The organism is Streptomyces sp. NPDC001393, assembly GCF_053597455.1.
Genome location: NZ_JBSFIH010000009.1, coordinates 166,682 through 208,856 on the forward strand (window position 1 = coordinate 166,682; position 42,175 = coordinate 208,856).

Annotated in this window: 44 protein-coding genes and 5 pseudogenes (1 of these 49 only partly in view); 24 read left to right on the top strand and 25 right to left on the bottom strand. The window is 71.8% G+C overall.

Going from position 1 to position 42,175, the window contains the following annotated elements; genetic code table 11:
• Window positions 1–567: the end of an NPCBM/NEW2 domain-containing protein gene (locus ACWC2T_RS13735; RefSeq protein WP_450670551.1), read on the top strand. The gene continues 1,464 nt to the left of window position 1, outside the view; only the last 567 of its 2,031 coding nucleotides appear in the window; the start codon falls outside the window, past its left edge; it ends in the stop codon at window positions 565–567.
• A gap of 117 nt (window positions 568–684) precedes the next feature.
• On the opposite strand, the gene ACWC2T_RS13740 is transcribed toward ACWC2T_RS13735, so the two are convergent.
• Window positions 685–1,635, bottom strand: coding sequence for an ROK family protein (locus ACWC2T_RS13740; RefSeq protein WP_450670552.1), 951 nt, complete (start codon window positions 1,633–1,635; stop codon window positions 685–687).
• A 218-nt stretch (window positions 1,636–1,853) separates the two neighbouring features.
• On the opposite strand from ACWC2T_RS13740, the gene ACWC2T_RS13745 reads away from it, so the two are divergent.
• Together ACWC2T_RS13745 and ACWC2T_RS13750 are read left to right on the top strand one after the other, a co-directional pair.
• Window positions 1,854–2,903 carry a LacI family DNA-binding transcriptional regulator gene (locus ACWC2T_RS13745; RefSeq protein ID WP_450670553.1) on the top strand — a complete coding sequence of 350 codons (1,050 nt, stop codon included), beginning with the start codon at window positions 1,854–1,856 and terminating at the stop codon, window positions 2,901–2,903.
• A gap of 7 nt (window positions 2,904–2,910) precedes the next feature.
• The gene (locus ACWC2T_RS13750; RefSeq protein WP_450670554.1) at window positions 2,911–3,690 is read left to right on the top strand and encodes a hypothetical protein; all 780 of its coding nucleotides are present in this window, start codon (window positions 2,911–2,913) and stop codon (window positions 3,688–3,690) included.
• On the opposite strand, the gene ACWC2T_RS13755 is transcribed toward ACWC2T_RS13750, so the two are convergent.
• The 7 genes from ACWC2T_RS13755 to ACWC2T_RS13785 all read right to left on the bottom strand — a co-directional run bounded on the left by ACWC2T_RS13755 (window position 3,636) and on the right by ACWC2T_RS13785 (window position 10,240).
• Window positions 3,636–5,489, bottom strand: coding sequence for a protein kinase domain-containing protein (locus ACWC2T_RS13755; protein ID WP_450670555.1), 1,854 nt, complete (start codon window positions 5,487–5,489; stop codon window positions 3,636–3,638). The genes ACWC2T_RS13750 and ACWC2T_RS13755 overlap by 55 nt on opposite strands.
• 113 nt (window positions 5,490–5,602) lie before the next feature.
• Window positions 5,603–6,907, bottom strand: a complete 1,305-nt coding sequence (locus tag ACWC2T_RS13760; protein WP_450670556.1) for a DUF6986 family protein — start codon at window positions 6,905–6,907, stop codon at window positions 5,603–5,605.
• 182 nt (window positions 6,908–7,089) lie between these two features.
• Window positions 7,090–8,052: an electron transfer flavoprotein subunit alpha/FixB family protein gene (locus tag ACWC2T_RS13765; RefSeq protein ID WP_450670557.1), complete on the bottom strand. Its 963-nt coding sequence runs from the start codon at window positions 8,050–8,052 to the stop codon at window positions 7,090–7,092.
• A gap of 53 nt (window positions 8,053–8,105) precedes the next feature.
• Entirely contained in the window at window positions 8,106–8,891 is a 786-nt protein-coding gene (locus tag ACWC2T_RS13770; protein WP_450670558.1) for an electron transfer flavoprotein subunit beta/FixA family protein, read from the bottom strand.
• A 217-nt stretch (window positions 8,892–9,108) separates the two neighbouring features.
• On the bottom strand, window positions 9,109–9,618 hold the full coding sequence (locus ACWC2T_RS13775; protein WP_450670559.1) for a flavin reductase family protein: 510 nt from the start codon (window positions 9,616–9,618) through the stop codon (window positions 9,109–9,111).
• A gap of 44 nt (window positions 9,619–9,662) precedes the next feature.
• Window positions 9,663–9,743 (bottom strand): putative leader peptide, encoded by an 81-nt coding sequence (locus ACWC2T_RS13780; RefSeq protein ID WP_351617915.1) that lies wholly within the window; start codon window positions 9,741–9,743, stop codon window positions 9,663–9,665.
• An 83-nt stretch (window positions 9,744–9,826) separates the two neighbouring features.
• Complete coding sequence (locus tag ACWC2T_RS13785) at window positions 9,827–10,240, bottom strand: TlpA family protein disulfide reductase (protein WP_450670599.1); 414 nt, start codon at window positions 10,238–10,240, stop codon at window positions 9,827–9,829.
• Between the two features lie 75 nt (window positions 10,241–10,315).
• Between ACWC2T_RS13785 and ACWC2T_RS13790 the strand changes: the two genes are divergently transcribed.
• Window positions 10,316–10,732, top strand: coding sequence for a DUF4395 domain-containing protein (locus ACWC2T_RS13790; protein WP_450670560.1), 417 nt, complete (start codon window positions 10,316–10,318; stop codon window positions 10,730–10,732).
• A gap of 186 nt (window positions 10,733–10,918) precedes the next feature.
• Window positions 10,919–11,647: a lysophospholipid acyltransferase family protein gene (locus tag ACWC2T_RS13795; RefSeq protein WP_450670561.1), complete on the top strand. Its 729-nt coding sequence runs from the start codon at window positions 10,919–10,921 to the stop codon at window positions 11,645–11,647.
• A gap of 355 nt (window positions 11,648–12,002) precedes the next feature.
• On the opposite strand, the gene ACWC2T_RS13800 is transcribed toward ACWC2T_RS13795, so the two are convergent.
• From ACWC2T_RS13800 to ACWC2T_RS13815, 4 genes are all read right to left on the bottom strand, one after another.
• The gene (locus ACWC2T_RS13800) at window positions 12,003–12,596 is read right to left on the bottom strand and encodes a transglutaminase domain-containing protein (protein ID WP_450670562.1); all 594 of its coding nucleotides are present in this window, start codon (window positions 12,594–12,596) and stop codon (window positions 12,003–12,005) included.
• An 83-nt stretch (window positions 12,597–12,679) separates the two neighbouring features.
• Window positions 12,680–13,750, bottom strand: coding sequence for a threonine aldolase family protein (locus ACWC2T_RS13805; RefSeq protein WP_450670563.1), 1,071 nt, complete (start codon window positions 13,748–13,750; stop codon window positions 12,680–12,682).
• On the bottom strand, window positions 13,747–14,496 hold the full coding sequence (locus tag ACWC2T_RS13810; RefSeq protein WP_450670564.1) for an SDR family NAD(P)-dependent oxidoreductase: 750 nt from the start codon (window positions 14,494–14,496) through the stop codon (window positions 13,747–13,749). The genes ACWC2T_RS13805 and ACWC2T_RS13810 overlap by 4 nt, the downstream gene beginning before the upstream one ends.
• Before the next feature lie 41 nt (window positions 14,497–14,537).
• A complete protein-coding gene (locus ACWC2T_RS13815; protein ID WP_450670565.1) occupies window positions 14,538–15,935 on the bottom strand; it encodes a DUF6421 family protein in 1,398 nt (465 codons plus the stop codon).
• 392 nt (window positions 15,936–16,327) lie between these two features.
• Here ACWC2T_RS13815 and ACWC2T_RS13820 point away from each other — a divergent pair, with 392 nt between their 5' ends.
• Window positions 16,328–17,047 carry a glycerophosphodiester phosphodiesterase gene (locus ACWC2T_RS13820; RefSeq protein ID WP_450670566.1) on the top strand — a complete coding sequence of 240 codons (720 nt, stop codon included), beginning with the start codon at window positions 16,328–16,330 and terminating at the stop codon, window positions 17,045–17,047.
• A 3-nt stretch (window positions 17,048–17,050) separates the two neighbouring features.
• Here the strand turns inward: ACWC2T_RS13820 and ACWC2T_RS13825 are convergent, their stop codons facing one another.
• Window positions 17,051–17,590 carry a GNAT family N-acetyltransferase gene (locus tag ACWC2T_RS13825; protein WP_450670567.1) on the bottom strand — a complete coding sequence of 180 codons (540 nt, stop codon included), beginning with the start codon at window positions 17,588–17,590 and terminating at the stop codon, window positions 17,051–17,053.
• A gap of 70 nt (window positions 17,591–17,660) precedes the next feature.
• On the opposite strand from ACWC2T_RS13825, the gene ACWC2T_RS13830 reads away from it, so the two are divergent.
• The gene (locus tag ACWC2T_RS13830; RefSeq protein ID WP_450670568.1) at window positions 17,661–18,053 is read left to right on the top strand and encodes a VOC family protein; all 393 of its coding nucleotides are present in this window, start codon (window positions 17,661–17,663) and stop codon (window positions 18,051–18,053) included.
• A gap of 369 nt (window positions 18,054–18,422) precedes the next feature.
• Here the strand turns inward: ACWC2T_RS13830 and ACWC2T_RS13835 are convergent.
• Window positions 18,423–18,518, bottom strand: a pseudogene (locus ACWC2T_RS13835) (class I SAM-dependent methyltransferase); the annotation flags it as partial.
• Between the two features lie 65 nt (window positions 18,519–18,583).
• Here ACWC2T_RS13835 and ACWC2T_RS13840 point away from each other — a divergent pair.
• Window positions 18,584–18,721, top strand: a pseudogene (locus tag ACWC2T_RS13840) (class I SAM-dependent methyltransferase); the annotation flags it as partial.
• Window positions 18,722–18,861: 140 nt separating this feature from the next.
• Window positions 18,862–19,626 (top strand): VOC family protein, encoded by a 765-nt coding sequence (locus ACWC2T_RS13845; protein WP_450670569.1) that lies wholly within the window; start codon window positions 18,862–18,864, stop codon window positions 19,624–19,626.
• A 35-nt stretch (window positions 19,627–19,661) separates the two neighbouring features.
• Here ACWC2T_RS13845 and ACWC2T_RS13850 read toward each other — a convergent pair whose 3' ends face one another.
• Entirely contained in the window at window positions 19,662–20,333 is a 672-nt protein-coding gene (locus tag ACWC2T_RS13850; protein WP_450670570.1) for a MarR family winged helix-turn-helix transcriptional regulator, read from the bottom strand.
• Entirely contained in the window at window positions 20,330–22,015 is a 1,686-nt protein-coding gene (locus ACWC2T_RS13855; protein WP_450670571.1) for an FUSC family protein, read from the bottom strand. The genes ACWC2T_RS13850 and ACWC2T_RS13855 overlap by 4 nt, the downstream gene beginning before the upstream one ends.
• Before the next feature lie 164 nt (window positions 22,016–22,179).
• Here ACWC2T_RS13855 and ACWC2T_RS13860 point away from each other — a divergent pair, with 164 nt between their 5' ends.
• From ACWC2T_RS13860 to ACWC2T_RS13875, 4 genes are all read left to right on the top strand, one after another.
• Window positions 22,180–22,737 (top strand): DUF5134 domain-containing protein, encoded by a 558-nt coding sequence (locus ACWC2T_RS13860; RefSeq protein WP_450670572.1) that lies wholly within the window; start codon window positions 22,180–22,182, stop codon window positions 22,735–22,737.
• Window positions 22,738–22,824: 87 nt separating this feature from the next.
• Complete coding sequence (locus ACWC2T_RS13865) at window positions 22,825–23,760, top strand: M56 family metallopeptidase (protein WP_450670573.1); 936 nt, start codon at window positions 22,825–22,827, stop codon at window positions 23,758–23,760.
• Between the two features lie 254 nt (window positions 23,761–24,014).
• The gene (locus ACWC2T_RS13870; RefSeq protein ID WP_450670574.1) at window positions 24,015–24,704 is read left to right on the top strand and encodes an HAD family hydrolase; all 690 of its coding nucleotides are present in this window, start codon (window positions 24,015–24,017) and stop codon (window positions 24,702–24,704) included.
• A 179-nt stretch (window positions 24,705–24,883) separates the two neighbouring features.
• On the top strand, window positions 24,884–25,552 hold the full coding sequence (locus ACWC2T_RS13875; protein ID WP_450670575.1) for a TetR/AcrR family transcriptional regulator: 669 nt from the start codon (window positions 24,884–24,886) through the stop codon (window positions 25,550–25,552).
• Between the two features lie 33 nt (window positions 25,553–25,585).
• Here ACWC2T_RS13875 and ACWC2T_RS13880 read toward each other — a convergent pair whose 3' ends face one another.
• A complete protein-coding gene (locus ACWC2T_RS13880) occupies window positions 25,586–26,185 on the bottom strand; it encodes a DUF6214 family protein (RefSeq protein WP_450670600.1) in 600 nt (199 codons plus the stop codon).
• Window positions 26,186–26,391: 206 nt separating this feature from the next.
• Between ACWC2T_RS13880 and ACWC2T_RS13885 the strand changes: the two genes are divergently transcribed.
• Together ACWC2T_RS13885 and ACWC2T_RS13890 are read left to right on the top strand one after the other, a co-directional pair.
• Window positions 26,392–27,729 (top strand): FAD-dependent oxidoreductase, encoded by a 1,338-nt coding sequence (locus ACWC2T_RS13885; protein ID WP_450670576.1) that lies wholly within the window; start codon window positions 26,392–26,394, stop codon window positions 27,727–27,729.
• A gap of 142 nt (window positions 27,730–27,871) precedes the next feature.
• Window positions 27,872–29,266 (top strand): nucleobase:cation symporter-2 family protein, encoded by a 1,395-nt coding sequence (locus ACWC2T_RS13890; RefSeq protein ID WP_450670577.1) that lies wholly within the window; start codon window positions 27,872–27,874, stop codon window positions 29,264–29,266.
• On the opposite strand, the pseudogene ACWC2T_RS13895 reads toward ACWC2T_RS13890, so the two are convergent.
• A pseudogene (locus ACWC2T_RS13895) lies at window positions 29,183–29,380 on the bottom strand (transcriptional regulator); the annotation flags it as partial. The gene ACWC2T_RS13890 and the pseudogene ACWC2T_RS13895 overlap by 84 nt on opposite strands.
• Between ACWC2T_RS13895 and ACWC2T_RS13900 the strand changes: the two are divergent.
• On the top strand, window positions 29,380–30,420 hold the full coding sequence (locus tag ACWC2T_RS13900; protein WP_450670578.1) for a bifunctional ornithine acetyltransferase/N-acetylglutamate synthase: 1,041 nt from the start codon (window positions 29,380–29,382) through the stop codon (window positions 30,418–30,420). The pseudogene ACWC2T_RS13895 and the gene ACWC2T_RS13900 sit on opposite strands and share 1 nt — an antisense overlap.
• Window positions 30,421–30,580: 160 nt before the next feature.
• Window positions 30,581–30,907 carry an arginase family protein gene (locus ACWC2T_RS13905; protein ID WP_450670601.1) on the top strand — a complete coding sequence of 109 codons (327 nt, stop codon included), beginning with the start codon at window positions 30,581–30,583 and terminating at the stop codon, window positions 30,905–30,907.
• Window positions 30,908–31,227: 320 nt separating this feature from the next.
• On the opposite strand, the gene ACWC2T_RS13910 is transcribed toward ACWC2T_RS13905, so the two are convergent.
• Window positions 31,228–32,127 carry a LysR family transcriptional regulator gene (locus ACWC2T_RS13910; protein ID WP_450670579.1) on the bottom strand — a complete coding sequence of 300 codons (900 nt, stop codon included), beginning with the start codon at window positions 32,125–32,127 and terminating at the stop codon, window positions 31,228–31,230.
• A gap of 114 nt (window positions 32,128–32,241) precedes the next feature.
• Here ACWC2T_RS13910 and ACWC2T_RS13915 point away from each other — a divergent pair, with 114 nt between their 5' ends.
• From ACWC2T_RS13915 to ACWC2T_RS13935, 5 genes are all read left to right on the top strand, one after another.
• A complete protein-coding gene (locus tag ACWC2T_RS13915) occupies window positions 32,242–32,682 on the top strand; it encodes a YybH family protein (protein WP_450670602.1) in 441 nt (146 codons plus the stop codon).
• A 65-nt stretch (window positions 32,683–32,747) separates the two neighbouring features.
• Window positions 32,748–33,311 carry a YceI family protein gene (locus tag ACWC2T_RS13920; protein WP_450670580.1) on the top strand — a complete coding sequence of 188 codons (564 nt, stop codon included), beginning with the start codon at window positions 32,748–32,750 and terminating at the stop codon, window positions 33,309–33,311.
• A gap of 41 nt (window positions 33,312–33,352) precedes the next feature.
• Window positions 33,353–33,700: a hypothetical protein gene (locus ACWC2T_RS13925; RefSeq protein ID WP_450670604.1), complete on the top strand. Its 348-nt coding sequence runs from the start codon at window positions 33,353–33,355 to the stop codon at window positions 33,698–33,700.
• The gene (locus tag ACWC2T_RS13930) at window positions 33,652–33,840 is read left to right on the top strand and encodes a multicopper oxidase domain-containing protein (protein WP_450670603.1); all 189 of its coding nucleotides are present in this window, start codon (window positions 33,652–33,654) and stop codon (window positions 33,838–33,840) included. Before ACWC2T_RS13925 ends, ACWC2T_RS13930 begins: the two co-directional genes overlap by 49 nt.
• A 64-nt stretch (window positions 33,841–33,904) precedes the next feature.
• Window positions 33,905–34,345 (top strand): YybH family protein, encoded by a 441-nt coding sequence (locus ACWC2T_RS13935; RefSeq protein ID WP_450670581.1) that lies wholly within the window; start codon window positions 33,905–33,907, stop codon window positions 34,343–34,345.
• Window positions 34,346–34,692: 347 nt separating this feature from the next.
• Here the strand turns inward: ACWC2T_RS13935 and ACWC2T_RS13940 are convergent.
• A pseudogene (locus ACWC2T_RS13940) lies at window positions 34,693–34,848 on the bottom strand (ISL3 family transposase); the annotation flags it as partial.
• Window positions 34,849–35,223: 375 nt separating this feature from the next.
• On the opposite strand from ACWC2T_RS13940, the gene ACWC2T_RS13945 reads away from it, so the two are divergent.
• A complete protein-coding gene (locus ACWC2T_RS13945) occupies window positions 35,224–35,922 on the top strand; it encodes an SDR family oxidoreductase (protein ID WP_450670582.1) in 699 nt (232 codons plus the stop codon).
• Here ACWC2T_RS13945 and ACWC2T_RS13950 read toward each other — a convergent pair.
• From ACWC2T_RS13950 to ACWC2T_RS13965, 4 genes are all read right to left on the bottom strand, one after another.
• The gene (locus ACWC2T_RS13950) at window positions 35,862–36,353 is read right to left on the bottom strand and encodes an alpha-hydroxy-acid oxidizing protein (RefSeq protein WP_450670583.1); all 492 of its coding nucleotides are present in this window, start codon (window positions 36,351–36,353) and stop codon (window positions 35,862–35,864) included. The genes ACWC2T_RS13945 and ACWC2T_RS13950 overlap by 61 nt on opposite strands.
• Window positions 36,354–36,459: 106 nt before the next feature.
• Entirely contained in the window at window positions 36,460–37,524 is a 1,065-nt protein-coding gene (locus tag ACWC2T_RS13955) for a quinone oxidoreductase family protein (RefSeq protein ID WP_450670584.1), read from the bottom strand.
• A 175-nt stretch (window positions 37,525–37,699) separates the two neighbouring features.
• Window positions 37,700–38,317, bottom strand: coding sequence for a hypothetical protein (locus ACWC2T_RS13960; RefSeq protein WP_450670585.1), 618 nt, complete (start codon window positions 38,315–38,317; stop codon window positions 37,700–37,702).
• Window positions 38,318–38,885: 568 nt separating this feature from the next.
• Window positions 38,886–39,461: a hypothetical protein gene (locus ACWC2T_RS13965; protein WP_450670586.1), complete on the bottom strand. Its 576-nt coding sequence runs from the start codon at window positions 39,459–39,461 to the stop codon at window positions 38,886–38,888.
• Between the two features lie 307 nt (window positions 39,462–39,768).
• On the opposite strand from ACWC2T_RS13965, the pseudogene ACWC2T_RS13970 reads away from it, so the two are divergent.
• Window positions 39,769–40,065 (top strand): annotated as a pseudogene (locus ACWC2T_RS13970) (oxidoreductase); the annotation flags it as partial.
• Window positions 40,066–40,235: 170 nt separating this feature from the next.
• Here ACWC2T_RS13970 and ACWC2T_RS13975 read toward each other — a convergent pair.
• Window positions 40,236–42,175 (bottom strand): cation-translocating P-type ATPase (locus ACWC2T_RS13975; protein ID WP_450670587.1); only part of this gene is annotated, 1,940 nt, incomplete at its 5' end.

The following is a 42,175-nucleotide window of genomic DNA, read 5'->3' on the forward strand; positions in this document are numbered from 1 at the left end:
GTCACCGCGCCGGCCGGAACACCGACCGGCTCCTACGGCCTCACCCTCCAGGCGGGTTACCTCGCACCGGGCGGACAACGCGTCACCATCACCCTGCCGTTGACCGCGTCCGTCGTCGTCCGGCCGCCCACCGGGACGTCGTACCTCAGCGACCTGCCGTGGCTGTCGGCGACCAACGGCTGGGGGCCGGTGGAACGCGACACCAGCAACGGGGAGAGCGACGCGGGCGACGGCCACCCGATCACCATCGGCGGCACCGTGTACGCCAAGGGCCTCGGCGCCCACGCCCCGAGCGACGTCTCCTTCTACACCGGCAAGGCCTGCGACAGGGTCACCGCGGACGTCGGCGTCGACGACGAGAAGGGCACGAAGGGCACCGTCACCTTCGAGATCTGGGCCGACGGCACGAAGGTCGCCTCGACCGGCGTCCTGACCAACGCGATGCCCGCCCAGCCGCTCACCGCCGACATCACCGGCGCCCAGGTGATCGACCTGGTGGTCACCGACGCGGGAGACGGCAACGACTCCGACCACGCGGACTGGGCCGACGCCAGGCTGACGTGCTGAGGGCGCCCACCCACCAGGGCAGTTGAGACCGTACGCGACTGCGGGTGCGCGGAGGCTGCTCGCGCAGTTCCCCGCGCCCCCCTCGGGACGCTCGTAGCCGCCCCCCCGACCGCAGGCTCAGACCCCCGCCGTGGCGTCCGGCCGCCGCGCCAGCGCTGCCGCCGCCGCGCCGACCAGCCCGGCGTCCGTGCCCATCTGCGCGGGGACGACCGTCAGTCGCTGGACGAAGGAGAGGGTCGCGTAGTCGGTGAGTGCCTTGCGCAGCGGGGTGAGGAGGATGTCGCCCGCCTTGCCGACGCCGCCGCCGATCACGGCGATGTCGATCTCGACCAGCGTGGCGGTGGCCGCGATCCCGGCGGCCAGCGCCTGTGCCGCACGCTCGAAGGAGCCCACGGCGACCGGATCGCCCTCACGGGCGGCGGCCGCCACGGCGGCGGCCGAGGTGTCGCCGTCGGGGCCGGGACGCCAGCCCTCCTCCAGCGCGCGGCGGGCGATGTTCGGCCCGCTCGCGATCCGCTCCACACAGCCCCGCGAGCCGCACGGGCACGGGTCGCCGTCGAGGTCGACGCTGATGTGACCGATGTGCCCGGCGTTGCCGGTCGGCCCGGGGTGCAGCCGGCCGCCCAGGACCAGGCCGCCCCCGACGCCGGTCGACACCACCATGCACAGCGCGTTGTCGTGGCCGCGGGCGGCGCCCTGCCAGTGCTCGGCCGCCGTGATCGCGACGCCGTCGCCGATCAGCTCCACCGGGAGCCCGCCGGTGGCCGCGCGCACCCGCTCGACCAGGGGGAAGTCCCGCCAGCCCGGCACGTTCACCGGACTGACCGTGCCCGCCGAGGCGTCCACGGGGCCGGCGCTGCCGATGCCGAGGGCGCCGGCGCGTTCCCACAGCGGCGAACCGGCGAGGTCGTCGAGCACCTCCTCGACGGCCCGCATGACCGTTTCGCCGTCCTGCTGGGCGGGAGTGGCGCGCTGGGCTCGGGCCAGTATCCGTCCGTGGCCGTCCACGAGACCGCCGGCGATCTTGGTACCGCCGATGTCCAGGGCCGCCACGAGGTCGGTGTGCATCAGAGTCAGACTCCCCGTTGAAGCTCGCAAACCAAGGAAAGCAGGCCGGTCAAGCGGTGGGGGCGCAGGCCGACAGACAGCGTTGGACAGTGTCTCTCGCATCTGACAACGTTGTCCAGGCTCTATGCTCGACGCCACATCCTCATACAAACCGAGGATCGACGCACCATCCCGTTGACAAGTCCGGCAAGTCGTACGACAGGACAGGACACCGCATCGTGCCCGACACCACCCGCCGCACAGACAGCCTTTCCGGCACCCGTTACGGCAACCGCCCCACCATGAAGGACGTGGCGGCGCGGGCCGGGGTCGGCCTGAAGACGGTCTCCCGGGTGGTCAACGGCGAGCCCGGCGTCACCCCGGACACCGAACGCCGGGTGCAGGAGGCGATCGACGCGCTGGGCTTCCGCCGCAACGACAGCGCCCGGGTGCTGCGCAAGGGCCGTACGGCGAGCATCGGACTCGTCCTGGAGGACCTCGCCGACCCCTTCTACGGCCCGCTCAGCCGCGCCGTCGAGGAGGTGGCCCGGGCCCATGGCGCCCTGCTGATCAACGGCTCCAGCGCCGAGGACCCGGAGCGCGAGCAGGAGCTGGCGCTGGCCCTGTGCGCGCGGCGGGTGGACGGTCTGGTGGTGATCCCGGCCGGGGACGACCACCGTTATCTCGAACCGGAGATCAGGGCGGGCGTGGCGACCGTGTTCGTGGACCGTCCGGCCGGGCGCATCGACGCCGACGTGGTCCTCTCCGACAACTACGGCGGTGCCCGGGACGGCGTCGCCCACCTCATCGCGCACGGCCACCGCCGGATCGGCTTCATCGGCGACATGCCGCGCATCCACACCGCCGCCGAGCGGCTGCGTGGCTACCGGGCGGCCATGGAGGACGCGGGGATACCGGTCGAGGAGGCCTGGATGTCCCTCGGGCAGACGAATCCGGAGCGGGTGCGCCGGGCGGCGGAGGAGATGCTCTCCGGCCCCGCCCCCGTCACCGCGATCTTCGCGGGCAACAACCGGGTGACGGTCACCGTGATCCGGGTGCTGGCCGAGCACTCCCGCCGGGTCGCCTTCGTCGGCTTCGACGACATCGAGCTGGCCGATCTGCTCCAGCCGGGCGTCACGGTCGTCGCCCAGGACGCGGCCGCCCTCGGCCGTACCGCCGCCGAGCGCCTGTTCCGCCGGCTGGACGGCGGTCTCGTCGCACCGGAGCGCATCGAGCTGCCCACCAGGCTGATCACGCGCGGCTCGGGCGAGCTGCCGCCGGCCGACTGAGCCGCCCGTGACCGGCCGCACCCTGGCGGAGCTCGGTCTCGCCGACGCTCCCCGCGACCATCCGCTGACCTATCCCGGCGCCTGGCCCGCCGACTCCGGGCTGCTGCACGGCGACCGGATGTTCCCGCTGGAGCGCCTGGTGTACGACGACCGGGTGCCGGTGCTCGCCGTCGGGTCCAACGCCTGTCCGGGTCAACTGCGGCAAAAGATGGACGAGTTCGGGATCGACTCCCCCGTGCCGATGGTGCGGTCGCGGGTGTCCGGTGTCGACGTGGGCGTCTCGGCACACGTCAGCATCCGGGGGTATGTCTCCGCGTCCCCGGTCAAGTCCCCGCAGGCGTTACGGGAGTTGTTCGTCATCTGGCTGGACCGGCGCCAGCTGGAGGTGATCGACGCCAGCGAGCCGCACTTCCGGCGGGCCTGGCTGCCCGCGCCCGAGGTGCGGATCGAGCTGCCGGACGGCTCCGGGCTCACCGGGGCGTTCGCCTATGTCAACCGGCACGGCGTCCTGCTGGACGGCACCGGTGCGCCGCGCCGCCATCCCGGCGACCAGCGCGCCCTGATCGGCGAACTCCTCGTCGCATCGGCTGCGTTGCGCGAGCTGTTCGGGGTCACGCCGGAGGAGTTCTGCGCGCGGGCGCGCCGCGACCCCGGGCTGTGTGTGCGCGGCACCCTGCTGTTCGCCGAGCACAAGTGGGTGACGGAGTCGGGTTTCGAGCCGTACGCCGACGCTCAGCAGGCCGGGAGCCCGGGCACCGGTTCGTCGTTGTTGCCGCCCTTGAGGTAGACGTCGCTGACGTAGACGCCGGTGTTGCCGCTGCCGTCGTCGGTCTTCGCCCACCACACGTTCGTCCACCGGCCGTAGGTCTCCCGGCGGCCGAGATCCGCCTGGCAGTAGAAGTAGTCGGTGCCCGCGTTCAGGGTCCCGGCCTCGGTGCCGGAGGCCGTGTAGGACGTGGCGGTGCGCCAGACCTGGCAGTCGTACTTGCCGCCGCCGATGGACCGGCAGGCGGCCGCCGGACCGGAGCCGGGGCCCGAACTTCCGGTCGGGCCGGGGCTGTTGGAGGCATGGCCGGGCGCCGTGGCGGAGGCCGGGACGGAGGCACGCGAGGACGGCTCGGCGTGGCCCGCGCCGCTCGCCGTCGCGCCGGGTCCGGCGCTCTTCGTGGCGTCCCCGCGCGACTCCCTCGGCGGTGTGGACCGCTTCGTGCCGGCCCGTTTCGTGGTCACGTCCCCGGAGCGGGACGCGGCCGACGCCGAGTCGGTCTTCGGCGCTCCCTGGTCGCGCACCAGGGCGGCGGTGACCCCGGCCGTGGCGAGGACGACGGCGACGGCACCGGCGGCGAGCAGCGCGCGGCCCCTGCGGCGGGGCGAGCCCGTCGCCGTACTCATGGGACCGGTGGCGGCACCGGGCGGGTGAGCGGGTGTCGGTCCGGTGGGAGCACCGGGGCCCTGCGCGAAGGAGGGAGCCGGGCTCGGGTGCACCCCGGCCGGAGAAGCAGGCCCATGGGCGGCTTCCCGCCCGCCCGGCGAAGCCGGGCCGTAGGCGGCGGCCCCCTGCCCGGCCGGACCGACCGGGCCCGGCCGTACAGGACCGCCCGTCCCCGGCTGCGCCGGGCCGAAGTGCGGCGGTGGGGACGACGCGCCGGGCCCCGTCGGGGTGGGGTGCCCCGGCGGCGGGCGCAAGGTGGTCGTCGGCGCGTCCGGGAGCCGCGCCCGAGCCGCCTCGCGCAGCGCCTCGCGGGCCTCCTCGGCGTCCGGTCGGGCGTCCGGGCGTTTGTCCATCAGGCGCCGCAGGACCGGCGCCAGCGGCCCCGCCCGGTGCGGCTCCGGCAGCGGCTCGGAGACGATCGCGGTGAGCGTCGAGTAGGTGGACGTACGACGGAACGGCGAGACGCCCTCGACGGCCGCGTAGAGGGTGGCGCCCACGGCCCACACGTCGGCGGGTGCGCCCGGCGCGGCGCCCTGGGCGCGCTCGGGGGCCAGGTAGTCCAGGCTGCCGACGAGTTCGCCGCTGCGGGTGAGGCGGGTGGCCGAGCCGTCGCCGGGGTCGTCCATGGTCGCGATGCCGAAGTCGGTCAGGACGACGCGGCCGGAGCGGTCCAGGAGGATGTTGCCGGGTTTGACGTCGCGGTGCAGGACGCCGGCGCGATGGGCGGCGGCCAGCGCGTCGAGGACTTCGGCACCGACGCGCGCGGCCTCGTACGGATCCAGGGTGCCGCGCTCGCGCAGCACGTCGTCGAGGGAGGGCCCGTCGATCAGCTCCATGACGATCAGCGGGCGCCCGTCGACCTCGGCGACGTCGTGCACGGCGACGACACCCTGGTGGCGAACCCGGGCGGCGGCCCGGGCCTCGCGCTGCATGCGCAGCCGCAGCTCGGACAGTTCCGGTCCGGCCGCGTCCGTGTACGTCCGCAGCTCCTTGACGGCGACCGCGCGGCCGAGGACCTCGTCCACCGCCCGCCAGACCACGCCCATGCCGCCGCGCCCGAGCCGCGCGGTGACGCGGTAGCGCCCGGCCAGCAGCCGACCGGTCCCGTCGTCCGTGTGCCCGTGCCCCTTCGGTCCCTGTTCCCCCGAAGACACCGCCGCCCCGTTCCTGTCGTCGTCTGTCGCGTCCGCCCGGTCGATGCGTGGCGTCCAGCGTACGGGGCGGCGGCGTGGGCCCACTCCCTGGGCCGGGGGCTGTGACCGGTCCGCTACTTCTGCTGCGCGGAGGCGGTCAGGTCACCGCGCCGGGGGGCGGCGAAGCCCTCCAGGTCGGCGCGGGTCAGGCCGGCGAGGCGGGCGACCTCGGCGGTGTCGAGGGCACCGCAGTCCAGGCCGCGCAGCAGATAGCCGCTGAGGGCCTTGGCGGTGGCGGGCTCGTCCATGACGTCGCCGCCGGCCCGGTTGGCGTAGCGGGCGAGGCGGCCGGCGGCCTGCTCGAAGCCCTCGCGGTAGAAGGCGAAGACGGCGGCGTAGCGGGTCGGGATGTGGCCGGGGTGCATGTCCCAGCCCTGGTAGTAGGCGCGGCCCAGGGCGCGGCGGGTGAGGCCGTAGTGCAGGCGCCAGGCGTCGTGGACCTTCTCGGTGGGGCCGACGGGCAGGACGTTGGTCGAGCCGTCGGAGACGCGCACCCCGGTGCCCGCCGCGGCGACCTGCATGACCGCCTTGGCGTGGTCGGCGGCCGGGTGGTCGCTGGCCTGGTAGGCGGCCGAGACACCGAGGCAGGCGCTGTAGTCGAAGGTGCCGTAGTGCAGCCCGGTGGCGCGGCCCTCGGCGGCCTGGATCATCCGGGCGACGGTGGCGGTGCCGTCGGTGGCGAGGATGGACTGGCTGGTCTCGATCTGGATCTCGAAGCCGAGCCGGCCGGCGTCCAGGCCGTGCACCTTCTCGAAGGCCTCCAGGAGCCGGACGAAGGCGGTGACCTGCTCGGGGTACGTCACCTTCGGCAGGGTCAGCACCAGCCCCTCGGGCAGGCGACCGTTCTCCATCAGGCCGGTGAGGAAGACGTCGAGGGTGCGGATGCCCCGGTCGCGTACCGCCGCCTCCATGCACTTCATGCGGATGCCCATGTACGGCGCCGCCGTGCCGTCCCGGTACGCCTGAGCGATCAGCCGGGCCGCGCGGGCCGCCGTGGCGTCCTCCTCGGCGTCGGGGCGGGGGCCGTAGCCGTCCTCGAAGTCGACGCGCAGGTCTTCGATCGGCTCGCGTTCCAGCTTGGCGCGGACGCGCGAGTAGACCGGCTCGGCGAGTTCGTCGGACAGGCCGAGGACGGCGGCGAAGGAGGCGGCGTCCGGGGCGTGTTCGTCGAGGGCGGCGAGGGCCTGGTCGCCCCAGGAGCGGATGGTGTCGGCGGCGAAGGCGTCACCGGGGACGTAGACGGTGTGGACGGGCTGCCGGGTGCCGGGGTCCCCGGGGTAGCGGCGCTCCAGCTCCGCGTCGACCGGTGCGAGGGAGGCGCTGATCTCCTCACTGACGGCGCCCGCGAGGCTCGTCGCCACCTTCTCCTGCTGACCCATCCCACACCCTCCAATTTTCCGCTGTACGGAATCAACAATCCGTAGAATGAAGTTATCCGGGTGGGTTCCCGCTGGTCAACACCCGCTCGGACAGTGGAACAGCGGCCGTGGGCACGTCACCAGAATGCACCGAGGCCCCCATGACCGCGCAGGTCACGGGGGCCTCGTGGAGAAGCCGGGGCTCAGCCCTTGCGGGTCTTGATCTCCTCGGTCAGCTGCGGGACGACGTCGAAGAGGTCGCCGACCACACCGAAGTCGACCAGCTCGAAGATCGGGGCCTCGGCGTCCTTGTTGACGGCCACGATCGTCTTGGAGGTCTGCATACCGGCGCGGTGCTGGATCGCGCCGGAGATGCCGTTGGCGATGTACAGCTGCGGCGAGACGGACTTACCGGTCTGGCCGACCTGGTTGGTGTGCGGGTACCAGCCGGCGTCGACGGCGGCACGCGAGGCACCGACGGCCGCGCCGAGCGAGTCGGCCAGGGCCTCGATGATCGAGAAGTTCTCGGCGCCGTTGACACCACGGCCGCCGGAGACCACGATCGCGGCCTCGGTCAGCTCCGGGCGGCCCGTCGACTCACGCGGGGTGCGGGCGGTGACCTTGGTGCCGGTCGCCTTCTCGGAGAAGGAGACGGACAGGGCCTCGACCGCGCCGGCGGCCGGGGCGGCCTCCACGGCAGCCGAGTTCGGCTTGACCGTGATGACCGGGGTGCCCTTGATGACACGGGACTTGGTGGTGAAGGACGCGGCGAACACCGACTGGGTGGCCACCGGGCCCTCGTCGCCGGCCTCGAGGTCGACGGCGTCGGTGATGATGCCGGAGCCGATGCGCAGCGCCAGGCGGGCGGCGATCTCCTTGCCCTCGGCGGAGGACGGGACCAGCACGGCGGCCGGGGAGACGGCCTCGTAGGCGGCCTGCAGGGCGTCCACCTTCGGCACGACCAGGTAGTCGGCGTACTCGGAGGCGTCGTGGGTCAGGACGCGGGTCGCGCCGTGCTCGGCGAGGGTGGCGGCGGTGTCGGCGGCGCCGTTGCCCAGGGCGACGGCGACGGGCTCGCCGATGCGGCGGGCCAGGGTCAGCAGCTCGAGGGTCGGCTTGCGGACGGCACCGTCCACGTGGTCGACGTAGACGAGGACTTCAGCCATGGGATTGCTCTCCTGCGTAACGAAGTTGAGGGGCGGTCAGCGGGGGCGAGCCCTTAGATGAACTTCTGGCTCGCGAGGAACTCAGCGAGCTGCTTGCCGCCCTCGCCCTCGTCCTTGACGATGGTGCCGGCCGTGCGCGCCGGGCGCTCGTTCGCGGCCTCGACCTTGGTGAACGCTCCCTCGAGACCGACTTCCTCGGCCTCGATGTCCAGGTCGGACAGGTCCCAGGACTCCACCGGCTTCTTCTTGGCCGCCATGATGCCCTTGAAGGACGGGTAACGCGCCTCACCCGACTGGTCGGTGACCGACACGACCGCCGGGAGCGAGGCCTCCAGCTGCTCGGAGGCGGCGTCGCCGTCACGGCGGCCCTTGACCACGCCGTCCTCGACGGAGACCTCGGACAGCAGGGTGACCTGCGGGACGCCCAGGCGCTCGGCGACCAGGGCCGGTACGACGCCCATGGTGCCGTCGGTGGAGGCCATGCCGGAGACGACCAGGTCGAAGCCGGCCTTCTCGATCGCCTTGGCCAGCACCAGGGAGGTGCCGATGGCGTCGGTGCCGTGCAGGTCGTCGTCCTCGACGTGGATGGCCTTGTCGGCACCCATGGACAGGGCCTTGCGGAGCGCATCCTTGGCGTCCTCGGGGCCCACCGTCAGGACGGTGACCTCGGCGTCGTCCGCGTTCTCCGCAATCTGGAGGGCCTGCTCGACCGCGTACTCGTCCAGCTCGGAGAGCAGACCGTCCACGTCGTCGCGGTCGACGGTCAGGTCATCGGCGAAGTGCCGGTCGCCAGTGGCGTCGGGCACGTACTTCACAGTGACAACGATCCTCAAGCTCACGCCGGCTCTCCTACTGCATCGTCATTTCCGGGCTGCCTCTTGCAGGCAGCATAGGCGCCTCAAGCGGCCGATCCCGGTCGGGGCGTCCGCGCGCTCCGACCGAAATATTACTCGTCAGTACACCCAGTTCATGCCCGCTAAGCAAGCGCTTTGAACTGTGACCTTCGCAACGCAGCGTAACCGGAACTCGACGGCTTCGCAGGGCCGGGAAGCGTGATCAATCCCGCAGACCGTTGAAGCGGCCCTGGTGGTAGAGGAGTGGACGGCCGGCGCCTGTGGGGTCGCCCAGGACCACCTCGGCCAGCACGATGCGGTGATCACCGGCGGGAACCCGGCCGACGATCCGGCAGACCAGCCAGGCCAGCACGTCGTCGAGCACCGGTACGCCTTCCGGGCCTTCGCGCCAGGCGGTCGGGGCGCCGAAGCGGTCGGCGCCGCTGCGGGCGAAGGTGGCGGCCAGCTCACGCTGGTGCTCACCGAGTATGTGGACGCCTATGTGCTCCGCCTCGGCGATGGCGGGCCAGCTGGAGGCGCCCGTGCCGATGCCGAAGGAGACCAGCGGGGGCTCGGCGGAGACCGAGGTGAGCGAGGTGGCGGTGAAGCCCACCGGCCCGGAGGCGCCGCGCGCGGTGATCACGGCCACACCGGCGGCGTGCCGGCGGAAGGTGGAGCGCAACAGGTCGGGCGAGGCGAGCTGAACGGTGCCGAGGTCGGGCGAGGCCGTCATGGAGTTGTCCTTCTGCTGGAGGTCACGAGCCGGGGCGTCGGTGCTCAACAGCCCGGACAGATGGCGCTCGCGGTGCGGGCGAGGTCGACGTGGACCCGCCCGTGGAGAAGGAGTTCGGTCGGCATACGGTCAGGCTGACGATAGTTGGTGCGCCCAGTCAAGCATGGTCCGGGATGCGGAAGACACCGCACCCTCTCCTGAGGCCCCCTCACACGGCCTCACCCAGTGCCGCGATGACGTCGGCCTTGCGGGGCTGTCCCGTGGCACGCCGTACGACCCGTCCGTCGGCGTCGAGCACCAGCACGGTGGGCGTCTTGAGGATGTCCAGTTCGCGTACGAGGTCCAGGCGGGCCTCGGCGTCGATCTCCATGTGGGCCACCCCGGGGACCATCCCCGCGACCTCGGCGAGGACCCGCCGGGTGGCCCGGCAGGGCGCGCAGAAGGCGCTGGAGAACTGGACCAGCGTGGCCCGCTCACCGAGCTCGCCGCCCAACTCCGCGGCCCCCAGCCGCTTGCCCTCGTCCCGCCCGCGCACCCGCACTCTCCCGCTCCGCCGCTTGTGCAGCACTCCGAAGGCGCTCGCCACGACGAGCACCGCCACGCACACCACCACTCCGGTCATCACCTGCACAAGCATTCATCAGACTGCAAAGATTCCCGTCTCCCCCCGGAGTTTCCCTTGCGGAATGCTGGATTCATGGACATCGACGTGAGGGGGCCGCGCTTCGGTGCGGCCGTGACGACGGCCGTTCTGGCCCTGGCACTGATCCTGCAGAGCCCCTGGGTACTGGCCTGGCAGACGCTGGCGTTCGCGGTGGGCGCGGCCGCCGGTGTGCAGCGCTCGCCGTACGGTTGGGCGTTCCGTACGGCCGTACGGCCGCGGCTCGGGCCGCCGAAGGAGTTCGAGGCGCCGGAGCCGCCGCGGTTCGCGCAGGCCGTGGGGCTGGTGTTCGCGGGGCTCGGGCTCGTCGGGTTCACTGTGGGACCGCAGTGGCTGGGGCTGGCCGCCACCGGGGCCGCGCTCGCCGCGGCGTTCCTGAACGCGGCGTTCGGCTACTGCCTGGGGTGCGAGATGTTCCTGCTTCTGAAGCGGGCCACCGTACGGGCGGAGTAAAGGGGAACTAAAGATCCGAGGTGGGATGTAGGCCGACGTGACGAGGATCTCGCCGCCGCGGGGCACCAGGACTGGCTACCCGTCCGTTCTTGGGGCACGATCTGCGAGACGCCGTAAACCTACGGCTGCGTAACTTCCCGCCGGGAGCCCCTTTCCCGAGCAGAGCAGAAAGGGTCCGTCCCGCCCATGGCAGAGCTGGTCTACCGTCCCGTCATCGGTTTCGCCAAGACGTTGTTCAAGGTCTGGGACCTGAAGATCGACTGCCAGGGGTCGGAGAACATCCCGCGCTCGGGCGGCGCCGTGCTGGTGAGCAATCACATCAGCTATCTGGACTTCGTGTTCAACGGCCTGGCGGCCCTGCCGCAGAAGCGTCTGGTGCGCTTCATGGCGAAGGAGTCCGTCTTCCGCCACCGGATCTCCGGACCGCTGATGCGCGGCATGAAGCACATCCCGGTGGACCGCAATCAGGGCGAGGCGGCCTACGCGCACGCGCTGGACTCGCTGCGCTCCGGTGAGGTCGTCGGGGTCTTCCCGGAGGCCACCATCTCGCAGTCGTTCACGCTGAAGAGCTTCAAGTCCGGTGCGGCCCGGCTCGCTCAGGACGCGGGCGTCCCGCTGATCCCGATGGCCGTGTGGGGCACCCAGCGGCTGTGGACGAAGGGCCAGCCCCGCAACTTCAGGCGCAACCACCTGCCCGTCACCATCCGCGTCGGCGAGGTGGTCGAGGCACCCCGCGACCAGTACGCGGGCGCCATAACGCGCCGGCTGCGCGAGGCCGTCCAGGAACTCCTGGACGCCGCCCAGCGCGCCTACCCGGGCCGCCCCAAGGGCCCCGAGGACTCCTGGTGGCTGCCCGCCCACCTGGGGGGTACGGCACCCACGATGGAGCAACTGCGGGCGGCCGAAGCGCGGTGACCTGCGGTGCCTTGGCCGCGGGGCTCGGGGGACTTCAGCGGTTCCTTCGGCTGCCCGCCGGTGAGGGGCTGGTCGCGCCCACGCGGCGGAGCCGCACATCGGACACAGCCCCGCGCCCCTGAGGCGCTATCGCGCCTGGTCGTCCCACGCGCCGAGCGCGAGCGGCACCGCGACGGCACCCGCGGCAAGGGCCGGTGCCACGGGCGAGGCGAGCCCCCTGTGCGTCCGCAGCCTGGCGCACCGGCCACCGGATCCGACGCCGCCCTGCCCGCCCGGCGAATCGCCGGCACCTACCTGTTGCGGACCGGCGGAAGCGACTTCCTCCCGAGACCTGCCGCCCCCGGCCTCGCTGCCCTCAGAGTGCGTCGGGCAGTGTCTTCCACAACTGCGGTCGGTCCGGGGCCGCCTTCAGTGCGCCGAGGACGGCCGGGTGCGGTTCGGCGTACAGCACCGGATAGTCCAGCTCACCGGCCGCGGGGTCGGGGATCCAGGCCAGCCGCTCGCCGTCCAGGGAGAACCGGGCGTCCACTCCCGGCTTGTTGCCGCGTGGGTCCTGCCGGTGCCAGGCTCCGTGGAAGCGTACGGCGACCAGTCCGTGCACGCAGTGCCCGCTGCCCTCGTCGTGGGTCAGCCGCTGGTAGCACAGGGCCGTCGGGATGTCCTCGGCGCGCAGCAGGGCGGCCAGGGCGTGGGCCTTGGCGTAGCAGATACCGGTGCCCAGGGCGAGCACGTCGGAGGCGCGCCAGGTGACGCGCAGGTCGCCGGAGTCCTGGGAGTGCGGGATGGTGTCGCGCACGAATTCAAAGGCGGCCCGCGCATAGGCATACGAGTCGGCAGCCCCGGAGGCCAGCCTTCCGGCCGTCTCCCGGACCACGGGGTGGTGATGGTCAATGGCCTCGTCCGCGGCCAAGTACGCGGACAGATCAGCGGTGTTCTGGATCAGCTCCATGCCCGCAGAGCATAGGAAAGCGATCACCCGACAGTCAATGACTTTTCGAGTGACCGCATACCTATGCATTGCTACGCTGGGGTCTAGCGCGCCATCTCCTCCTTGAGCGCCACCACGAAGGTGTCGACGTCCTCCTCGGTGGTGTCGAAGGAGCACATCCAGCGCACCACCCCGGCGGCCTCGTCCCAGAAGTAGAAGCGGAACCGCTTCTGCAGGCGCTCGGACACGTCGTGCGGGAGCCGCGCGAAGACGCCGTTGGCCTGCACCGGGTAGAGGATCTCCACGCCGTGCACCGCGCGCACGCCCTCGGCGAGCCGCTGGGCCATCTCGTTGGCGTGCCGGGCGTTGCGCAGCCACAGGTCCTTCGCCAGCAGCGCCTCCAGCTGCACCGACACGAAGCGCATCTTGGAGGCCAGCTGCATCGACATCTTCCGCAGGTGCTTCATCTGCCGCACCGCGTCCTGGTTGAGGACCACGACCGCCTCGCCGAAGACGGCGCCGTTCTTGGTCCCGCCCAGCGAGAGGATGTCGACGCCGACCGCGTTGGTGAACGTCCGCAGGGGCACGTTCAGCGAGGCGGCCGCATTGGCTATCCGGGAGCCGTCCAGGTGCACCCGCATGCCGTGCGCATGGGCGTGCTCGCAGATCGCGCGGATCTCGTCCGGCGTGTAGAGGGTGCCCAGCTCGGTGCTCTGGGTGATCGAGACGACCTGCGGCATGGCGCGGTGCTCGTCATCCCAGCCGTACGCCTGCCGGTCGATCAGCTCGGGCGTGAGCTTGCCGTCCGGCGTGGGGACGGTGAGCAGCTTCAGTCCGCCCATGCGCTCGGGCGCACCGCCCTCGTCCACGTTGATGTGGGCGCTCTCGGCGCAGATCACCGCGCCCCAGCGGTCGGTGACCGCCTGGAGCGCGACCACGTTCGCGCCGGTGCCGTTGAAGACCGGGAAGGCCTCCGCGGTGGCCCCGAAGTGGCTGCGGATGATCCGCTGGAGGTTCTCGGTGTACTCGTCCTCGCCGTACGCCACCTGATGGCCGCCGTTGGCGAGGGCCAGGGCGGCCAGCACCTCGGGGTGCGCCCCGGCGTAGTTGTCACTGGCGAAACCGCGGACCTCGGGGTCGTGATGGCGACGCGCGTCGGTCTTGGGAGGGTTCACGGCTTCTCGGTCAGCCACAGACGGTTTCCGTTCACTTCCGCGGCGGACTTGCCCCAGACGCCCTCGATCTCCTTGGCGAGGTCCTTGACGTCCGTGAAGCCCGCGAACTTCGCGTTGGGGCGTTCGGCGCGCATCGCGTCGTGCACCAGCGCCTTCACCACCAGGATGGCAGCAGCCGAACGCGGACCGGCCTCGCCCCCCGCCTTGCGGAAGCCGTCGGCCATGGCCAGCGTCCACGCCTCCGCGGCGGCCTTGGCCGCGGAGTACGCCGCGTTGCCCGCGGTGGGCTTCGACGCGCCGGCGGCGCTGATCAGCAGATAGCGGCCGCGGTCGCTGCGCTGCAGGGCGTCGTAGAAGGCCAGGGAGGTGTGCTGGACGGTGCGGATCAGCAGCTTCTCCAGCAGCTCCCAGTCCGCGAGGCTGGTCTCGGCGAAGGTCGCGCTGCCACGCCAGCCGCCGACCAGGTGGACCAGACCGTCGACCCGGCCGTGCTCCTTCTCGATGCGGTCCGCCCAGGCCCGGGTGTCGTCCAGGTCGAGCAGGTCGACCGTCTCCCCGGTGACCGTGGCACCGCCGCGCGCGTAGCGGGCCGCGTCCACGGCCTCCGCCAGGCGCTCGGGGTTGTTGTCGGCTCCGACGACGATCGCGCCGGCCTCGGCGAGCCGGACCAGCGTCGCGTGTCCGGCGGGTCCGCCCGCGCCGGCCACCGCGATCACCGCACCGCTGAGAGACCCGTTGTTCCCCACGTTCTTCCCCTCTGAGGCAGTGTTCTGGATGAGGTGGTCGCTCACGCGGCGACCGGCTCGGCGCTGTCCGCCGTGATGCCCTTGGTGGAGGCGATCACATTCTTCAGCTTCTTGGACAGGGCCTCGTAGAACATGCTGAGCGGAAACTCGTCCGGAAGCACGTCGTCCACGAGCTTGCGCGGCGGCTGGGTCAGGTCCAGGGCGTCCGGGCCCTTGGCCCACTTGGAGCCGGGGTGCGGCGCGAGGTACGTGGAGACCAGCTCGTAGCCGGCGAACCAGTGCACCAGCTTCGGGCGGTCGATGCCGTCCTTGTAGAGCTTCTCGATCTCGGCGCACAGCTCGTTGGTGACCTGCGGGGCGCGCTCCCAGTCGATGGAGAGCTTGTTGTCGGTCCAGCGGATGACGTCGTGCCTGTGCAGGTAGGCGAAGAGCAGCTGGCCGCCGAGGCCGTCGTAGTTGCGGTTGCGGTCGCCGGTGACCGGGAAGCGGAACATGCGGTCGAAGAGCACCGCGTACTGCACGTCACGGGCCTGCGGGACGCCGTCCGCCTGGAGCTTCACGGCCTCCTTGAAGGCGGTGAGGTCGCAGCGCAGCTCCTCCAGGCCGTACATCCAGAACGGCTGGCGCTGCTTGATCATGAACGGGTCGAACGGCAGGTCGCCGTGGCTGTGGGTGCGGTCGTGGACCATGTCCCAGAGCACGAAGGCCTCTTCGCAGCGCTTCTGGTCGTGGACCATCGCGGCGATGTCCTCGGGCAGCTGCAGGCCGAGGATGTCGACGGCGGCCTCGGTGACCCGGCGGAAGCGGGCGGCCTCGCGGTCGCAGAAGATGCCACCCCAGGAGAAACGTTCCGGCGCCTCGCGGACGGCGATGGTCTCCGGGAAGAGGACGGCCGAGTTCGTGTCGTAGCCGGAGGTGAAGTCCTCGAACGTGATGCCGCAGAACAGCGGGTTGTCGTAGCGGGTGCGCTCCAGCTCGGCCAGCCAGTCCGGCCAGACCATGCGCAGTACGACCGCCTCCAGGTTGCGGTCCAGGTTGCCGTTCTGGGTGTACATCGGGAAGACGACCAGGTGCTGCAGGCCGTCCGCACGGTTCGCAGCGGGCTGGAAGGCCAGCAGGGAGTCCAGGAAGTCCGGCACCTGGAAGCCACCCTCGGCCCAGCGCCGCAGGTCCTTCACGAGGGCCTGGTGGTAGGCCTCGTCGTGCGGGAGCAGCGGGGACAGCTCTTCGACCGCGTCGACGACACGCCGTACGGCGGCCTCGACGTCCGCCCCGGCCGGGGCGCCCTCGGCCTCGAAGTCGATCGATCCGTCCTTCGACTGCCATGGCCGGATCTGCTCCACGGCATCCTTGAGCACGGGCCAGGCCGGGTGCTCAACCACCCTGGTCGACGAAGGAATACGTCCCTCCGCACCCGCCTGCACAAGAATTTCCGTCATGTCCCATCCTCCACGGGAGAAGCTCACGTAGGGACACCGTATGCATACCCCGTTTCAGCCAGCAAGAGGCAGCTCGGGAAATTTTTCTGCCTACTCCCTTGGTCGCCGACATTTTTCCTGCGGTAAACCGTGACGGCGCTCACTTCCGTCGTGGGAGCCCAACTTTTGCACGGTGTGCCGCCGAGCGGTCAAGGGTGCGGGGACTCGCCCACGCGAGGGTGACGACAGGGGCGGATACCGGCCAGCCGACGGCCGCCACGCACCCGTATGCCTCGTGCACGTGCGGGTTCATCACGGGGCCCGGCCGTTAGGCTGCGACTCTGCCCGCGCGGACGACGGAGTCCGCCCGTTCCGCGCGCGCCGAGCCGCCGTCGACGGAACGGAGTCGAACCTTGAACTTCCTTACCATCGGTCACCGCGGGGTCATGGGGGTCGAGCCCGAGAACACCCTTCGTTCCTTCGTCGCCGCGCAGGACGCCGGCCTCGATCTGATCGAACTCGATCTGCAGCTGAGCAAGGACGGCGCCCTCGTCGTCATGCACGACGAGGAGGTCGACCGCACGACCGACGGCACCGGGCCGATCGCCGACAAGACCCTGGCCGAGCTGCGCGCCCTGGACGCGGGCCACGGAGAGCGGGTGCCGGTGTTCGAGGAGGTGCTGGCGGCGGTGCGCACGCCGCTGCAGGCCGAGATCAAGGACGTGGCGGCGGCCCGGGCCCTGGCCGTCGTGATGCACGAGCGCGATCTGGTCGGGCGCGTGGAGGTGTCCTCGTTCCACGACGACGCGCTCGCCGAGATCGCCCGCCTGGTGCCGGGCGTGCGCACGGCCCTGATCGCGAGCCTCCCCCACTTTCGAACAGGCTCGAGCGGGGGGACCCCCATCGGCACGGACGTGGTGGAGCGCGCGGTCGCCGTGGGCGCGGCGACCGTCTGTCTCAACATCCGCCGGCTGACCCTGGAGGTGGTCGAGCACGCGCGCGCGTCCGGACTGCGGATCATCGGCTGGGTCGTCAACACCCAGGATCATCTGCGGCTGGTCCGCGCGCTGGAGCTGGACGGCGCGACGACCGACTTCCCGCAGATCAAGCGCACGGGGCGCTTCACGGCCTGACGGTCACCCGAGCTTCTTGACCAGCAACTCGAACTGCAGGTCGTCGCGCTGCGGGATGCCGAAGCGCTCGTCGCCGTACGGGAAGGGCGACATCTTTCCCGTACGGCGATAGCCGCGGCGCTCGTACCAGGCGATCAGGTCGTCCCGTACGGAGATCACCGTCATGTGCATCTCGGTGACGCCCCAGGCCTCGCGGACCTGGCGTTCGGCCTCCGCCATGACCGTCTTGCCGAGGCCCGCGCCCTGCAGCGTGGGGCTGACGGCGAACATCCCGAAGTAGGCGTGGTCGCCGTGGTGTTCCAGCTGGCAGCAGGCGACGATCCGGCCGTCCTGCTCCACCGCCAGCAGTCGGCTGTCGGGCGACTTGATCACCTCCAGCACGCCCTCCGGGTCCGTCCGCCGGCCCTGGAGGAGGTCCGCCTCGGTGGTCCACCCGGCCCGGCTGGAGTCCCCGCGGTAGGCCGACTCGATCAGCGCGACCAGCGCGTCGACGTCGGCGTCGGTGGCGTCGCGGAAGGTGGGGCCGGCGGCGGGGGTCTCCATGAAACGGTCTCCGATCTCGGGCGTGGCTCAGCCAGGGTCGAGGGTAACGCTGCCAGTAGGCTCCGCCTGCATGGTGCACGTACTCAGCAGTCGGACCCTGCTCACCCCCACCGACCCCGAGCGCTCCCGGACCTTCTACGGCGAGCAGCTGGGGCTGTCCGTCTACCGCGAGTTCGGTACGGGGCCCGAGCGCGGCACGGTCTACTTCCTCGGCGGTGGCTTCCTGGAGGTCTCCGGGAGGTCCGAGGCGCCGCCCTCGCCCGCCGTCCGGCTCTGGTTGCAGGTCGACGACGTGACGGCCGCGCACGAGGAGCTGAAGGACAGGGGCGTCGACGTCGTCCGGCCGCCGGTGAAGGAGCCGTGGGGCCTGGTCGAGATGTGGGTCGCCGACCCCGACGGCATCCGCATCGCGCTGGTGGAGGTCCCGGAGGACCATCCGATGCGCTACCGGCCGGGTATCTAGGACTCGACGCCGACACACCGCACTCGCAGGCCGGCCTCCGATCGGCCGACTGCCACCAAAGTCATGACCGCGTACACCTGGTGTCCGGATCCGTCTACGGGGCCGGTGCATCAGCCAGGCCGCGCCTTCGAGGCCGTACTGCCCCTGCGGCGTCAGACCGGGGTCCGTGACCTCGGTGGGGACGTCCTCCGGCGCGTGGAAGTAGGCCGCGGTGAACAGCGCCGGGGACGGACGGCTGCGTCCGGCGTCGAAGCACACGCCCTTGGCGAGGGTGTCGTGCAGCCCCGCGAACCGGTTGATCGTGGCGGCGACCACGAGGCCTCCGGGCCGCAGCACCCGGCGCGCCTCGGCCAGGGCCCGTACTCGGTCCGGGCGCTCGGGCAGGATCGGGCCGAGGAGCAGCACGACGTCCACGGACGCGTCCGGCGCGTCGAGGGCGCGGGCGTCCCCGTGCCGTGCCCGCACACCGGGCAGCCGGGCCGCCCGCTCGACGTGCCGGGGGGACCGGGCCGAGGAGTTCCACCGCGCGGCGCGACCAGGAGGACGCCCGGCTGCGCACCGGTGCCGGACGGCTGGAGTTCTGGCGTACCCAGGACGTCCTGCGCAAGCTCCTGCCGCCCGCTCCGGCGCGGATCCCGGACGTGGGTGGCGGCAGCGGCGTCCACGCGGGCCGAACCCTCCCGCAGCCCGCTCCGGGCGGGCAGGCGACTCCCCCGCCCGGCCCCGGGACCGTCCCGGATGGCCGGGGCGGGAAGGCGGGGTTAGCGTGCCGGGAGAGCTCTGTGCTGCGTGGCCGGAAGGAGCCCTCATGAAGTTCGACAGGCCGGTGACCGGCGGACCGTGCTGGACCGAGCTCGGGACCAGCGATCTGGAGGGCGCCAAACGGTTCTACACCGAGCTGTTCGGCTGGCGGCCCGAGACCGACCCGCGGCAGGAGGCGGGCGGGTACACGGTGGCGCACCTGGGGGACGCGGCGGTCGCCGCGCTCACCCCGCTGTACCAGGAGTCCCAGCCGGTGGCGTGGAACGTCTCCTTCGCCGTGACCGACGCGGACGCGGCGGTACGGCGCGTGGAGGAGGCCGGCGGGACGGTGGTCCTCGGCCCGATGGACGTGTTCGACATTGGCCGGTTCGCGGTGGCCCTCGACCCGACCGGCGCGGTCTTCCAGCTGTGGCAGGCGCGGTCCTTCCCCGGCGCCGGACTGTTCAACGCGCCCGGCACCCTCGGCTGGGTGGAACTGGCGACCCGGCACACCGAGCGGGCCCGGGACTTCTACACCACGGTGTTCGGCTGGAGCGTCAACGCCTCGGACTGGTACACGCAGTGGGGCATCGACGGCGAGGACTTCGGCGGCATGGCCGACATGGGCGACCGGTTCCCGCCCGAGGTGCCGCCGCACTGGATGCCGTACTTCGCGGTGGACGACGTGGACGCGACGGCCGAGGTCGCGCAGCGGGCGGGCGGGACCGTTGTCCTGGCACCCGTGTCGGTTCCCGACGGCCCGCGCATCGCGGTGCTGCGCGATCCGCAGGGCGCGGCGTTCGGAGTGCACCTGGCCGGCGAGGAGGGCTGAGGCGCTGCGCCGGCCTTCGCATGCCGTCCCCTTCGCTACGCCCTCAGCGCCCCCATCCGCCCCTCCAGGCGACCGAGCAACTCGGCCAGCAGACCGGCGAGTTCGCCCTGACCGTCGGGAGCCAGCACGCTCAACACGGCTGTTTCATAGGCGAGTTGCTCAGGGAGGATGCCGTCGACCAGGTCGCGGCCCGCGTCGGTGAGGCGGAGGTGGGCGACGCGGCGGTCCCGGGGGTCGCCGCGCCGCTCGACCAGTCCGCGTTCGGTGAGCTGCTTCAGCCGCTTGGTGACGGCGGCCCCGGAGGAGAAGGTCTCCCGGGCCAGCTCCCCGGGGGTCAGCTCGTGTCCGGTACGGCGCAGCGCGCCCAGCAGGTCGAACTCCGGACGGCTGAGCCCGGCCCGGCGCAGCGGCGCGTCCTCGGCCTGCTGCAGCAGCGCGGCACACCGGTTGATCCGGCCGATGACTTCCATGGGCCCGGTGTCCAGCTCGGGGTGAACGGCCCGCCACTGCCGGACGACGGCGGCGACGGTGTCGTGGCGAGCGGCGCCCGCCCCACCGGTGGCGGCCATGTCGTCGCTGCTCCCCGGGCGTGCGCCGGCGGGACGACGGCCGTCCGCCGGTTCCGCGTCGGCGGGCCGGTGGCCGCCCGTCCGGGCCGCGTCGGCCGTGCCGTCCGCCGACGTGGGTCCGCCGTTCGTCGCCGTCATGGCCGTATGTCCTCCGTCCTGCTCGGGTCCTGGACCGGATCCTGGTGCTGGTGCCGGCTGTGCGGTACGAACCCCTGGCGTCGCACCGTCGCCGCGAGCGTACGGTGTCCGGACTGCTCGGCGAGCACGACCCGCTCCTCGGGCAGGTCACGTTGCCACCACTCGCCGGACGCGGCGTCGGCCGTGGCGCGCAGGTCGGCGAGGGCGGCGGCGAGGCCGCGGCGGGCCGACTCCATGGCGCGGGGTACCGGGTGCGGCTCGGCCAGCAGCCGGGCGGTGTTCTCGCGGGCGCGTTCCGCCGTGGTCAGCGCGTGTTCGAGGCGGTCTCCCGCGCGCCGGTTGGTGACGGCGACGGCCGCGGCGAAGCCGACCAGCGCGCCGACCAGGGTGTCCACGACCCGCTCGGTGATCAGCTCGGCCGGGTTCTGGGCGCGGGCGAACTCGGTGATGAGCAGCGCCATCGGGGTGACGCAGACGGTGCCGAGCCAGTAGTTGCGCGCGATCAGCGCCTCGGCGCCGAAGTTGAAGGCGAGGCAGCTCAGCACCAGCGCGGCGGGGTGGAGATGAGCGAGCGGGGCGATGACGGCGAACACGAGGACGCCGACGACGTTGCCGACGACCCGTTGGACGCCGCGGCTCCAGGTGAGGGTGACGTTGGCCTGGTAGAGGGAGGCGGCGGTGACCAGCGCCCAGTAGGGACGGCCCACCCCAAGGGCGAGGGAGGCGTATCCGGCGAGGGCACAGCCGATCGCGGTGCGCGCGGCGATCGGGGCGAGGGGGGCCAGGCGCTGCCGCAACGGCCTTGGTGCGAGGGCGAGTTCGGCGTCGAGGCCGAGGAGTTCGTCGGCGGACTCGCGCGGGGACTCCACGCGCGGTATCCGCCCGGTGCCGCGCAGCTCGCGGGCCCAGGCACGCAGGCGGGCGGGGTCGGTGTCGGCGGGGGCGGCGAGGGCGACCTCGGCGCGGACGACAAGCCGTTCCAGGGCTCGCCGGGTGAGGTCGGGGCGGGTGCCGGGGGCGAGGAGTGACTGCCAGGCGGCGTGGATCGCGGCGGCGCTCGCGGCACGGGCCCGGGCGTGCCCGTCGGCGGTGCCACGCGTGTCGGCGTAGGCGGCGGCCGCGTTCAGGGCCTGGGCGGTGGCGCGGCGCTCGGGGCCGTGCGGGCGGAGCAGCCCGGGCGCCATGCCCACCAGCCAGGCCCAGACGCCGGCCGCCAGGGCCAGACCGACATGTCCGGGCACCTGGCCGAGGGTCTGCGGCGCGAACAGCGAGGCGGAGCTGATGAAGGTCAGGACCACGTTCCCGGGCGGTCCGAGCCGGGTGGCGTCGCTCACGGCCTTCTGGACGGCGGCCATGACGGCGCCCACGGTGACCAGGACGACGGCATCGGCCGTGAGCGACGCGGCGAGCAGGGCGACCGCGAGGCCGCCGGTCATGCCGAGCACCACCCAGGCCAGGACGCGGGCACGGGCGGCGTAGGGCCGGTTGTGGCCGTAGAGCGCGCACAACGAACCGGCCATCGTGTACATCGCCAGGTCGAGGCGGCCGAGCGCCAGCAGGATCAGGTTGGGCGGCGCGACCGCGGCGACCACGCTCAGCGCGGGCTTGAACCAGATGTCGGAGGGCCGCCCGAGGCGGAGCACACCGGCGAGGGGAAGTCGGTGGCGGGTCGCACTGCTCATACCATCAATTTAGCATGTGTTTTACTCGTAAAATTCCGGCACACCGCGCCTGCGGTGACCCCGTGCTCCGCCGAATGCTCCCCGTGTACCCCCTTGCGCTCGCGTGCGCTCCGCGTGGCGTGGGCATCGCATCCCTCGACCGACCGTCGAACGGGGAGGTGCGCGTGCACGGACCGGTACCGGCGGCGTGGCTGCTGGTCGCCCTGTGCGCGGCGACCGGGGCCTACTGCCTGCTGCGGATGCGCAGCCGTGTCGAGGAGCAGCGCCGGTCCGCGGGCGGCGAGGCGCTGATGGGCTTCGGCATGGCCGTGATGGCCGTACCGGCGGCGGTGTTCGCGCCGCCGCGATGGGCGTGGCCGGTCTACGCGGCCGTGTTCGGCGCGGCGGCACTGCGGGCGCTGTGGGGCGCGCGCGCCGCCCCGTGTCACCTGCACCATCTGGTGGGCACGTCCGCGATGGTCTACATGTCGCTGGCCATGGCCACGGTCCCGCCCGGCGCCCACCACGCACACGGCGGCTCGGGCGTGCCCCTGCTGACGGGCTTGCTGCTGCTGTACTTCGCGGGTTACGTGCTGCTGGCCGGCGCCCGCCTGGCACCCGCCGCCGCCGTCGCGGTGGCCGGGGCCGGCAGCCCGGTCGGCTGGGGCGACCGGCCGGAGCTGGCGCGGGCCTGCCGGCTGTCGATGGGGATCGGCATGGTGGCCATGCTGCTGACCCTGTGAGCGGGGTCTTCGGGGGCGCGTTGTCTGCGTCACTTCGGCGCCGCGGACCGTACCCGTGAGCGATCTCGCGCTCATAGGGTGCTGACCATGATGGTCCCCGTGACCCTGCTGCTGCTCGGCGCCCTGACCGCCGTCGTCGCCCCGCGGCTGCTGGCCCGGGCCGACTGGCCGGACCGCGAACCGGTCGTCGCCCTCTGGGTGTGGCAGTGCGTCGTGGCGGCCGTCCTGCTGTGCTGCGTGCTGTCGATGACGCTCAGCGCCTCGGCGGCCTGGCAGCAGGTGCGCGGGCAGTTGTTCGCCCGGGCTCCGCGCGCGGTCGTGGACGCCTACGCCCTCGGTACGGCCGGTCCGTGGGCGGCGGCCACCGCCGTTGTGCTCGCCTCCGGTGGCCTGTGGAGCCTGGCGATGCTGGTGCGCGAGGTCGTACGGACCCGGGCCGGGCGGCGCGCGCGGCGCGCCGAACTCCTGGTGCGCGCCCCGCTGTTGCCGGGCGAGGATCCGGCGAGCGGCCCCCTGGTGGTGCTGGAGGGCGAGCGTCCCGACGCCTGGTGGCTGCCCGGTGCCGCACCCCGCCTGGTCATCTCGACGGCGGCGCTGCGCCGCCTGAAAGGCCGTCAACTGGACGCGCTGCTCGCCCATGAGCTGGGCCACGCGCAGGCCCGGCACGACTGGCTGCTGCACTGCTCGGCGGCGCTGGCGGGCGGGTTCCCGCAGGTGCCGGTGTTCGCCGCCTTCCGCGACGAGATGCACCGGCTGGTCGAGCTGGCCGCCGACGACATGGCCTCCCGGCGCTTCGGCCGGCTGACGACCGCGCTGGCACTGGTGCAACTCAACGAGGAGCGGGGCGTGTTCGGGCCCTGTCCCACTCCGCAGGCCCATGTGCCGCAGCGCGTGCACCGGTTGCTCACTCCCCCGGACCGGCTCCCCGCGCTGCGCCGACTGCGCCTGACGGCGGTGGCGGCGCTGGTGCCGGTGGTCCCGGTACTGGTGGCCCTGGTTCCGGGCTTGCGGGCACTGGGCTGACGGCCGTCGACGGTCGACCGGCAGCGGACGTCCGTCGATCTTCGGCCCGAGCGCCGCACGGCGGGCACCTCGGCGTGTGCCGCGCGCTGCTGAGAGCCCTCGTGGCGCGACCTTCCCGTCCGATCACGCCATGACCGCCCTTGTCAGTGGGTCCCGGAACCAGTCGGTCTGCACCCGGGAGCGCTGCGTATGGGCGTGGCCGCGGCCCGGTCACATCGACATCGCCCGCCACCGGCACGGATAGGGTCGGGCGCATGACTGCCGTGTTGTTCGACTTCTCCGGGACGCTCTTCCGCGTCGAGTCCACCGAGTCCTGGCTGCGCGCCGTGCTGGCCGAGACGGGGCACACCCTGCCGGAACCGGAACTGAGGGCCTCCGCAAGGGCGTTGGAGGCGGCCGGTGCGCTGCCGGGCGGGGCGAATCCGGTGGAGCTGCCGGCGGACCTGGCCGGGGTCTGGGCGGTGCGGGACGAGAGCGCGGAACTGCACCGGGCCGCCTACACGAGCCTGTCCCGGCAGGTGACGCTGCCCGACCCCGGGCTGCACGACGCGCTGTACGAACGGCACAAGGAGCCGGCCGCCTGGGCCCCGTACCCGGACGCCGCCGAGGTGCTGCGCACATTGCACGAGCGGGGGATCGGCGTGGGCGTGGTCAGCAACATCGGCTGGGATCTGCGCCCGGTGTTCCGCGAGCACGGGCTCGACCGGTATGTGGACGCGTACGTCCTGTCGTACGAGCACGGCGTGCAGAAGCCGGACCCGCGGCTGTTCTCGGTCGCCTGTGCGGCGCTGGGTGCCGATCCGCGGCAGGTGCTGATGGTGGGCGACAGCAAGGAGGCCGACGGTGGCGCGGCCGCGCTCGGCTGCCGGGTGCACTTCGTCGACCACCTGCCGGTGACGGACCGGCCCGACGCGCTGCTGCCCGTGCTGGATCTCGTCGGCTGAGGCCTTCGCCGCCGCCCACTGGCGCGGCGCCGGCACCCCCTCGCTCGCACGCCGTCCGTCTGAGACGATCCCCCGCGTCGCCCCAGACGGACGGCAGCCCTGGACCGGGCCCCGCGCAGGGCGGTGCCCACTGCGGTGAGTATAGTTGGCTGGCAGCCAGTCAACGCAGGAGTTACAGGATGTCCCCGCGCAGCGCCTCGGTCAATGAAGAGTTGCGGCGGCGTTCCCGGGAGCGGCTGTTGCAGGCCGCCGTGGAACTGGTCGACGAGCACGGCTTCGAGGCCACCACGCTGGGCGACATCGCGGACCGGGCCGGTTCCGCCCGTGGTCTGGTGTCGTACTACTTCCCGGGCAAGCGCCAGCTGGTGCAGTCCGCCGTGCACCGGCTGATGCACCGCACGCTGGAGGAGGCGCTGGAGCGGGAACCGCACACCGAGGACGGCCGGGAGCGCCTCGCCCGGGCCATCGACGCGATCCTGGGCCTGGCCCGCGACCGGCCGGTGCTGATGCGCCAGCACATGGCGGGCCTGCTCCAGGCCGAGGGGTTCGTGGCGTGCCCGGAGCAGCGCCGGCTGGCGGAGCTGCTCACCGACACCGTCGCCCAGTACGGCTCCCAGGACGTCGCCGCCGACTATCCGATGCTGCGGGCCCTGTTGATGGGGGCCGTGTACGCGGCACTGATCCCGGGGGTGCCGATGCCCGTTCCGGTGCTGCGGGCCGAGCTGTTCCGGCGGTACGGGCTCGACTGGGAGTCGGGGGTGCCACCGGAGAGTGAGCGGGGCAAGGAGGAGCGGGAGCGGGATCTGTCCCGGTTCTTCGCGACGGAGGAGCGCCCGTGCAGTCCCTGACGGGCGCGTGAGCCGTCACGGCGGCGACTCGCCTCAGTCGCGGCGGGCGTGACGCGGGGTCAGGAATCCGGCGTCCCGTGCCTGGGCGATCAGTCTGAGGGCGCGGCGGCGGCTGTGTCCGGTCGCGTTCATCACGGCGAGCACCGGGTCGGCGCCCCCCTCCTGTGCGGCGCGGTACTCCTGCGCGACCAGCCGGCGGCCCTCGATGCCGCGTGGCCAGACCGGCCGGGCGCGCCGCGGGCCCGCGCAGAACGCGCCGCCCTCCTCCTCGCCCACATCCTCGTCACCCACGTCGTCACGTTGCTCTGCATCGCACGATTCCTCGCCGCCCCCGTCCCCGTCGCCGGCCTCCGGTTCCCCCTCCGCCGGCAGGCTGTCGCCCTCCCCCTCGTACGGCTGCTCCGCGGCCACCCCGCACGCCTCGAACAGCGGGGCCTCGATCCAGTCCGCGAGCGCCGTCAGGTCGGCGAGGGACAGGGCCGGCTCGGCGGTGACGTCCTCGATGGACACGCGTCCCTCGCGCATGACCGCCAGGGCGTCGACGCGCGCGCCGTCCGGAAAGGCCAGCCGTACGTAGAACCAGGTCGTGGCGTCGCCCTGCTCCCGCACCTCCCACGCGGGCCACACGGACACCGCGCCGTCCTCCGCGTTCCGGTCGGAAAGGTGAAGAAAGGATGCTTCGAGCACACACGCAACGTACTCGCGCGATCACATTCCGTTCGACCGGACACGCGTCGCAGTCACCCCGCCGGCCCCTGACGCCGGGCGCCTTGAGGTGCCATGCTGGAGCCGTCCGCACACCCCTCCTTCGTCACCTCCGTCGTCCGAGGAGTACCGCTGTGCTGCGTGTCGCCGTCGTCGGTTCGGGGCCGAGCGGGTGTTACACCGCCCAGACCCTGGTTCAGCAGGATCCCGAGGTGTGCGTGGACGTGCTGGACCGGCTGCCGTGTCCGTACGGCCTGGTCCGGTACGGCGTCGCCCCGGACCACGAGAAGATCAAGTCGCTGCAGGGCAGCCTGCGGACGGTGCTGGAGCACGAGCGGGTGCGGTTCCTCGGCGGGATCCGGGTGGGCGGCCCCGGCGGGCTGCCCGTGGAGCGGCTGCGGGAGCTGTACCACGCGGTGGTGTACTGCGTGGGCGCCGCCACCGACCGCCGGCTGGGGATTCCGGGCGAGGAGTTGCCGGGCAGCTGGTCGGCGACCGACTTCGTGGCCTGGTACAGCGCGCATCCGGACGCGGCCGACGCGGGCTTTCTGCGCGGGGTGCGGTCGGCCGTCGTCATCGGCGTGGGCAATGTGGCGGTGGACGTCACGCGGATGCTGGTCCGGGGTGCGGCGGAGCTGCGCCCGACGGACATGCCGCAGGGGGCGCTGGACACGCTGGCGGCGAGCGGGATCACCGAGGTGCACATGATGGGCCGGCGCGGCCCCTCTCAGGCCCGCTTCACCACCAAGGAGCTGCGCGAGCTGGGCGCGCTGCCCGGCACCGAAGTCACCGTCGATCCGGCCGACTTGGCGCTGGATGCAGCCGACCCCGCCGCTCTGCCCGCCGTACAGCGGCGCAATCTGGAGGTGCTGCGGGGCTGGGCCGCCCGGTCCTCGGCCGATGCCGCCCGGCGCATCGGCCTGCGGTTCTTCCTGCGGCCCGTGGAAGTGCTCGCGGACGCCGCCGGCCGGGTGGGCGCGGTGCGCTTCGAGCGGACGGCGCCGGACGGGCGCGGCGGGGTGACGGGCACGGGCCGGTTCACGGACGTGCCGGCCCAGCTGGTGCTGCGCTCGGTGGGCTATCGCGGAGTGCCGCTGGACGGGCTGCCGTTCGACGCGCCGAGCGGTACGGTGCCGAACGCGGCAGGGCGTGTCGTACGCGAGGGTGTCCCCTCCCCCGGTGAGTACGTCGCCGGGTGGATCAAGCGCGGTCCGACGGGTGTCATCGGCACCAACCGGCCCTGCGCCAAGGAGACGGTGACCTCCCTGCTCGCGGACGCTCCGGCGCTGCGGCGCCGGCAGGTGCCCGGGGACCCGGTGCCCGCGCTGCGGACGGCCGGGCTCGAACCCGTGACGTGGGCGGGGTGGCTGGCGATCGAGCGGGCCGAGGCCGAGCTGGGCGCGCGGCTCGGGCGGGGCGTGGTCAAGCTGGCCGACTGGGACGCGCTGCTCACCGCGGCCCGGTCGGCCTAGGCGGGACGGCCGGGGATTCCGGACCGGCCGGGCGGGCATGACACACGGCGGCAACGGACCGGAAATCAACAAACTGTTCAAGCAGCTTACGGTCTCGTCCTGTCCGGATATCGTTCCCCGCTCGCGTCCTGCTGGAGTCCCCATGGCCACCACCACCGCAGACGTCCACCCCGTCGACGAGATACCACCGGCACGGCAGTTGGCGGCCTTCGGGCTGCAGCACGTGCTCGCGATGTACGCGGGTGCGGTCGCCGTACCGCTGATCGTGGGCGGCGCCATGAAGCTCTCGCCCGCCGACCTGGCGTATCTGATCACCGCCGACCTGCTGGTGTGCGGAATCGCCACGCTGATCCAGTGCGTCGGCTTCTGGCGGTTCGGCGTCCGGCTGCCGATCATGCAGGGCTGTACGTTCGCGGCGGTGTCGCCCATGGTGCTCATCGGGACGAGGGGCGGCGGACTGCCCGCGATCTACGGCGCGGTGATCGTCGCGGGTCTGGCGATCATGCTGCTCGCGCCGGTCTTCGGCAGGCTGTTGCGCTTCTTCCCGCCGCTGGTGACCGGCACGGTGATCCTGATCATCGGGGTCTCGCTGCTGCCGGTCGCGGGCAACTGGGCGGCGGGCGGCGCCGGCGCGAAGGACTTCGGCGAGCCGAAGAACCTGGCGCTGGCGGCCTTCGTGCTGGCGGTGGTGCTGGCCGTGCAGCGGTTCGCGCCCGCCGCCCTCGGCCGGATCGCCGTCCTGATCGGCATCGCGGTGGGTCTGGCGGTCGCGGTGCCGTTCGGCTTCACCGACTTCAGCGGGGTCTCCGGCGCCGACTGGGTGGGCATCAGCACGCCGTTCCACTTCGGGGTGCCGCGGTTCAAGGCGTCCGCGATCGTGTCGATGCTGGTGGTGGCTCTGGTCACGATGACCGAGACCACCGGTGACCTGATCGCGGTGGGCGAGCTGACCGGACGGAAGGTCGCGTCACGCTCGCTCGCCGACGGGCTGCGGGCGGACGGGCTGTCGACGGTGCTGGGCGGGGTGTTCAACACCTTCCCGTACACGGCGTACGCGCAGAACGTGGGCCTGGTCGGGATGACCCGGGTGCGCAGCCGCTGGGTGGTGGCGGCGGCCGGCGGGATCCTGGTGCTGCTCGGTCTGCTGCCCAAGCTGGGTGCGGTGGTCGCGGCGATCCCGGCGCCGGTGCTGGGCGGTGCCGGACTGGTCATGTTCGGCACGGTCGCAGCGAGCGGGCTGCGGACGCTGGCCCGGGTCGACTCCCGGGGCAACCACCATCTGACCGTGGTGGCCGTGTCGGTGGCGGTCGGCTTGCTGCCGGTGGGGGTGCCGACGGTCTACGCGAAGTTCCCGGACTGGTTCCAGACGGTGATGAACAGCGGGATCAGCGCGGGCTGCGTGTCCGCGATCGCACTGAACCTGCTCTTCAACCACCTTCCGGGGAAGGCGGGTTCAGGCGCCGCCGCCGAGGCGGACGGACTGCCGGTCCGCGGCGGCGAGGAGACTGTCCAGCAGTCCCGGGAAGAGGCCGTCTAGGTCGTCGCGGCGCAGGCCGTTCATCTTGGCCGTGCCCCGGTAGATCTGTCGGATGACCCCGCTCTCGCGCAGCACCCGGAAGTGGTGCGTGGTGGTGGACTTGGTCACCGGCAGTGCCGGCCTGCCACCGGGCCGCGATGTTCACGCAGAGCCGCTTCGCGGGTCCGGCCGTCGTCCTCGGTCGTGCCCATGCCTCGGGACAGAATCTGCGTGCCGTGACGACTCTGGCGCAGAACGCGAACGTGGCCACCGGGCGCCGGGGTGAGGAGAACGCCGCTGAGGTGATCCGCCGCGTCGCGGGGATTCTGGGCATCCCCGTGGACGAGGTGCTGATCGGCTCCACCGGGGTCATCGGACGCCCGCTGCCGATGGACGCGATCCGTGCACACTTCGATGAGACCGCCTGGCGCGGCCTCGCCGCGTTCACAGCCGGACCGCTTGATGTGGCCCGCGCGATGATGACGACCGGCACGCGCCCGAAGACAGCCGTACGGACCGTCGGCCACGCCCGCATGGTGGGCGTGGCCAAGGGCGTAGGCATGCTGGAGCCCAATACGGCCACCATGCTGGCCGACGTGTTCACCGATGCGGACCTGTCCCCTACCGAACTGGACAGATCATTGCGTGCAGCGGTGAATCGCACGTTCAACTGCCTGACTGTCGACACCGACACCTCCACCTCCGACACGGTCGCGGTCATCGCCAACGGCGCCGCAGGACCGGTCGATCCGGCGGAGTTCACGGAAACCCTCGCCGATCTGCGCCTGGATCTCGCCCGGCAGCTGGCCAGTGACGGCGAAGGCGCCACCAAGCTCCTGCGCGTCACCGTCGCCCAGGCCCGCGACTACGGACAGGCCCAACGCGTCGCCAAGAGCGTAGTGAACTCCCCGCTGGTCAAGACCGCCGTCCACGGCGCCGACCCCAACTGGCATCGAGTGCTGATGGCCATCGGCAAGAACACCGACGACACCGACATCGCACCGGGCAACGTCACCGTGAGGTTCGGCGACACAGAGCTCTACCCCGAAGAGCCCGAGGCCGGCACCCTCGACAAACACTGGGCGCGCTGCTCCCAGCAGCTCGACGCACAGTCGTCGAAACCGGCCCCCTCCCGGGCCAGCACCAGGACGGTGTACGCCACCTCGATGTGCTGACGCGCTCGCTGGCGGCAACCAGGGCCGCGTTGGAGCGGAACGGCGATGACATCGTGCTCGCTGTGGGCGGCGACTGCGGCATCGAGCTCGCGCCTGTCGCCCGCGCCGTGGCCCGCCATGGCGACGCCTGGCAGTCATCTGGTTCGACGCCCACGCGGACCTGAACACTCCCGACACCTCTCCCTCGGGAGGCTTCCACGGAATGGTGCTGCGCACCCTGCTCGGCCAGGGGCCTCCACCACTGCTGCCGCGGCCGGAGGAGCGCCTTTCACCCCGGCAGATCGTGCTCGCGGGTGCTCGTGCCCTCGATCCCGCCGAACTGGACTTCATCGAGTCCGAAGGGATCCGGGCCCTGCCCGTTCAGGCACTTCGTCAACCGGGACAACTGATTTCCGCGGTGACAGAAACGGGAGCCACGCACGTCTACATCCACCTGGACCTGGACGTGCTGGACCCTGAACACTTCACCAGCCTGCCCGGAACGTGAGGGTCTGCACCCCGAGCAGCTGCGCGCCGCCCTGCACGCCCTGACCAGACGCTTCAACGTCGCCGGCATGGGGGTCACGGAGTACGCCCCCGCCACCGCCTCAGCCGACAGCGACCACGTCCTGCAAAAGCTCCTCGCCGGCATGACCTTCCCACAGCAGTAGCCGGGGCCGCTCATATACCGAGTGCCAGTGTCCACCTTGCCCGCCTCGGCCGCGGTCCTCAACGCACATCTCACGTTGGCCATGGAGCGGCGCACTGGGGCTCTTGAGGGGGCGCGGCGCCTCGAGGCCTGGCGTCCCCTGCCGGCCCAGCAGACCGTCAGCGTTCGGCTTTGGGTTGCGCGGTGGACCAGTCCCAGTTGGTGATCGTGGTGCGCATGAGTCGGGCGGCCGTGGACAGGTGGCTGCCGGCGCCCCAGTAGAGGGTGACCGTGCGGCGGCAGTCAGGGCTGTCGATGGGGATCCAGGCGACGGGGGCCTGTGTGACGCTGCGGCGGGCGAAGGCGGGCGCGAGGCCGATGCCAAGTCCCGCGCTGATCAGATCGGCGATGGCGCTGTGCTCGTCGCTCTCGCAGACGATCTTCGGGGTGAGGGCGCGCGCGGCGAAGAGCCGGTCGAGCAGCCGGCGTAGCCAGTGTCCCTCGCGGGCCGTGACGAAAGGCTGGTCGGCGAGTTCGTCGATGGTCACGGACGTCCGGCCGGCGAGCGGATGATCGAGTGGGGTGCCCACCCCCACCGCTTCCTCGAAGAGGTGCACGCTGTCCAGGCCCTCGGCTTGGATCGGTTGGGAGGCGACGCACAGATCGACCTCCTGGGCGCGCAGGCGGCGTGCCATGTCCTCGGGCGGCGACCAGTGGAGCTCGATCTCGACGGCGGGATGGGCGCGCTTGTACAGGGCCAGCGGACCGGTGAGGGTGAGGAAGGTTTCCGATGCCAGCCTCACCGTGCCCAGACCCTCGCCGGTGGCCTCGGCAACGGCGCGCCGCCCCGCGTCGAGTTCACCCAGGGCGCGTTCCACGTGGTCCCGGAAGACTCTGCCGCTGTCGTTGAGCCGGAGCCGGCCACCACGATCGAACAGCGGCACGCCCAGTTCGCGCTCCAGTCTCGCGATGGTCCGGCTCAACGACGGTTGAGCGACGTGCAGCTCGTCAGCAGCCCGACTGAGGTGCTCCAGCCGTGCCACCACCAGGAACTGCCTGAGTGAGTTCAGCTCCATCATGCCCCCCGATGCATAACGCCATAGCGATATTCATCTTAGACACGATAACTCTCCAGTCATATGGTCAAGTTCGCGGCACCGAGGGCTCAACCAAGAGCGAAGGGACGGGTGGCGATGACCACGCAGCACGGAACAGATGAGGCCAGCATCCGCCGGCTCGTGCACGAGCTCGTCGAAGGTATTCAGGGCAAGGACTCCGAGCGCCTGCGGGGGGTCTACGCCACCGACATCGTGTCCTTCGACGTCCAACCGCCGCTCCAGCACGTGGGGGTCGAGGCCAAGCTCAGGAACTGGGAGCCGGCGTTCACGGCCTTCGAGACGGTCAGGTACGAGGTTCGCGACCTGACGCTCGCCGTGGGCGGCGACATCGCGTTCGGCCACGCCTTCGCTCGCCTGGGCGGCACGTTCAAGGACGGGACGGCGACGAGCGGCATGTGGGTCAGGGTCACGTACTGCCTGCGGAAGATCGAAGGCGCGTGGGTGATCGTGCATGACCAGGTCTCGGTGCCCCTCGACGTCCGCACCGGCACCGGGGCAGTCGACCTCGAGCCCTGACTCACCGAGCCCCCGCCCCCACGTCCACCGCGTCGGCGCGGCACCACACCCATGGAGGAAGAAGCATGAGCTCCGTCCCAGCAACCATCGAGATCCCCGGTTACCGGTGCGGCACGTGGAAGGCCGACCCGGTGCACTCCGAGATCGCCTTCTCCGTCCGCCACCTCATGATCAACAAGTTGCGCGGCCGATTCACCAGCTACGACGTCACCATCGTCACCAGCGAAGACCCCCTGGCCTCGTCGGTCTCCGCAACCATCGACCTCGCCTCGATCGACACCGGAAACGAGCTGCGCGACAACCACCTGCGCGCCGCCGACTACCTCGAGGTCGAGCAGTACCCCACGATGAGCTATCGCTCCAACGGCATCCGCCGGACCGGCGACACCTGGACCGTCGACGGCGCGTTGACTCTGCACGGCGTCACACGTCAGGTGCCGCTGGTGGTCGACGTCAACGGCTTCAGCCCGGACCAGTGGGGCGGACAGCGGGCCGGCTTCTCCGCGACCGCACAGATCAACCGGCGCGACTTCGGCATCGACATCAGCGTCCCGCTCGACGCCGGCGGCGTCGCGGTCGGCGACAGGATCTCGATCAGCCTCGAGATTCAGGCGGTCCTCCAGAAGTGACCCCAACGGCCGGGCAGTGACAACGCCCGAGAGAGGCAACCATGGGCGCCATCAGAAATCGGGAGGCATCGACGCCCTTGGCCGCCGCGCGCCGTACACGGTCCGGCCGGTGGGTGCTTCGGGCGGTCGTCAGCGTCCACACGGTCGCGATCTTCGGCCAGCCCGTGTTCGCCGGCGTCTATCTGAGCGGCGACTACGACGCACTGCGCTGGCACGCGGCCGGCGCCAACGTCGTCACCTCCCTCGGCGCCGCGCAACTGCTCGCGTCCGCTGTGGTCTGGATCCGGCTGCGCCGGGCCTGGCCCACCACCCCGTCCACCTGCACCTCGTCGGATTCCGCATCCTCGCGCGCGACGGCCGCCCCCCACTCCCCCACGACGCGGGCCTGAAGGACACCATCTCGCTGCGGCCAGGCGAGTCGGCGGAGATCATCACACGCTTCGACGGCTACCGAGGCCGCTACCTCTTCCACTGCCACAACGCCGAACACGAGGACATGGGAATGATGGCCAACCCTGAAATCACCTGACACCGGCCCCTTCTCGGACCAGACGTTCCCCAGGCCACACCTACGGATCTTCAAGGAGCAGTCAGTGACCACCAACGAAGCCGACATCAGGGCGCTTCTGGAGCGTCGCACCGGCGCTCAGCAGTCGAAGGACATCGACAAGCTCATGGAGCACTACGCGCCTGACATCGTCTACTACGACGTCGTCCCCCCGCTCAGGTTCGCCGGAACCGAAGAAGTCCGCCGCAACTTCCTGCGGTGGTTCGACGGCTACGACGGACCCATCAGCCTGGAAACGCACGAGCTGACCATCGTGGTGGACGGGGACGCAGCATTCGCCAACATGCTGCACCTGGACACCGGAGAGCGCAAAGGCGGACTCCAAGCCTCGATCTGGGTGCGCGAGACCGTCTGCATGCGACGGTCGACCGGCACGTGGCTCATCACCCACGAGCACGTCTCCATTCCCATCAACCCGGCCAACCTCCAAGCGTGGCTGGCGAAGGACAAGGAGCAACCCGCCTGATACCGACCCGACCGAACGAGCGCGGTGAGCTGCCCCCGGTGCCAGGCATCGGCGACCTGCTGGGCCTGTGGGGGCTCCGCTGCGGGCGCCCTCGAAATCGTCGACACCGAGCACGCGGATCTCACCCACGGGATCTTCCGTACAGCGCGGACCAAACGTAACAGCGTGTCCTTGGCGACGCGCAGGCCCAACACCCCGGCCAGACGGGCGCCCGCACGGCCGGCCAGCGCGAGAGCGATCGAGGTCAACTGCTCACGCACTAGCGGTGTGTAGCGGGCATGCGGACTCGTCAGCCCCGCGATCTGCTCGGCGAACGTCACGGCCCGGCACGCCGTGTTCTGGCACTTGAACCGCCGCACCAGCAGCGCGATCACCACATTGACGCCACCGGCCGCGGTATCCGCAAGCCGTCGTATGTACCGGCCATGCACCCGGAGCGACGCACTACCCCAATGTGGACAGTCCACACCCGCCGAGCGGGCCCGCGCATGCATCGTGACCATCCCAGCCGCAGTCCGCTCGACTAACTCCACCACGACACCAGCCAGATGAGGGAACAACGTCTCCAAACTCCGCGAAGAACACGCAAGCCATGATCACAGCCACCGCTGACACCGGCAGCGTGAGCGCAGCCTGGGACCTGCGCGCCGCGCAGGTCCCAACAGGGCGGCCAGTACTGCGGGTTCGGCCCCATTCGTGCGGCATCATGGCCAGCCAGCGATGGCGTACCGGCTTGGCGGGAAGATCGCTGGGTATAGTGCAGGCGTTTCGGGGAACCGGCGACCCGGAGTCGGTCGACCTCACGCGCCACCTCGTGTTCATCGGCATCGGGGGCCCTGGCGGAGCCCCGATGACCACATCGCTGAGGAGGCCGTCCCATGGAACCCGCCACGCTGATCACCGGCGGCTCGACCGGAATCGGCGCCGCCACCGCCCGCGCCCTGCTCAAGCAGGGCCACCGCGTGGCCGTCACCGGACGTGACGCGGACAAGCTGGCCGCCTTCGCCTCTTCGGCCGGAGCGGCCGAGCGGCTGCTGACGATCACCGGCGACACCAGCGACGCGCACGACGTCGCCTCCGCCGTGCGCCGCGTGGTGGAGGCGTGGGGCCGACTGGACAACGTCATCGCCAACGCCGGTATCTCACTGCCCGGCAACATGGAGAGCCACGCCCCCGAGGACATGCGCGCCATGGTCCTCACCAACGTCCTGGGCCCGGCTCTGCTGGTGCGGGAGACCCTGCCACACCTGCGGGAGTCCAAGGGCCGGATCGTGATCATCGGTTCGGTCGCCGGGGTGCGCAACACGCCTGGCAACCTGTACTCGGTCACCAAGTGGGCCGCCCACGCACTGGCCGAGAACACCCGGCTGCTGGTCGGCAAGGACGGGGTCGGCGTGACGGTCGTCGCCCCCGGGGTGGTGGACACCCCGTTCTGGGACGAGCGCGGCGGCACCCCCGAGGCGGCGCCGGTGATGACCGCCGAGCAGGTCGCGGACACGATCGTCTTCGCCGTCAATCAGCCCGCGGGTGTGGACATCAACCACATCACCATGCGGCCGACCGGACAGGCCGGCTGACGCCGCGCTCCCAACGACCGTACGACAAGGCGCCTTCGGCCCCGCCGCGTACCACGTGGTGCGGGCCGAAGGCGGGTGATCACGCCCTTCAGTACCAGGGGCAGGGAGGTCACTACGCGCAGCCAGGCGAGGTCCTCCCGGGTGATCGAGGCGTCGAACTGCTCCTTGGATTGCCGGGCGATGGCTGGCTCCCCGTCCCGGCTGCCGTGCGAGGCGGCCATCACGTCGTGCGCCACCTTGACCGCCTGGATGCCCGGGGCACCGCGAACCCGTTGATGGCCTCCCGCCAGACAGAACGCCATCCTGGGCGCGTCAACGGTGAGGACCAGCACGTGGGAACCGGCGGCCTCGGCCCGGCGGATCAGGTCACGGCGCTTGAGCCAATACAACTGCATCCACAGCGGGCCGGTGGCCGCGGCGGCGATGTCCACTGACACCTACCGCGTCACAAGATCAGCGCCAGAGCCCGCAGCTCCCCCGGGTCTGTGATCACGCAATTCCCCACCGCCTGGACCGGCAACCGGCCGCGCCCTGAGGTCAGGTGAACGAGAGGAGGATCTTGCCTCGGCCCGTGCCCGTCTCCAGGAGCTGGTGTGCCTTTGCCGCCTCGGCCAGGGGCAGGATCTGCGTCACCCCGGACCGGATCCGCCCCGCTGCGAGAAGCCTGAGAGCTTGAGCAAGGTAGTCACCGATCCGCTCGGGAGACCGACGGGCGAGGTCACCGATGTTGAACCCCGCGATGGTCCGGTTGCCCTTCCACAGGTCCCATACCGAGGCCGTCCACTGCTGGTGCCGACCGAGGTCTCCGTAGGCCACGACGCGGCCGAACGGCGCCAGCACGATCAGGCTCTGCTCCCGGATCGGCCCGCCCACAGGATCGAGGACCAGGTCCACGCCCCGGCCACCGGTCACCTCGGTCAACCCTTTCGCAAAGCCTTCGCGCAGGAACACTTCGTCGTAGCCGAGCTCGGCGGCGTACGGAACCTTCTCCGCCGAGCCGACCGTGCCGTACACCTTCCCGGCCCCCAACTCCCGGGCCAGCTGCGCAGCCGCAATTCCCACACCCCCCGCCGCGGAGTGGATCAGCACGTCCTCCCCCTCCCGCAGCCGTCCTGCGTCCTTGAGCACGCCAAACGCTGTCGGATAGACGCAGGGCAGCCCCGCCGCCTCGGCCGGATCTGCCTCTCCCGCCTCTGTGCGCAGCGACCTGACGAACCGCGTGTCTGCCGTTACCACCTCGGCGTAGCCGCCGAAGGCCGGCAGGTACGCGGCAATCGGCTCGCCGACCTCCAGCCCGCTCACCCCCGCACCGAGCGCGACGACCGTCCCAGCCACCTCCAGACCGGGAACATCCACTCCACCAGGCCCGTCCGGAGCACCGAACTCACCCCGACGGTGCTGGATCTCGGCGAAATTGACGCCCGCGAAGGCGACCCGCACAGCGACCTGGCCGGCAGTCGGCGCCGGCTCGGGCAGATCCAGCTCCTCCAGTACCTCGACGCCTCCGTTGGCCCGGAATCCGACTGCCCGCATCCGGCGCTCCCCCCCATCGTGACGACCTCCCGGTGCGGGCCGTCCGAGGGCAGCAACTCGGGTGGCCATCTTGGTATTCCCGCCGCCCGCCGCTGCCCGTAACCGCCAACCCCATGGGGAGTCTTGATCGCGCGGGTGGGGAATTACGTGACGCTCAAGTCGCATGGAATGGGGCATTACATGACCGTCGACACCATGCGTGCCGCCTGGCGAGAACTCTTGCCGTACGCGGGTTGGTGGGGCTTCAGAACGGGCGACCGGTCGTGCCCAGGACAACGAGTTCGGTGGTATCCAACACCTCCGCGAGCGCCTGCGGCGCGCCGCGCATGTGGAAGTAGTCCCACTGGGCACGGCGAATCACCTGGTCCGGGTGGCCGAGCGCGCGCAACACGTCCCAGTGCAGGGCCTGGGCCCAGACGTAGCCCGGTTCGCCGTCGACGTCCATGTCCTGAATGTCGATCGGGGTGTCCGCGAGCGCGGAGGCCAAGCGGTGGCTGTCCACGGGCCCGGCGGCGAAGTCCAGGAACGCGGCGGGGTCAGCACCCAGGGGCGCGTCGTCGGCGCTCTCATCGTCCCGGCCCGGCCAGGAGTCATAGCGGTGGGCGCGCACTCCGTCCCGCCAGACCTCCAACTCGAGTCGGTCGCCGTCGTACTGGAAGGCGGCCAGCACCGGGGCGCCCAACCCGGCGCTGATCGGCCCGGCGAGCGCGAAGACACCGTTGTCGTCGACGGACCGGTCCGGATGGACGAGGCAGAATCCAGGCCCGGCTGGAATCGCGTAGCCGGCTACGCAGGCCTCGCGCAGGACGGGGGCCGCCTGTTCGAGCGGTACGGGAATCAGCATCGTGCCGTACGTGGTCACGGCCTCACCTCCTGGGACGCGGTGACCCTACGTGGCGGTGAAGCTGCGAGGCAAAGGAAAATGCGCCCGCTCCGGATTCGCGCCCGTCCGTTGATCTCGCCTCGAACCCCAGCGGTGCGATCCAACGGGTGCACCGGCCGACCACGACGAGCCTCGACGGGGCTTCCTGTACGGCAACTACTCGTGTCCGCTCACGGGCGGCCCCTCCCTTGCGGCATCCGTCCGCAAGCCTAGAGCCGCATAGGTGGGGAGAGGAGATGCATCGAGCGGGTGTGGGGTCACCCTCGAGCAGGGGTGGTCGCTTTTCAAAGAGGGCCATCAACCCGGGACTTCCCGGACTCCTGCCGACCCGCCTCGGACAGCACTCATCGCTGCTCGGAGCCACCGAATTCCGCGCGATCGAACTGGCAGAGCCCCGTCTCGACAGTGACGCACTGCTGCCCGCACTGCTCGACGCCCTGCTGCAGTACGTCATGCGGGCCCGGCTCGACAAGGACTGGCCTCAGAATGAGGTGTCTGGGGCTTGGGAATGACGATATGTCAGTTCGCGTCGGCGCGGCCGGGAGGCCTATGGAAGCCGGACTCCGGACCAGGCGCCGACTTCGCACTGCCTGTCGGCGTTGTTCCCTGCAGTCACGACTGTGCCGTTGGCCCGTAGGCCAAGGGTGTGTGTTGAACCGGCCGCCACGGCAACAATGTCGCGCCAATCGCCGACTTCGCACTGTCCGTAGCTGTAGTCTCCCGCTGCCAGGATCCGGCCGGACGCAGTGACCCCGACGGTGTGGTAGCTGCCCGCGTCGAGCGCCACCACGTCTTCCCACTCATCGACCTCGCACGCCCCGGTTGCCCGGTCTCCGGTCGCTACTGCACGCCCGTCAGCTCCGAGGCCGACGGTATGCAGATATCCGGCCGAAATGGCGGCCAGGTCACGCCACCCTTCAACGGCACACTGCCCTCGCCGGTTGTTCCCCGCGGCCAGTGCAGAACCGTCCGACCGGACGCCGACCGAGTGCCAGTCACCACACGAGAGGACGACCATCTCGCGCCAGGACTGCACGTCGCACTGACCTTCTGAACTCCGGCCAACTGCTAGCACGCGGCCATCCGCGAGCAACCCGAGCGTGCGGCGCCAGCCTGCGGTCACGGCCGTGACACCTCGCCATCCGGCGACATCACATTGCCCATCGCCATTCCACCCCGTTGCCAGCACCGTGCCGTCCGACCGGAGTCCCACGTATGAGACCTGCCCGTGTGCGACGCGGTATGGACGTTGCCGGCTGCCACCGCGACAACGTCTTCCCATCCCTCGACACGACATTCACCGGCTCCGGAATTGCCCACGGCGAGAACGGTTCCATCCCAGCGCCGTCCGACCGAATGACGCCTTCCGGCCGCCAGCGCCGACGGGTTGGCGAGCATTCCGCCTCCTTGTGCTTGGCGCGAGTTCGCGACACGGGATGCCACTCGACGTCTCCACCGGCGGCAACGCCTCCGGCGTGGACATCCCGACCGGGCCCGGCTACCAGGTGCCGTTCGCCGCCCGGGTGCGGGCCGAGACCCCGCTGCGCGTGGCCGCCGTGGGCCTGATCACCGAGGCCGGGCAGGCCGAGAAGATCGTGACGAACGGCGAGGCCGACGCCGTCCTGCTCGGCCGCGAACTGCTGCGCAACCCCTCCTGGGCCCGGCACGCGGCCCGTGAGCTCGGCGGCGAGGTCCGGGTGCCGGACCCGTACCACCGGTCGGTCTGACCTCCGACGACACCACCGACGGCCGACCCTCTGCGGCACGGCCGCGCGCACCCAGGGCGCGCCCGCGGAGCGCGGCAGCGGGAGCCGAGCAGGCGAGCCCGCGACGGTGCCACCCTGTCGGGCCTGCGCGGGCTCGTCGGCTCGGCGACGTCGCACGCCTGCGGTGCCGGTCAGTCCGGCAGCAGTCGGCCGACCGTCTGCTCCAGGCGGGGCAGTACGCGCTGTCCCGCCTGGGCCAGCGCGATCGCCGCCAGGACCCCGGCCCAGGCGACCGGGCCCAGCGGAGTGCACCCGACGGCGTGGCTGACGCCCGGGATCTGCACCGCCGCGACCAGCGCCACGGCGGACCCCAGACAGGTGATCTGCACCAGTCGGCTCTCCCGCCGGTCCAGCCAGGTCTGCACGAGCTGGGTGCCGACCACGCCGCACAGCGCCATCGTGCTGCAGCGGCGTGCGCAGCCGGGCGTGAAGCGGCCGATCAGCCAGGCCGTCACCGCGCCCAGGGTGGTGGTCAGCGCCCGGTGCCGGATCTGCCGCAGCAGGGGCGCGCCCAGGACGGCGGAGGCGTCCTCCGGCGAGCCGCCGCGGGCACGTACGGCGCCGGGCCTGTCGTCCTCCGGCGATCCTGCGCGCGCCGGTACCGGCGCGTCCTCCTTCTCCGTCACCGCCACCGCCATCGACGGGAACAGGTCGGTGAAGAGGTTCACCATGAGCATCTGCCGGGTGGACAGCGGTGCCCGGCCGGACAGCAGCGTGCCGAGGATGCCGAAACCGACCTCGCCCGCGTTGCCGCCGATCAGGATGGCGATGGCGTCGGCCACGCTGTGCCACAGCGCCCGGCCCTCGCCGACCGCGTCGATCAGGACCGTCAGATCGTCGTCGGTGAGGACGATGTCGGCGGCGTTGCGCGCGGCCGCCGAACCGCGCGCGCTGATCCCGACGCCGATGTCGGCGGCGCGGATGGCCGCGGCGTCGTTGGCGCCGTCGCCGACCATGCCGACGACCCGGCCCGCGTCCCGCAGCGCCTCCACGACCTGGAGCTTCTGCTCGGGCGCCACCCGCGCCACCACGCCCGCGTCCCGCAGCATGCGGGCCCTTTCCGCCCGATCCGCCGCCGCCAGTTCGTCGCCGGTGACCACCACGGTGTCCTCGGGCCAGCCCAGCTCGGCCGCGATGGCCCGCGCGGTCTGCGGATGGTCCCCGGTGAGCATGACCGGTCGTACGCCGGCCTCGAGCAGCCCCGCCACCAGCGCCGTGGAGGTCTCGCGCGGTACGTCGGACAGGGCGAGCAGCCCGGTGAACTCCAGCTCCCCCAGCGGCTGTTCGAGGATGTCGGCCTCCTGCTCGGCCGCGCCGAGGCGCCGTTCGGCCACCGCCAGCACCCTCAGGCCGTCCCGCGCCAGCGCCTGGGCCGCCCCCCAGGCGTGCTCCGGCAGCCCGGCGCAGGCGGGCAGTACGGTCTCCGGGGCGCCCTTGACCACGAGCACCGGCGGGCCGTCCCCGCTCCGGCCGACGGCGGCGGCGTATCCGCGTGCCGCCTCGAAGGGCAGGTCCGCCAGCTGAGTCCACTCCGGGTCGGGACCGGCGGCCGCCAGCACGGCCTCGTCGGTGGCGTGCACCGGCTGCTCGGCGTCGCCGTCGACGCGTGGGCAGGCGCGGGCGGCGGCCCGGACGGTGCCCGCGGACCCGGCGTCGTCCACCGGGCGCACCGTACCGTCGGCGTCGCAGGTGCGCACCAGGCGCAGCCGGTTCTCGGTGAGGGTGCCGGTCTTGTCGAAGCAGAAGGTGTCCATGCGGCCCAGCGCCTCCAGGGTGCGCGGGGTGCGGACCAGGACGCCGTCACGGCTCAGCCGCCGGGCGGCCGCGAGTTGCGCGACCGTGGCCACGAGCGGCAGGCCCTCCGGTACGGCGGCCACGCCCACCGCGACGCCACCGCTGACCGCGTCCCGGATGGCGGTGCCGCGCACCAGCGCCAGCCCCGTGACCGCGCCGCCGCCCGCCAGGGTCAACGGCAGGACTCTGTTGGCGATCTTGTGAGGGTCAGCTGGTGGCGGTGCAGAGGGCGTGGAAGTGGCTGGGCGCCCGCTGCTTTCGGGTCGGACTGGCGATC

What these genes read in the sequence shown, in the direction of transcription:
- ACWC2T_RS13765 (WP_450670557.1), bottom strand. Translation starts at nt 8,052, where the DNA reads ATGGCTGAAGTCCTCGTCTACGTCGACCACGTGGACGGTGCCGTCCGC.
- ACWC2T_RS13795 (WP_450670561.1), top strand. Translation starts at nt 10,919, where the DNA reads ATGGCAGAGCTGGTCTACCGTCCCGTCATCGGTTTCGCCAAGACGTTG.
- ACWC2T_RS13800 (WP_450670562.1), bottom strand. Translation starts at nt 12,596, where the DNA reads ATGGAGCTGATCCAGAACACCGCTGATCTGTCCGCGTACTTGGCCGCG.
- ACWC2T_RS13845 (WP_450670569.1), top strand. Translation starts at nt 18,862, where the DNA reads ATGAAGTTCGACAGGCCGGTGACCGGCGGACCGTGCTGGACCGAGCTC.
- ACWC2T_RS13870 (WP_450670574.1), top strand. Translation starts at nt 24,015, where the DNA reads ATGACTGCCGTGTTGTTCGACTTCTCCGGGACGCTCTTCCGCGTCGAG.
- ACWC2T_RS13825 (WP_450670567.1), bottom strand. Translation starts at nt 17,590, where the DNA reads ATGGAGACCCCCGCCGCCGGCCCCACCTTCCGCGACGCCACCGACGCC.
- ACWC2T_RS13945 (WP_450670582.1), top strand. Translation starts at nt 35,224, where the DNA reads ATGGAACCCGCCACGCTGATCACCGGCGGCTCGACCGGAATCGGCGCC.
- ACWC2T_RS13740 (WP_450670552.1), bottom strand. Translation starts at nt 1,635, where the DNA reads ATGCACACCGACCTCGTGGCGGCCCTGGACATCGGCGGTACCAAGATC.
- ACWC2T_RS13790 (WP_450670560.1), top strand. Translation starts at nt 10,316, where the DNA reads ATGGACATCGACGTGAGGGGGCCGCGCTTCGGTGCGGCCGTGACGACG.
- ACWC2T_RS13920 (WP_450670580.1), top strand. Translation starts at nt 32,748, where the DNA reads ATGAGCTCCGTCCCAGCAACCATCGAGATCCCCGGTTACCGGTGCGGC.
- ACWC2T_RS13890 (WP_450670577.1), top strand. Translation starts at nt 27,872, where the DNA reads ATGGCCACCACCACCGCAGACGTCCACCCCGTCGACGAGATACCACCG.
- ACWC2T_RS13855 (WP_450670571.1), bottom strand. Translation starts at nt 22,015, where the DNA reads ATGAGCAGTGCGACCCGCCACCGACTTCCCCTCGCCGGTGTGCTCCGC.
- ACWC2T_RS13780 (WP_351617915.1), bottom strand. Translation starts at nt 9,743, where the DNA reads ATGCCGACCGAACTCCTTCTCCACGGGCGGGTCCACGTCGACCTCGCC.
- ACWC2T_RS13775 (WP_450670559.1), bottom strand. Translation starts at nt 9,618, where the DNA reads ATGACGGCCTCGCCCGACCTCGGCACCGTTCAGCTCGCCTCGCCCGAC.
- ACWC2T_RS13865 (WP_450670573.1), top strand. Translation starts at nt 22,825, where the DNA reads ATGATGGTCCCCGTGACCCTGCTGCTGCTCGGCGCCCTGACCGCCGTC.
- ACWC2T_RS13875 (WP_450670575.1), top strand. Translation starts at nt 24,884, where the DNA reads ATGTCCCCGCGCAGCGCCTCGGTCAATGAAGAGTTGCGGCGGCGTTCC.
- ACWC2T_RS13760 (WP_450670556.1), bottom strand. Translation starts at nt 6,907, where the DNA reads ATGGGTCAGCAGGAGAAGGTGGCGACGAGCCTCGCGGGCGCCGTCAGT.
- ACWC2T_RS13830 (WP_450670568.1), top strand. Translation starts at nt 17,661, where the DNA reads ATGGTGCACGTACTCAGCAGTCGGACCCTGCTCACCCCCACCGACCCC.
- ACWC2T_RS13955 (WP_450670584.1), bottom strand. Translation starts at nt 37,524, where the DNA reads ATGGCCACCCGAGTTGCTGCCCTCGGACGGCCCGCACCGGGAGGTCGT.
- ACWC2T_RS13915 (WP_450670602.1), top strand. Translation starts at nt 32,242, where the DNA reads ATGACCACGCAGCACGGAACAGATGAGGCCAGCATCCGCCGGCTCGTG.
- ACWC2T_RS13815 (WP_450670565.1), bottom strand. Translation starts at nt 15,935, where the DNA reads ATGACGGAAATTCTTGTGCAGGCGGGTGCGGAGGGACGTATTCCTTCG.
- ACWC2T_RS13785 (WP_450670599.1), bottom strand. Translation starts at nt 10,240, where the DNA reads ATGACCGGAGTGGTGGTGTGCGTGGCGGTGCTCGTCGTGGCGAGCGCC.
- ACWC2T_RS13910 (WP_450670579.1), bottom strand. Translation starts at nt 32,127, where the DNA reads ATGATGGAGCTGAACTCACTCAGGCAGTTCCTGGTGGTGGCACGGCTG.
- ACWC2T_RS13850 (WP_450670570.1), bottom strand. Translation starts at nt 20,333, where the DNA reads ATGACGGCGACGAACGGCGGACCCACGTCGGCGGACGGCACGGCCGAC.
- ACWC2T_RS13925 (WP_450670604.1), top strand. Translation starts at nt 33,353, where the DNA reads ATGGGCGCCATCAGAAATCGGGAGGCATCGACGCCCTTGGCCGCCGCG.